Genomic DNA, 56,535 nt, shown 5'->3' with positions numbered 1-56,535 from the left:
TTTCCAGCCCGCTTGCAGAAAGCGTTGATCAAGCGGGAATGGCAGGTTGTTTTCACGCTGCTCGTGAGAAACGGGCGGCACGGAGGACATCAGATAGGCATAGAGCGCCGAGATGTCTTTGTCCGACATTTTGGTGAAATGGTCGAAGGGCAGGGCCGGGAAAAGATGCGCGCCGCTGCGGTCGATGCCGTCACGCATGGCGCGCTCAAAGGCCTCTTCCGACCACGTCCCGATACCGGAGTCCGGATCCGGGGTGATGTTGGTGGAATAGATTGTGCCGAAATCCGTTTTCATCGGATAGTTCCCGGCATACGGGGCACCATCTGCGGCTGTGTGGCAGGTTGAGCAATAGCCGGCAGCGGCCAAAATGCGTCCTTGTTCGATCTGAGCAGGTGCAAAGCTGTCTGCGGCGGGCGTCGCAATCGGTTTGATTGCGGGATGCCATGCGTAGATCGCGAAACCGGCAATGCCTAATGCCGCAAAGGCGACACCACCGGTGAGTATGCGTTTGATCATTGTTCTGAAGAACCTCTGGGGATCTGGAGTTTCGGGCCCTGATGATCGCAACGAGACGATCACAGTGACATGAGTGCAGTGGTTTAGGGGCTGCTAAAGTGCACAGTTTAGTTCGGATGATACAAAATGCCACAGCGCTGCGGTAAATCTGCGCTTGGCCTAAATGATGACCTGTCTCGGAACTGAGACAGATGTGTTCAATCAATCTCGGTGGAGCTTGGGGACTGGCTCTAGGCGCCTCCTTCGCAGTGACTGCGGAACCAGTGATGTGGCATTGGGGGGGAGGTAACGGCCATTTTAAAGCGTTTCTACTTAAACCTGAATCAGGGTTTGAGCAGAAACGCGGAGCAACGTCCAAGCGGAGCGGGCGTTTCGACTTTATGTGATAGATCAAGTTAAAGTCGAAACGCTTTAGTGTTGGTGGGAGAGAACAGAACGGTCATGCCTGCGACTACCTGATGTTTGTAAGGTTCCATTGGTTCCGAAGCTCATGAGATTTTGTAAAATCCGCTTGTCTCATTATGCCGCTCAAATTTCTCATGAAAACAAAGGACCTATAGTTTCTCATAGGTTGTTTGGCGGTCCAAATCTTGGATGATTTTTTCGGGTCTTGTGGGATCTGAGTAAAACGACGCGCAAAGATTTAGGAGAAATGTAATGCGGTTTTTTGCAATGGCGGCCTTGTCGGCGGCTTCTCTCTCTTTGGCGGCTTGCGGGGGCTCATCTGTCGATGGGGATATGTCCGAGGTCGACCTTCCTGAACAATATGACAGCCTTGAAGGCCTCGTCGCAGCAGCCGAAAATGGTGACCTTGATACAGCTTCTGAAAGCCTGATGGCCGGTACTGTGACGATGTCCGGGGCGCTGGCGATCAGCGATGTGGGGGAGGATGAGGATCTTGAAGCTATCGGCGACATGACGTTGACGGCAAACTTCACCACGAATTTGGTCTCGGGTTCGGCAACCAACTTTGGCCTCTACAACGAGGACACCCAGGTTCTCGAAGATGAGCTGTCGGGTTCGCTGACGATCGACGGCGGGGTCACAGGGACCACTCTGACCGCAGATGCGACCGGTACGCTCACCGATGATGAGGACCATTTGATCGACATGGACATGGATGGGACCTTCTATGACTACGAGGGCCAGCTGGCGCTCTATGGTGATCTGGAGGGTACGGTCAATGGTGCCTCCTATGAAGGTGGGTTTGCCGCGGTCGAGGACTGATGTTGTCGCACGCGTTTTCATGAGTGCAAGGTTAACAAGCATCGTGTCGCCGGCAACGGCGGCACGATCACCAAAGGTCAGCTGACATGAAACTTTCCGGCAAGCGGCAGATGGGTATGATGCAACGGGCGCTTTGGAGTGTCTTGCTGCTGATCTTGATGGCGTTTGCATGGCGCGCGGAAGCCGCGACAGAATTGAGTGTCCGTGAGGCGCACGCCGTCCTGATGCAAAAGGGACGTTCTGTCTTGAAGGATGGAGAGCCCGCGAAATCCATCGTCTATTTTTCCAAAGCCTGGCGTTTGGCTCCGACCGATCCAAGCGCACAGCTCGCGATGGCGGAGGCTTGGGCGCAAGCGGGGCAGGTGCGCCGGGCAGAGGCGTTTTTGCGCCACCTTTTGAGAGAGCCGAGCCAGCAGAAGAATGCCGATCTCTATCTGGCTGCTCTGGGTAAGCTGGCGCGGCGCTACCCGTTCCAGTTCTCAGCCTCTTTTGCGTTTCTCCCCAGTACGAATATCAAGAACACCTCTTCGGAGACGTATTTCGACACGCTTTGGGGGCGGTTTACGATTGATGATGGCGGAGCTGAGACCTCTGGCGTGGGCGTGGAGATGGGCGCGCAGCTTCTCTACCGTCGTCCGCTTGCGGAGGGGCTGACATTTGAACTCGGGACCACCCTGCGCCGTGTCTGGTACGAGGCGCCGGAGTTACGCTATTGGCGTGGACGGCTGTCGGCGGATCTGAAAGCCGAAACGCAGCAGAGTAGCCTGCGCGCCGGGGTGCACGTCGACCGGACATATTACAGCGAGGTCGAGGAGGACAGTTCTGATCGTATCGCGACAGGTCTGCACGGGGCTTGGTTTAAGCGCCTGTCAGATATTAAGACGTTGAGTGTCAGCGGTGTGTTCGAGTATCGGAACTATCTCGATAAGGGGACCCTCTCGGGCAACTATGCCTCTCTCGGCTTGGGCTGGAGCAAGCAAGTCACGCCTTCCGGCGTGGTGAGCTTGGGCGGCACTCTTGAACGTAGTACGCCCTCGCTTGAGTATCATCGCTATTGGGGGGCAGGCTTGAAAGCGGGGTATCTCTTCGATCTCTCTGAAACACTGCGCGCTGGTGTTGATGTCGGGGCAACGCTGCGCCTGTACGATACGGACTTCCCATCTGTCGAGTATGCCCGCCGAGATGAGATTTACCGCATCGGGCTCACGTTGTCGGACAGTCGGATCAAGATCATGGGTGGGACGCCGAAACTGTCTTGCGGCTACAAGATCCAGAACTCGAATGTTGCGCTCTATTCATCGGAAACGACCGATTGCCGGATTGGGTGGAGCTACAGTTTCTAAGCGTTAGAAGGCTGGGCTGGCCTTGCTCACAGAGGCTTCGATATGATCGCCAACAAGATGGGCCAGAACGCGATGCGCTGCTTGGCTAAATACGAGATGCCCTGCGCTTTCGATGGACACGAACTGTGATTCTGGGATTTCTTTTGCGATTTCCGCAGCATCTTCTATAGGGCTTATCGGGTCTTCGCGTCCATGGATCATCACCACAGGGCAGCGGGAGCTCAAAAGGTCGGAGCGCCAGTCGCGTTGCAAGCTGACCATCTCGTCGATTGAGGCCAAGGTCGCGTGATTGGCAATTAAGCGTAGCCAATCGGCCAGATGAGCGCCTGCGAACAATGCTCTGAGATGGGCGGTGTCAGACTCTGATTTTCGAAACAGATGAGCCAGCCCCTTTTGAGCAAAAGCGGGCACGCGGCTCAGGGCATTATAGACCTGAGTAAGCCCAACGAGGACCCGAGCATCCGAACGCAGACGATGTGACATTTCAACGAAAATGGTCGGCGCGACGCTGTCTTGTACGGCTGTGAAAAGCTGAGGCGTACTGCAGAGCACGAGTTTCGAAACGTGATCTGGATGATGGCGCGCGAAATGGGTGGCCCAAGGGACGCCAGCACTTTCGGCAAGACAAAGGATCGGCTCATCAGTGAGGTAGTCGACGGCCTCGGCGAGAGCGTTTGAAAAGCGGGTCATGCGAATCTGCGCCTCCGCCTGATGCGCGAAATTGAGAAAATGTCGCGGAACGAGCAACATACGCAGATTTTGGGCTTTGAGGGTTCGGACCAATTTGTCGTCGAAAAGCACAGGCGAGAGCATACTATGGAAATAGAGAACTGGCTGGCCGCGCCTGGCGCCGAATTCCCAGATCGGGATTTCGTCATTCTCGCCGATAGAGAGGTGGTTGACGACCACGTTGCGCCCGAACTGGCGTTTGATCTGAGCGCTTTCCGGGCGGCGATCCTGAATTGGCAAAATCTCGTCGAGCACGGCTGCGGTGATGTCGAGCGAAAGGGAGCGCAGCAGAGCGGTTTGGGTCTTGGCCCCGAATTTTTCGAGAACAGTCCGGACCTGTTTGCGTTTGGTGTCGTAGCTTGCCCCGACGGTCTCAGCTGCCTCCTGTAGGGTTTTCCCGCTCAGCAAATGCGCGAGAAGGACATATTCCGAGGGCGCGAGCGTCATGCCAAGCGCGGTGTCGGAGAGCGAGGCGAGATGGGTCGCGTCGAGGTGGATCGCGAAAAAGGCGATATGCGAAGGCGTATCAGGCCAGCGTTCGACGCGGTCGTAGAGGAAGTAGAGCTTGTTCTCGATGACCGTGAAGGCGCAGCCGCTCATAGATTGGTGTGGCATGCACTGTTGCGTAGGGAAGGCCACATCGGCATCGAGAGTAAATGCGTTGATCTGGCGGGTTCCCGTCGTGTCATAGAGATTGACCGGCAGGCGGCACTGCGAAAAATGCCGAAAGAAGAACCTCTCGCTGCGAGCTTCGTCCTCAGAACTCAGCAATATGGAGTCTTCAGAGGGCAGGGACACAGGCGCTTTCTTGAGCGCGGAGGAGAGCGTTTGAATGAATTGCGAGGGGCGTGCCATGGGCCTTAGCTATCATGCCTTGGTGGTGTTCATAGCGCATCAGTGTGGGGCGCGATCTCATACTCTTGCACTGAAAAACTTTCGCAGAACGCGTCTTGAAACAAGAAAAACCATAGCTTTGCAGCGAAAAAAAATGCGCCATGCCCCCCCACGAGGGGGCGAAGCTCAAGGAGTAGGCAGATTAGGGTCGGATCAATAGCTGACACTGTGTGTGTCGTTATGTGTTTCGGGGGTTTTTCGTATGACAGAGCGCGCGACCTTGCCTGCGATAGATACATCCGCTCTCTGTGCTGAGACGATCGCGGTGGCGTATCTTGATGTCGATCTCGAAGGTCGTATCTTGTCCTGTGATCCGATGGCGCAGCGGTTTTTGGATATTTACCCGCAGTATTGCCAAGAGGGCGAAGCTGATCGGTTTCATATCGATCCATCCACCGATTTCGACAAGGCTCTTTGGACGGCGAGTCGACAAGTGGCGCCCGCCTCTACGGTGTTGGTGCCCCCGAACCAAGCGTCCAATAGGCTTGTTCAAATCAACGTCCTACCGTTTCAGAGGCAACGTGTTCGGGTCGTGGTGTTTTGGGAAAACCCTGATTTTATGTCTGGGATAGAGCGCGTTCCTGCGCTTACCGCGCGCGAACGCGCTGTATTGAGGCTTGCTGCGGCTGGCCTGAGACGTGACCGCATTGGACATCAGCTTAATATCTCTTTGCCCACGGTCGATTTGCATTGCCGGAATTTGCGGCGCAAGCTTTCCGCGCTCACGATGTCGGAAGCAGTTGCTATCGCGGCAAAGTTTAATCTTTTGGGGCGCTGAGACTGATGAGGATGACCTTTTCTTATGCCGATCAAACTTTGTCTTTAAAGCGTTTTCGTTTCATCTGAAACCGATTGAGTGAAAAACGTCGCCGCACTCTATTGATCGTGCTGCGTGTCTCAAAAATGAGTGCCTCAATGTTTTGAGGCACGCTTTAGAGGGGGGGGGGGAACCGCGCATCACAATAAAAGTGGGTGGCACCATTTTGTATTTGGAGACGCGCGCCACTGTTTCTTTGAGCGGCTGATCTATGTTTGCATCATTGTCATCTTGGCGACGTGCATGAGTGCGGCTTGAGATTTATCGCTGTCAAACATGACTTTCGGACCAACAGGGAGGGCGCTCATACCCAGCCGTTCAAGCCATCTTTTGAAGACATAGGGGACGATGCCAATCACATGAGTCGCACCTTCCGCGACAGCAGTACGGGCCATTTCCTGCATCAGTTTGGTTTGAACTGTGAGGCGCCGGTTTGCTGGAACTTCAGGCACAACAAATAAACGCGTCGCTTCCCAAACCCAATCTGAAACGGGGGCCTTTTCATGCAAGATATAAGAGGGAATTGTATCAATAACGCCTTCCTGCGCATCCTTTAGCATATAGCTGTAGCATCCACATCTTGCAGTGGTTGGAAGGAGCCTGATGCCGGCAATGACCTGACCATATTCATGGAGAACAATACAGCGGCTTTGAGGTGTATCGTACTGGTCGAATTCCATCCCATCGGTCTCGGGAAGGTCCCAATGTTTCGTATCGATAAACACACGCTTTCGCGCTCTCAAAAAGTCGGCGTACAACTCCCCATAGAGATGGTTGTTTTGAACCGACAGGACTGTCGCTCTTATACGTCCCGTGGTTTCACGTTTGGCGGTTCTCTGGGGGGTATTCTTTCTACCAGAAGATGCTATTTGTGATATTTCGTCGTTAGAACATGGTACTAGATCAGGAAATGCATTGATGGACAGAAGTCCCTGCTCGGTGGGCGTGTGCAAAGCCATATTTTGCTGCCTAGGTCATTTTGTGAGTTTGTTGGTTTTAAGGCTATAATGAGGCAAGAACATATTTTTGCCACATTATAAGGTCGCGCTACTCGAAAAGCGCGAAATGTGTTGCTTTTGTGCAATTAAAGGTTGTGAAGTACTGAGGCGTTAAATCCGGGCGGGGGCAAAATGAAAAACGCACACACATTTCGAGAAAAATTTTTCGGGCGAGAAGCGAACTTCACGCCCAAAGAATTTGAACGAAGACTTTGTGATTATGCCGCAACAGGTCAGCAACTCTTTTTCCAACGGATCGTTATCTACGGTACGGCAATTTTGCTGTCGGGCGCGTATTACAGTTGGGCTATGGCCTCGGTGTTTCTCGCGTTGGTGAGCATTTGCGAGGTCTACGACTATCTCGTGTTCCGTAACATCTTGAAAAATAAGGTGTGGGAGCAGCGCGATATCCGTGGTGCAATGCGCGGCATTTATATCGGGACTTTGATCAGCGGAGCGACGATTGCGCTCTTCGCAATCTCGTTTTCGGGCGCTCAGTTGCCTGAGACTGGGCATTTCATGCCTATGTTCATGCTTATCTCGGCATCAATTTTTGCAATTATCAACAATCGCCAATTCCTATCCGTCTTGTTGGTGAGGTTGGCCCTTTATGTTTTCGCAATTATCTACATCCCGCTCTACGATATCGTGCAAACGTCTGCCCCCTTGAAATCAGACATATGGCTGAACCTGTTTACGGTTGTCTTCATTCTCGGATTTCTTGCGGATCTCGCACGGAACTTTGTGATTTCATATTCTGAATCGCTTAAAAATATCATGGAGCTAGAGGATCAGCATGAAGAGGTGAAGGCCGCTTACGCGGCTAAGACTGAATTCATCGGTACGGTCAGCCATGAATTGCGAACGCCGCTTACGTCCATCAAAGGTTCTCTGGATCTCGTCAGTTCAGGCGTTTTGGGCGATGTTCCCGACAAAATGCAAAAACCATTGAAAATTGCGCAGAGAAATTCCGCGAGATTGGCATTGCTTGTTGAGGACCTTCTTCTGTCGCAGCGGCTGGATGCGGGGAAACTAGATTTCACGTTCGAAACGATTGATGTCGCTGAACTGATTCTCGATACGATAGAAAGCTTTACACCCTTCGCACATGATAAAGGCGTCTCTCTTCGCCACAGCATTCCCAGAGAGGCGCTCACTGTCTTGGGGGACAGGACGCGTCTGGAGCAGGTCTTGAGCAATCTCTTGTCCAACGCGGCAAAGTTTTCTGATGAAGGCGGTGTCATCAATGTGCGGTTGGAACAGGTTATGGGAAGTGCTCGGATCTCGGTGTCTGATGATGGTGTCGGAATACCGAAAGAGACCGGTGCGAAAATATTCGAAGCATTCAGCCAGTTAGATACATCTGCAACTCGGAAATTCGAGGGGACAGGGCTGGGATTGTATATCTCCAACAAAATCGTAAACGCGCATGGCGGGCGTCTCAGTTATGAGAGCGAATTGGGGGAGGGGACGACTTTTTACGTGGATTTGGCAGTAGCACATTCGTGAGGTTCGAGTGCAACGGTCCACGGCGATGTGGTGGTGAATATATACGTGTTCAAGCGGTGCCCGAAGTTCTATTGCGGCGAGTGCTGACAAAGACGAAACCGTTGCCCACTGCCGGAGAGAGGTTAGGGTCGGGGTCTTATCTTCATGCTGAGTGGGGCGCGTGGCTCAGGCCATGCATGACCACCACACAGCATTAAATCTATTCAGATCTTGATGTGTGGTCACAGCGGTAGGATTAGCCGTAGCCTGCCCCGATTTGGCACACCGTGGGGCGAAGTTATTCAAAATGGCTCCGGACAGACGTGCTCCGGCATTTGGGAAATGCTTTTGAATGGCTTCACTCTCTCCCACAGGGGGCACATCAAAGAGAAATTTTGCGTCGAGGCTCTGAGCGAGGCCATTCACAAGTCTGGTCCGCCGGAGATCATGAATACTGATAGTCAGACGATTGATATCAGTTCTCGGATGGTTTGCCTCAAACTCTGATTGACCTGACACGGTCTTTCCCTGGACCTGCCGATCATCTGGGAACGCCTTGCGGCGAGCTTGTCTCAACGATGCTGCCGTGATCTTCGCGCGCTCCGGGCCGGATGCGGTTTATGGCGATCTCGACCATGTCTCTGCGAACGACACGAACAAGGTGATCCGCCATTGGGGGGCGGGCGCATAGGCCCCTGCAAAACTGCGGGGTGGCTGGATGCCGCCGTGCCCTTCGCTTTTTCTGAAAAATGATGTCATAAAATGTTGGGGTGGCTCAGACACAAGTCAGACACAAGTCAGACACAAGTTTGCGGATTGCGGCCGATTGCGACAGTATTCTGCGCTATTTTGGACGAGGCAACATCTCCGCTGCGTATTTGCCGGAGGTTCTGGTTAAGATGCGGGGTGGGGGCGAAAGCAATCGCGCGCTAGAATGTATTATACGCAAGAGCCGCAAGGAATACTGTGCGCTCTCATTTGGAAGAACCTGAACAAGCTTGGGCAATTTGTGAATAAAGGTTAGAAACAGACCATGACGAAACGTGGGCTCATCACCGGTGTCACCGGACAGGACGGCAGCTATCGGGCTGAGTTCCTGCTGGAGAAGGGCGACGAGGTTCATGGCATCAAACGGCGAGCCTCGCTGTTCATCCCCCAGCGGGTCGATCATATTTACGACGATGTGAGGCAGTGAGTATGGGATTGATTACACCCGTGATCTTGTGTGGCGGCTCTGGCACGCGCCTGTGGCCGCTGTCGCGGAAATCCTATCCGAAACAATTCGTGCCCTTGATGGGGCGCGAGACCTTGTTCCAAGCCTCCGCCAACCGTCTGCGTGGGGCTGAGTACGGACGCTCAGTCGTTCTGACAGGGTCGGATTTTCGCTTCATTGTCACCGAACAACTGATGGACATCGGGATTGATCCGGGGGCCATCCTGATCGAACCCGAAGGGCGCAACACGGCGCCTGCTGTTCTTGCTGCGGCGCTTCATATTGCCGCCAAAGACCCGGAGGCCGTGATGCTGGTCGCGCCCAGCGACCATGTCGTCCCGGATGCCGAAGCGTTTCGCGCGGCTGTTGCGCGTGGCATGCAGGCGGTGGAAGCTGGCAAGCTTGTCACCTTCGGCATTCAACCGACACATGCGCATACGGGCTATGGTTATCTCGAACTTGCGCAGAAGCCGGATGCCTCAATGGCTGCGGTCGATCTCAAGTCCTTTGTCGAAAAGCCCGATGCGGCGCGCGCTGAAATGCTGTTGAAAGCCGGGACGTTCATGTGGAACGCCGGGATTTTCCTGTTCAAAGCCAAAGACATCATCGCGGCCTTTAATGCACATGCGCCGTCGCTGGTCGCGCCCGTTTCCCGCTCGGTAGAAAGTGCCGAGGCGGATTTGGGTTTCCTGCGGCTTGATCCTGAGGCGTGGCAAGAGGTCGAGGATATTTCGATCGACTACGCGGTGATGGAACGCGCCGACAATCTGGCGGTCGTGCCCTTTGACGGCGGCTGGTCCGATCTCGGTGGCTGGGATGCTGTCTGGGAAGAAAGCCCCTCTGATGCAGACGGTGTGGTGCGCTCCGGGGAGGCGACATCAATCGATTGCACCAATTCGCTGCTGCGCTCTGACAGTGAGAACCTTGAGGTGGTCGGCATCGGTCTCGACAACATCATGGTCGTCGCGATGAATGACGCCGTGCTGGTCGCCGATAAATCGCGGGCGCAGGACGTGAAGCATGCCGTGAGCGCCCTCAAAGAGAAGGGCGCGCTTCAGGCGACGCATTTCCCAAAGGATCACCGCCCATGGGGTTGGTTTGAAAGCCTCGTCATCGGTGGCCGCTTTCAGGTCAAGCGCATCCATGTCCACCCTGGCGCGGCGCTCAGCCTTCAGAGCCATTTCCACCGCTCCGAACATTGGATCGTCGTCGAAGGCACTGCCGAGGTGACCGTTGATGATGAGGTGCGCTTGGTGAGCGAAAACCAGTCGGTCTACATCCCGCTGGGCGCTGTCCACCGGATGAAAAACCCCGGCAAAGTCCCGATGGTTCTGATCGAAGTTCAAACCGGTTCCTACGTGGGCGAAGATGACATTATTCGTTACGATGATGTCTATGCCCGCGGGCAGGGTGCCAAGGGCTAAGCCAGCAATCAAGGAACCGACGACATGCCCCCTTCTTTTGGCACCAGTGGTCTGCGCGGCCTCGTCACCGAGTTGACCGAACCGCTTGTCAGCGACTACACCCATGCGTTCCTCTCGACGCTGAGCTGTGATCGGATCTATGTCGGGCGTGATTTGCGTCCGTCCTCCCCAGAAATTGCGGCGGTCGTCTGCCGCGCAGCAATGGAGGCGGGCGTTGATGTGATCGACTGCGGTGCGCTTGGGACACCAGCGCTGGCTCTCTCGGCGATGAAGGCCGGTGCGGCGGCGATCATGGTCACAGGCAGCCATATCCCCGCGGATCGCAATGGGTTGAAATTCTACCTGCCGGATGGAGAGGTGTCGAAAGCCGATGAGGCGCGGATCACCGACGCCTATGCCGCCCGGGAGCGACGGTACGCGCTACGCACTGGCACGATTACTGCGGGCTCGGAAGCGGAACCCCATTATATCGACCGTTATGTCTGCGCGTTTGGGGCAGGGGCGCTGGCGGGGCTAAAGGTTGGCGTCTATCGCCATTCTTCCGTGGCCCGTGACACCATGGGGCATATCCTCAAAGCCCTTGGCGCTGAGGTGGCGGAACTCGGCAATTCAGATGTGTTCATCCCCGTCGATACCGAAGCGGTCGACGCTAAGACGCGAGATATGCTCCGCAACTGGTGCCAAAGCGGCGGGCTGGATGCGATTGTCTCCACAGATGGTGACGCAGACCGACCCATGCTCACAGACGCTTCGGGCAAAGTCATTCCGGGTGATATTCTGGGCGTCCTGACCGCGCGCTATGTCGGGGCGAAATCCGTGGTGACCCCGGTGTCGTCAAATGACATGGTCAGACGTCTGCCCGAGTTCGATGAGGTTCTCCTGACCCGGATCGGCTCCCCCTATGTGATCGCGGGCATGGCCGAGGCCAAACATGCTGAGGTTGCGGGGTTTGAGGCGAATGGCGGCTTCCTTTTGGGGTTCGGAGCCCAACTGAAAGAGCCGCTTGCCCCGTTGCCGACACGCGATTGCATGCTGCCGATCCTCGCGCCTTTGGCGGCGGCGAAGGTGGCAGGCGTGCCGCTGGCGGAACTGGTCGCGGCGCTGCCGCCGTGTTTCACGGCCGCTGACCGCTTGCAGGAGATCGACCGCGAACGGGCAGGGGTCTTTCTTGCGGACCTCGTTGAGAACGACGCGAACCGACGCGCGTTCTTCGCGCCCTTGGGCGAGATTGCTTCTGTCGATCTGACGGACGGATTGCGCGTCGATTTCGAGGGCGGCACTGTCGTTCACCTGCGCCCGTCGGGCAACGCGCCGGAGTTTCGCATTTACGCACAGGCGGGGTCAGAGGACGAGGCGTTGGAATTGGTGAGCTCGGCCAAAGGGTTGGTCGTCGATGCTTTGGGGATGTAATTTCGCACGCTCCTCATGGGGCGCGCGAGAAATTTTGCGATCTCCTTTGTTTGGTGACCGCAAAAGCAACCCGTCGAAACGCCCACTCCGCTTAGACGTTGTACTGCGTTTCTTCTAAAACCCGGTTTCAGGTTTAAGTAGAAACGCTTTAGCAGTCTCGCATCGCTGCCTCAGAAGGTCTATAGCTGACGCTGATTTGTGATGGGGCGAGGCCGGTTTTGCGGCGAAAGGCCGTTGCGAATGCGGTCGGAGAGGCATAGCCCGCGATATGGGCCGCCTGTGCGACGGAGGTGCCGAAGGCCAACTCTTCAGCGGCATGATCCAGCCGCAAATCCCGCAGCCTCTCATGCACCGTTTGCCCATATGTCGTATGAAACAGCCGCCTCAGGCTGGATACGGACATACCACCCATCGCGGCAATTTCGGAGAGGTGGGGCATCGGGCCGGGACGGCAGCCGAACTGTTCCATCCGTGCGAGTTGTTCGCGCTGTTTCGCATTGCGTGTGTGCGACAGGGTCATAAGGCCTTCGATGGCCTGCTCAATGAGGGAGAATCCAAGCGCTTCGGAGGCAACCTGAAGATCGGGCGCGGGATGGTCGTCCGTGAGGCCCGCTTTGAACAGGTGCTCGGCTCTCAACATATCCGTGGATCTGGCAGCCCAACTGGAGACCCGGTGGCGTTCTCCGCCCATCGCTGCGTCTTTTGAAACGCCACGCGTTTCGAGCCACCCCCATTCGATCACGACGCTGAGTTTGCGCAACGTCTGCCCTTTTCTGACCCGCCGTTGGAATGGGGCGGGCTCAGAGAGAGCGGACATCACAAGTTGGACAGGCTTGCCCGCCTCGCGTGAGATGTGAAGCGGGTCGCCTGCGATATTGGCGTCCACCTGACCGTCTAGAACGAGATGCAGCAACACATTAGCTGGTCGCAGCGCCCGCGTTTCGAAATCCGCTTCTGCACAGGCTTCCTGGAGGGTCAGGGTGAACCCAGAGGGAAGCCGCGTTCCGATCCGGGAGCCGGAGAGCACGATACGGTCGGCGGGCAGGGTCGCTCCAAACGTGTCTGAAGGTGCCTGCATACGGGCAGGCAGGTCGGCGATGCGGATTTGGGACATGGGACGCAATCTGTTTTTTGGCGTTTCTGCAAAGGTTTTTGGCGCTCCCGAAGAGGCTGGGTGGCTGGTGACGAACCTAGAGATTTATTATTGACAAAAAAAGTCGGAATTTTCGACCTGCATTAGAACTTTTGCCACATCCCCAAGACGCATCCAAGGATCATGACATGACCGCCACCACGCGCACCTCTCTTCGCCTGGCGCTTTTCGCCTCAACCGCTCTGGCGACGCCCGTACTCGCTCAGGACTATGTGCTTGAGGAAATCACCATCAACGGATCGAGCTATGAGACGGAAGCCTCTGACAGCTATACGACCGATCTTGTCTCCGTTGGGGAAAAGGCGACGATGAGCCCGCGCGAGGTGCCGCAATCGACCACGGTTGTCACCAATCAACAGATCGAAGATGGCGGCTATACGGCGCTTGAAGAGGCGCTTGCTGATACGCCGGGCATTATGATCCTCAACAACAACGTGGGCCGCTCGTCGATCTACTCGCGCGGCTATGAGTTCGACTATCTCTATTTTGACGGCCTTCCCGCGCCGGTCAGCTCGATCTACGGCACTCAGCCCGATCTCTCCATCGTCGATCACGTCGAAGTCCTCAAAGGCCCGGCGGGCCTGTTCATCGGCACTGGCGAGCCTGCTGGCTCGATCAACATGCGTCTGAAGCAGGCGACGGCGACAGAATTCGAGGGCAGCACAAGCGTCTCTGCTGACAGCAACGGTCAATACCGCGCAGAGCTTGATATGTCCGATGCCCTGAATGCGGACGGGACACTCCGCGGGCGTTTCGTGGCGGCCTATGGCGACGGCGACAGCTTTGTCGATGGCGTCGAAAACGGGGTGCAGTCCTATTACGGCACGCTGGCTTGGGATGTGACGGACAACACCGAGCTGACCTTCTCGCTGAGCCATATGGAACGCGACATCACGCCTTACAACGGCCTGCCGACCGATGCTGATGGCAATCTGCTCTGGCTCGACAGCGATGCGACAACGGTGCTCGATTGGAACAATTTCGAGAACGAAACCACGGACGCGGTCTTCGCGGCGCAGCATTTCTTTGACAATGGCGGCCGGGTGAAATTCTCCGCGCGCCATTCTGATCAGGACGCGAATTTCCTCTATGGTTACTCCGGCAGTGCCGCTGACGAGAACAACCAAATTTCGTCCATTCGCTGGCTCGCCCGTGATTTCGAACAAGAAAGCCTTGCGCTTGATCTGCACACGGAGCTTCCGTTCTATCTTGGCAATTGGGAAGGCAACGCGATTTTCGGGGCTGATTGGCAAAAGGTCGAAAGCACCATGTATCAGGCGTCCGGTTCAATCTCCGGGACATGGGATCTCGACGATTGGGATGGCTCGTCTGTGGACGCGCCCGATGTAAGCTATTCGCGGCGTCAGGATACTGAGACAACATCGCGCGGTATTTATACCCAAGTACGCCTGTCTCCGAGCGAAGCGCTGACCCTGATTGGGGGGGCGCGTCTGAGTTGGTATGAGGGCACAGTGACGACCACCACACTTTCGACCTCTGCAACCTCGACCGATGAATACGATGTCGATGCGCAGCTCACGCCCTTCGCCGGTGCGACTTATGACATCCTGCCGAGCGCCACGCTTTACGCGAGTTATTCGGAGATTTTCATTCCGCAATCCGAACTCGACGCCAATGGTGATTTGCTCGACCCAGTCGAAGGTCAGCAATATGAGATCGGGGTGAAAGGCGATCTGTGGCAAGGCCTTAATTTCTCCGCCGCGCTGTTTGACCTGACCGAGGTGAACCGTCCGGTCTCTGTGGATGACTACTATGTCGCCGAAGAGAAAGTGCGCTCCCGTGGACTTGAGCTCGAACTCTCTGGCGAGCCGACTGAGAACCTTCATCTGTCCGGTGGCTACACCTATACCGACACCGAATATCTGAACGGTGACAGCGATGGGGAAACCTTCTCGACCTACACGCCGGAACATATGCTCAAGCTTCAAGGCAGCTACGATTTCGTGGACGGAATGCTTGAAGGCTGGAGCTTTGGTGGACGCCTGACGACGATGTCCGGCTTCTCTTCGAAGGGCATCGAGGCGCCGGGCTATGGTGTGGTCGATCTGATGGTGAAGAAAGAACTGGCAAACGATGTGACGCTCCGCGTCGGTGTGGATAACGTCTTTGATCGCGCCTATTACACACGGGTTGGTTCGACGACGGTGTTCAACTTCGCCGGAGAACCGCGCACCTTCAATGTGGCTCTGAGCAAGTCCTTCTGATGCGCGCTCTGATCATGGCCGTTCTTGTCTCCTCTACTCTGTGTTGCGCCGCTGATGCGGGGCAGGGCGGAGAGAGAGACCTTTCGGGGGCGTTTGCCCCCGACACTGCTAGCGTCCCTTGGCATCCGTCAGGGACGTTTCAGTTCGATATGTCCGCAAATAACTGTGAAACAGAGGAGCTTGCCGAACTGAATGGCAAGAATTGCGACACTTTTCGCATCCTTGTTTCTGTGCCAAATCAAGCTCCGCCAGAAGAGGGGTACGGCATTATCTATGCCATTGATGCAGGCTGGACCTTTGGCACGCTGCGTGAAAGCGCGCTTTTGCAAGCAAGCCGCTTTGCCGAAAGCGGGGTTAAACCGACCATCATCGTCGGCATCGGCTGGCCGGATGACACCCTCATAGATATGGAACGCCGGGGGCCGGATTTGGTCGGGGACAACAGAGCGCAGACGCTTGATTTCCTGACGGGGCCGCTTCGAGATCGCGTTGAGGGCGATCTGCCGGTCGACCCTCGCCACCGGATGCTGCTGGGTCATAGTTTTGGCGGTGCTTTTGTGCTGCGCACAGCGCTGAGTGCGCCGGATGCATTCTCTTCATATGCGGCCGGAAGCCCGTCAATCTGGACAGATCCCGAGTGGTTCTTTGACCGCGAAACTGATCCCGCCAATTCCCTGCTTGTGACCATCGGCAGCCTGGAAGATCCCGATGCGGAAGGGGCCGCCGAGCAGCCCGCCGACCGCCTCGAACGCCTGCGCGCTCGCCGGATGTTTGGCAACGCTCAAGACTTCGCCAAGCAAAATGGCGGAGAGTTCACAGTGTTCGAGGGACTGTCTCACGGCGCTTCGGCCACACCTTTTCTTGCGCGTGCGGTCTCATTCCTTTGGACGGGGCCTCGGTGTCATGAAAACTGCCCCTGAAGGGGGGGGGCGATGAACTCTGACGGCAGGTGCAACGCGCGCGGTCAGGGGGCAGGCCGGTTTTCTGGCCTGCAAATCATATCGTCCGCAACTGTTTCATAGAGTTTGTGGCTCGATTAGAAAATGCGATCGCGCGCAATCCGTTGCGGACGAAATCAAAGACAATTTCACCGACGAGGCGCGCGGCGGCGGACACTGTCCGGGCGTCCGCTCATCATAAGCGTCGCGTCCTGACGCGGTGTGGTCGAGATCACCTTGCCTTTTGAGACCACCGCCAAACGAGCAGGGCGCAGACGGAGCGCATCGACGGGACCGTCGGCGTCCAGCACCACAAGCGAGGCGGTTGCCCCTTTGTAAAGCCCGTAGCCTTCAAGGCCGATGATCGACGCGTTGGTTTCCGTCACCATCGTGAAACAGCGGGCCATTTCATCCGGGTGCGTCATCTGCGCGACATGCATCCCCATGAAGGCGACGTCCAGCATGTCCGCCGTGCCAAGCGAATACCACGGGTCGAGCACGCAGTCCTGACCCCAGCCGACACGGATGCCTGTCGCTTGCATCTCGCGCACGCGCGTGAGGCCGCGGCGTTTCGGGAACGTGTCGTGGCGGCCTTGCAAAACGATGTTGATCAGCGGGTTCGGAATGGCCGAAATCTCGGCCTCCGCCATCAGCGGCAGGAGCTTTGAGACATAGTAATTGTCCATCGAATGCATCGAGGTCAGGTGCGAGCCGACCACGCGGCCCTGAAGGCCGAGGCGGGTGGTCTCGAAGGCCAATGTCTCGATGTGGCGGCTCATCGGATCGTCGGTCTCGTCGCAATGCAGATCGACGGGCAGGCCACGGTCTGCGGCAATCTCGCAGAGGTCACGGACGCTCTCGGCCCCGGCTTGCATGCTGCGCTCGAAATGTGGAATGCCGCCGACCACATCGACGCCCATGTCGAGCGCGCGGATCAGGTTCTCGCGCCCGTTCGGCGCGCGGTAGAGACCGTCTTGCGGGAAAGCAACGAGCTGTAGGTCTATGTAATCCTTGACCTTCTCCTTCACCTCCAACATCGCGGTGACGGTGTTGAGATGGTCGGGCGTCGTATCGACATGGCTGCGGATGGCCAGAAGGCCCATCGAGGCGGCCCAATCGCAATATTGCAGCGCGCGTTCGACCATTTCCTCGACCGTCGCGATGTCCCGCAACTCGCCCCAAAGCGAGATGCCTTCCAAAAGCGTGCCGGAGCGGTTGAGCCGGGGAAGGCCGTAAGACAGCGTCGCGTCCAAATGGAAATGCGGGTCCACGAACGGCGGGGCGATGAGATCGCCGCTGGCGTCAATGACTTCGCGCGCCTCACCCTCGATTGTGGGGGCGATCTCGGCGATCTTGCTGCCTGTGATGGCGATGTCGGCCACGGTTCCGTCCGGCAGGGTGCCGCCCTTCACGATCAGGTCGAACATCATCTTTCTCCTTTATTGAACGGCACCATCAGGGCGGCAGGCACCTCGGCCCGGCGCGACATCAGAACAAGCGCCAGAATGGACAGGGCATAGGGCATCATCAGGAACACCTGATACGGCACAACCGCGCCGACACCCGTCTGTTGCAAGCGGATTTGCAGCGCATCAAACGCGGCAAACAGGATCGCGCCCAGCATCGCCTTGCCCGGTTTCCACGCGCCGAACACGACGAGCGCGATACAGATCCAGCCACGCCCGCCAACCATTTCGAAGAAGAAACTGTCGAAGGCGGACATGGTGAGAAAGGCGCCGCCGACGGCCATGAACCCGCTGCCGACAATCACCGCGCCCATGCGGATCATTGTCACGGACAGCCCCTGTGCCGTCACCGCCGAGGGGCTTTCGCCCGCCGCGCGCACCGCAAGGCCGAGAGGTGTGCGGTAGAGGACAAAGGCTGTTAGGGCGACTGTGACAAAGGCCGCGTAGGTCAGGGGCGTCTGGTTGAACAGAGCCTGACCCAGAAGCGGGATGTCAGACAGGAGCGGAATTTCGACCGGCTGAAACGCGGTGATTTTCGGCGGCGACGAGACTTCCGGCAAAGCAACGCGGTAGGTGAAGAAGGTCGTCGAGGTGGCAAAAAGCGTTACCCCCACGCCGACGACGTGCTGCGAGAGGCCGAAGGGGACGGAGAGCACCGCGTGGAGAAAGCCAAAGGCCATCCCGACCAGAAGCGCCACGCCGACGCCCGCCCAGAGCGGCAGGCCGGAGAGCACCGCGAACCAACCCGCGAAAGCGCCCGCGACCATGATGCCTTCGATCCCGAGGTTCAAAACACCCGCCCGCTCGCAGATCAGTTCGCCCATCGTGGCGAAGATCAGCGGCGAGGCGATGCGGATCGCGGCGGCCCAGAAGGAGACCGACAGCAGGATATCGATGATGTCCATCAGTCCCTCCTGATCCGAAACTTGGTGAACAGGATCGCCAACACCATCATCAGAAGCGCCGAGGCCAGCATGATGTCCGCGAGATAGGTCGGCACGCCGATGGCGCGGCTCATACTGTCGGCTCCGACGAAAATTGTGGCGACAAACAGCGCGGCTGCGACAACGCCCAGAGGGTTGAGAAGCGCCAGCATCGCGACAACGATGCCGGTGTAACCAAAGCCGGGGCTGATATCGAGCGTCAGAGAGCCTTTGAGGCCCGCCACTTCGGAGAAGCCGCCAAGGGCCGCGAGACCGCCGGAAAGCAGTGCGGTTTTGAGGATCACCCGCGTGACGGGGATGCCCGCGAAACGCGCCGCTTCGACATTCTGCCCGACCGCCCGCATTTCAAAGCCCAGCGTGGTTTTGCGGTCGATCACATAGAGTGCCACCGCGCAGATCAGCGCCAGTGCAAAGCCCCAATGGAGCCGCAGCCCCTCGACGATTCGAGGAAGCCGCGCTTCGGGAATGAGGCGCGGAGATTTCGGCCAGCCCATGCCCATCGGATCTTTGAGCGGGCCTTCCAGAAGGTAGGAGACAAACAGCAGAAAGATGAAGTTGAACAACAGCGTCGTCACCACCTCATCGACTTTGAAACGGGTCTTGAGCAGGGCCGGGATGAGCAACACGAACGCCCCGGCCAGCGCCGAAGTGATCGCGAGCACGGGCAGGAGAAAGACCGAACTGAGCCCGATCACCCCGGTTCCGAGCGCCGCCGTGACGACCGCGCCCGCATAGAACTGCGCTTCCGCCCCGATGTTCCAGAGCTTTGCCCGGAAGGCGACGGCGACGGCCAGTCCTGTGAAGATCAGGGGCGTGGCGCGGTTGAGCGTCTCCAGTAGGGCGAATTTCGATCCCAGCGCGCCTTTGAAGATCAATCCGAAGACCGCGAGAGGGTCGCCCCCCGCGATCAGCGCCAAAAGTGCCGCGACCACGAAAGAGGTGAGGATCGCCAGAGCGGGCGGCAAGACTTTGCGCACCGGGCTGGCGTTGGTGACGGGTTCAAGCCGCATGACTGCCCTCCGTCTCTCCGTCGCCCGCCATCCATTTGCCCAATTCGGCAGGCGTCACACTGCCACGGGCAAAGGCCGGGCTGAGGCGGCCTTCAGAGATCACATGGATGCGGTCGGAGAGGGTCATGATCTCTTCGAGATCTTCGGAAATCAACAGGACGGCGGCCCCGGCTTCGCGCGCGGCGGCGAGGCGTCCGTGGACATAGTTCACCGCGCCAATATCAAGCCCGCGCACCGGCTGGTTCGCGAGGATGATCTTCGGCGCTTCTTCCAGAACCCGCCCGAGAATGAGTTTTTGCATATTGCCGCCAGACAAAAGGCGAATGCGCGTCGCGGGGCCGGGACAGCGCACGTCGTAGGTTTCGATCAGATGTTTCGTCGCCATGCGCGCCTTGCCCCAGCGCATCCAGCCCTTGCGGGAGAATTTCGTGGCATAGGTCTCAAGGATCGCGTTCTCCGTCAGGTCGAAATCCGCGATGGACCCGGTCGCGTGACGGTCCTCGGGAATGCGTCCAACCCCGGAGGCCAGCGCCGCGCGGGGAGACCAGTGTCGCGGCGTGTCGCCAAGAATGGTGAAGCTGCCCGATTGCACCGGGTTCAAACCGGAGATGAGATCGAACAGCGCGGATTGCCCGTTGCCGGAGACGCCCGCCAGCCCGGTGATCTGACCCGCCGGAAGATCAAGCGTGACGCCATCAAGCCCCTCGGCATGCACATCGCGCAGGGAGAGGAGGGCCGGGCCCGCAGGCATCGCGGGAATATCCGGCGCGTTGACCTCGCTGCCGACCATGAGCGCGGCAAGCTCTTCGCGGTTGGTCTCTTCGACAGAGCGCTCGGCCACAAGTTTGCCGTGGCGCAGCACTAGAATCCGGTGCGAGATCGCCATAACCTCGTGCAGCTTGTGAGAGATGAAAATGATCGACAGTCCCAGTGCCACAGCCTCGCGCAGGGTCGCGAAAAGATCGTCGGTCTCCTGAGGTGTCAGAACGGCGGTGGGCTCGTCGAGAATGAGAATGCGGGAATTGCGATAGAGCGCCTTGAGAATCTCGACCCGCTGGCGCTCGCCAACCGTGAGCCGCCCGACTTTGGCGTTCGGATCAACCTTAAGGTGGAACCTTTGCGCCAGCTCCGTGATCTTGGCGCGGACCGCCGCAGGCGACAGGCTCAGCTTGCCCAGAGGCTGCGTGCCAAGCGCGATATTTTCCCAGACGGTGAGGTTGTTCGCGAGGGTGAAATGCTGATGCACCATACCGACGCCCGCCGAAAGCGCGGCACGGGGATTGCCGCGGGGCAGGGTTTCGCCGAACACTTCGACGCTGCCGTGATCGGGCGCGTATTGCCCGAACAGGATGTTCATCAGCGTCGTCTTGCCCGCGCCGTTCTCGCCTAAAAGCGCAATGACTTCACCCTGATGCAGGGTAAAGCTCACGTCTTCATTGGCTGTCACCGCGCCAAAGCGCTTGGTGATGTCCGTCATCCGCAGGACAGGTTTTGCCTGTCCTGCGACTGTCTTTTCGTCCTGCATTTACGCGGACTTCGGCTCTTCGTCGTTGATCTCGACGGTGAAGGCACCGGATTTGATCTCCTCCATGCGCGTCGCCACGAGATCAAGCGCCTCTTGCGGGATTTTGCCCTCGAAGGTGCCATAGGGGGCAAGCGAGCAGCCGCCCTCTTTCATGAAGGAATAGAGACCGTAATCCTCGGCGGTGAAGCTGCCCGCTTTGACCTTGGCGATGGCGGCGTCGAGCGTCGGTTCGAAATGCCACAGTGCGGAGGCGACGACGGTCTCCGGGTAATCGCTCTGGGTGTCGATCACGTTGCCGATTGCCAGAACGCCCTTTTCCTTTGCCGCGTCCGAGACGCCAAAGCGTTCGGCGTAAAGCATGTCGGAGCCGTTATCGATCATTGCATATGCGGTTTCTTTCGCCTTGGGCGGATCGAACCAGCTGCCGATAAAGGAGACTTGGAATTTCATCTCCGGGTTCATTTCCTTGGCGCCCGCCATGAAGGCGTGCATCAGGCGGTTCACCTCGGGGATTGGGAAGCCGCCGACCATGCCGATATTGCCGGATTTGGACATCGCACCCGCGATGATGCCGGACAGGTAGGAAGCGTCTTGGATATAGTTGTCGAAGACTGAGAGGTTCGGGACAGAGGCGTCTTCCTTGAAGGACGAACCCATCAGGAAGGCAGTGTCCGGGTAGTCGGCGGCCACTTCGCGGGCTTCCTGTTCGACGCCGAAAATTTCGCCGACGATGAGGTCATAGCCCTGTTCGGCATATTCACGCATCACGCGCGGATAGTCGGTGTTGGCGGTGTTTTCCGAGTAGGTGTATTCGATATCGCCGCGTTCCTGCGCTGCGACGGCGGCGATATGGATACGGCTCACCCATTGCTGTTCCACGGGTACGGTGTAAATCCCCGCGACTTTCAGCGGGCCTTCCCCAGCGGCCAGTGCGGCTTTGGCGAAAGGCGCGGTCAGGAGCGCGCCTGCGGCGCTGGCTTTCAGAAAACTGCGCCGGGAGTGGGTAAGGCGCGTTGCGTGTTTGGTCATGTTTGATCCCCTCTTGGACGTTCGTCTGTCAGATGTTTCTTCGCGAACTTTGAACGAAACTTAGACCATTTGATTTAATTTTTTCCGCAAACTGTCAACGCTGGCTCGCTCCTGTGTGGTTGTGCCGCGTCTACTTCCTGACTTCCGCCCAAAAATGAGGCTAAGTCTTCGCATCCCACGCAAGAAAAACAACATTCTGTGCTTGGAATGTGTGCGTCCGCCGTCAGTGGTGGTCCCGCTTATTTCTGCATGCGTGCGAAACTCAGCGAGATATGGCCACGCCGCATATGTCCGACCGCGTCCAGGTCGCCAAGTTTCAGAGCGTCGAGGAGGTCGGTCACCTCCCGCGCGTAAATCTCGATCTCTTGCATCAGATCGATGCGCGAGGCGGTGACCTGTTGCAGCCAAATCCGCGCGGTGCGGAAATATAGCCGTTCCGACATCATGCGCAGTGGCTGGTTCTCGGTGAGTTCAAGAAGCGTCAGAAACATGTCCCGATCGAGCATCGAGAATTCCTTGGCCGAGGGAGATGTTTTGAGCGCCTCCGCCCGCGTCAGAAGCGCTTCGATCCGGGAAATCAGATCGGGGGAGGGCGTGCGGGCATCCAGCGAGGTCTGCAGGAGCACCAATTCCTTGCGCAACCGATAAACCTGCGCCAGTTCGGTCATATCCATGTCGGTGACCATCGTGCCGACGCCGTGCACAGAAGTCACCAGCCCCTCGTCCTCAAGCCGTGCCAACACGCGGCGGAGCGGCGTGCGCGAGACGCCGAATTCTGTCGCCAGCTCCGTCTCCGACAGTTTCATCCCTGGCAGATATTCTAACAGGCAAATCCGGCTGCGAATGGCGTCGTGAATTTTATCGAGCCTTTGTCGCGCGTTCAGCGGTTCTTCAGCTGTCAGGGGATCACGCAGCGCGTCGTCAACTGTATCATCCACCGTATATTTCTCCCAACCGATCCAGCATGGCCAAAGACTGCTTGAGCTGATCAAGCGCGATATATTCGTCTGGTTTGTGCGCCTGATCAATAGAGCCGGGGCCACAAATCACGGCCTGCATGCCGATTTGTTGGAACAGGCCCGCTTCGGTGCCGAAGGGCACCACGTCCGCCCGATTGGCCCCGGTCAACCTGAACAGCAGATCGCGCGCGGCGTTCTCATCCATCGGCGTAAGCCCCGCGACCTCGCCGATCACCGCGGTCGAAATCTCGGACTGCGCCGCGACCTTCTGCATGTCCGGCAAAAGCACATCGCCGACATAGGTGGCAACCTCACGTTTTACGAAATCCATGTCGTCCTGCACCACGGGCCGCATTTCCCATTCCAGCACCGCTTTGCCTGCAATCACATTATGCGCATGACCGCCTTTCAGCCCGCCGATGTTGATCGTCGTATAGGGTGGCTCAAAGCGCGAGCCTGCCGGCGTGCGCGCGATCAACGCCTGACGCAGTTCCAGCAACCGGTTGATGTAGCGCGCCGCATATTCTACCGCGTTCACGCCTTTCTCTGGGGCGGAGCTATGCCCCTCAGCGCCGGTAAAGCTTACGGTGTATTCGCAACAGCCCTTGTGCCCCTCGATCACCCGCATCTCGGTTGGCTCCCCGATCAGCGCCATGGCGGGGCGGATGTCCCGTGCCCGCAACACCTCCACAAGATCACGCGCGCCGAGGCAGCCGACTTCTTCGTCATGGGTAAAGGCGAAATGGATCGGGCGCTCTGTCGCGGCGGTTTTGAGCGTGTCCAGCTTGGCGAGGCAGGTGGCGATGAAGCCTTTCATGTCACAGGCGCCACGCCCGTAAAGTTTGCCGTCCCGCTCCACCATCTGAAACGGATCGCTGATCCAAGGCTGATCCGCGACCGGCACCACATCCGTATGCCCGGACAGGGCCAAGCCGCCCGCGCGTTCCGGCCCGAGCGTGGCGAAGAGGTTGGCTTTCTGGCCGCTCTCATCAGACAAGACTTCGACCCGCGCGCCTGCATCTTCCAACCTTTCCGCGATGTATGAGATCGCGGAAAGGTTGCTGTCGGACGAAATCGTCGGAAAAGCGATCAGATCGCCCAGAATATCGCGGCACCGTTCAAGGTCTGACATGATCAGTCCTTCACATAAAGCTTGCGCGGCACGTTGCAGAGCGTCTCTGCCGGGCCGTCTTCGCGGATCAGGATGGTCTCGGTCATTTCCATGCCCCAATCATCCATCCAAAGTCCCGGCATGAAGTGGAATGTCATGCCCGGCTGGAGCACGGTTTCATCGGAGGCGCGCAAGGACACGGTATGCTCGCCCCAATCCGGCGGGTAGGAGAGGCCGACGGCATAGCCGCACCGATCCGTCCGCTCGATCCCCACCTTGATGAGTTCGGCATCCAGCGCTCGGGCAATGTCTCCCGCGCGGTTGCCGGGGCGAGCCTCGTCAATCCCGGCGCTGAGCCCATCCGCCAAGGCCTCGGCGGCGTCGGTCATGAAGCTCGGCGGCTTGCCAAGGAAGAGCGTCCGGCACAGTGGCGCATGGTAGCGGCGGTAGCATCCCGATTGTTCGATGAACGTGGCCTCGCCCTTTTTCAATGCCTCTCCATTCCATGTCAGATGTGGGGCGGAGGCATCTTCGCCCGAGGGCAACATCGGCACGATGGCCGGATAGTCGCCCCAGCTGTCCTCTTCGCCCTGCACAGAGGTCTTGTACAACTCGCCCACCAGATCGTGCTTGCGCATGCCCGGTTCCGCCAGTTCCATCGCGCGGCCGATCACCAGTTCAGAAATCCGCGCTGCGCGGCGCATAAAGGCCAGCTCTTCGTTGGATTTGATCAACCTGTTCCAATTCACCAATGTCGTTGCGTCGACCAGCGTGGCGTTGGGCAGCTCCTTTTCCATCACGGCATAGGCGCGGGCGGTAAAGTAATAGGTCTCCATCTCGACGCCGATGCGCTTGCCGCCATATCCCATGTCCCGAAGGCGCGCGGCGAGGTCTTCCATCGGGTGGATGTCCGTCGCCTGAATATAGCTGTCCGAATAGGAGGTGATGTTCGCGTCTTCCATCCAGACCGTGCGCTTGGCGCCATTGCCATCCATCGCGCGGCCCCACCAGATCGGATCGCCTTCCATCGGAAGGATGACGCCTTGGTGGACGTAAAACGACCAGCCGTCATAGCCCGTGAGCCAGTACTGATTGGAAGGGTTCGTCACGAAGAGGACGTCAATCCCGGCCTCGGCCATGGATGTGCGGGTCAGGCAAATGCGGCGGTCATACTCGGCGCGGGAGAAAGGGGCGTTCTGGATGGGCATGTCGTCCTCTTGTCTTGTGCACAACATTTACGTCTGCGCGGAAGTCTTTTGCGATGACTCACGATAAAGAAGGGTAATGTTCGGGTCTTGGGCTTGACAATTCGCCAGTTTATTTCCTGTTGTATACATCATCTGGGCCAAGCCCATTTGCTGCGTCAATCAAAATCAGCGGGAGCTCCTTATGAAATTTGGCTTAGATCGGATTTTTGATGCGGCTTTGATCACATGCCGCAAAGACAGCGCGCTTTTGGCAATTCTCTCAGCGCGCGGGATGCAGGAATTCATGGACGTGAGAGGCGTCTGACGTGACAGGGCGAGGTGCCCGACAGAAGTCCGACGCAAGTCCGACACAATGCCGACAGAGGAAAACAGCTTATGTTGACGAATGATCAGCTCTCGAAATGGGATCGCGAAAACTTCTTTCACCCGTCCACACATCTGGCCCAACACGCCCGTGGTGAGACGCCGAGCCGGGTGATCAAAACCGCGCATGGGGTGCATATTGTGGACCGTGACGGCACGGAATTGCTCGATGCTTTTGCCGGGCTTTACTGTGTGAACGTGGGTTACGGGCGTCAGGAAATCGCTGAAGCCATCGCCGATCAGGCCCGCGAGCTGGCCTATTACCACGCCTATGTCGGCCACGGCACAGAGGCCTCGATTACGCTCGCGAAAATGGTGCTCGACCGCGCGCCGGATCATATGTCGAAGGTTTATTTCGGCATGTCCGGCTCTGACGCCAATGAAACCAACATCAAACTTATTTGGTATTATAACAATATCTTAGGTCGTTCCGAGAAGAAAAAGATCATCTCGCGCCATCGCGGCTATCACGGTTCCGGTCTGATGACCGGTTCGCTGACTGGGCTTGAGGCCTTCCAGAAGAAATTCGACCTGCCGCTGGACCGCGTGATCCACACAGAAGCGCCGTTCTATTTCCGCCGCGCTGATCTCGACATGTCGGAAGAGGCCTTTGTCGCTGATTGCGTTGCCAAACTCGAAGCGCTGATTGAGGCCGAAGGCGCAGACAGCATCGCGGCCTTTATCGGTGAGCCTGTTCTGGGGACGGGCGGCATCGTCCCGCCGCCTGCGGGCTATTGGGATGCGATCCAGAAGGTGTTGAACAAACACGATATTCTTCTGGTCGCGGACGAGGTCGTCACCGGCTTTGGCCGTCTCGGGACGATGTTTGGCTCCGAGCATTACGGCATGAAGCCTGACCTGATCACCATCGCCAAAGGCCTCACCTCGGCCTATGCGCCGCTCTCTGGGTCCATCGTGTCGGACAAGATGTGGAAGGTGCTGGAGCAGGGCACCGATGAGAACGGTCCCATCGGCCACGGTTGGACCTATTCCGCCCACCCGATCGGCGCGGCGGCGGGTGTTGCGAACCTGAAACTTCTCGATGAACTGGCTCTGATCCAGAACGCGGGCAGTGTCGGTAAATACTTCAACGACGCGATGAAAGATGCGTTGGGCGATCACCCGAATGTCGGCGACATCCGCGGCGAAGGTATGATGTGCGCGGTGGAATTCGTGAAAGACCGCGACAGCCGAACCTTCTTCGATCCGAATGACAAAATCGGCTATGCCTTGGCCGGCGCACTCCTGTGCAACGGCGTTATCGGACGCGCTATGCCGCAGGGCGATATCCTCGGCTTCGCGCCGCCTTTCTGCCTGTCGCAAGAGGATGCAGACAGGGTGGTCGATGCAACGGTGAAGGCCGTGACATCGGTTCTGGGCTGAGCAAAGTCAGTGCGAAAACAAAAGGGTGTGTCTCTGGTTTTAACTGGCGGCGCGCTCTTTTTGCATTCTGATGACCGCTCCAAAAGTGATCCGAAGTGCTGCGGCCCGCGTATCCACTCAGACTGCTGAGAGGAACAGGAGCTACAATCCGATGATGCAAACGGCGCTGCTTTATATCGTGACCACCGTGGTCTTTTTGGGCCTCGATGTCCTAGGCATCCGCTACTTGATCCGCCCGGTTTTCGAGCGCCACGTCGGGCATCTCTTGGCCGAGCCGCTGCGCCTCGGACCTGCCGCCCTGTTTTATCTCGCCTATGTGGCGGGGATTTTGTGGCTGGTCTCCCTCCCTGCTCTGAAATCCGGTGCGCCGATGCAGGCTTTGATTGGCGGGATGGTGCTGGGGCTGATGTGCTACGGTACTTATGAGATGACAAATTACGCCACCTTGGCGGCGTGGTCGTGGAAGCAAGTCATCATCGACAGCCTTTGGGGTACGGCGTTGACGGGCTTTGCTGCATGGGCCGGTGTTGCGGTGCTGAGCCGGTTCGGGTGAGGCCTCAGTCTCAGCCAATCCGCCGGGTGAGGCGGAGCGAGAGCGCATAAGGAAGCGCTCTCAACAGCTTGATGAACAACGTAAAACGGCGCGGGAAATGGATTTCAAACCCGCGCTTTTCCATGCCGTGAAGGACTGCATCTGCGGCCTCTTCGGGAGAGATCGCGGCGGGCATGTCGAAGTCGTTCTTTTCCGTTAGCCGGGTGCGGACAAAGCCCGGACAGACAAGGCGCACGCGCACACGCGGCGCAAGCTCCACCACAAGCGTCTCCGCCAGATTGTTGATCGCGGCCTTGGTCGCGGAATAAGGCTGTCCGCCGGGCAAGCCGAAATACCCTGCGACCGAGCCGAAGAGCACAAGTTGCCCACCGTCTTCAATCAGCGGCGGACAGAGGCGGGCTACATCGAGCATTCCGAGGAGATTGACACGCACCATCGCTTCGGTGCGCTCCGGGTCGAGATCGGCCACGCGGGCCGGATCGTAAAGTGCGGCTGTGCAGATCACGGCGTCAAACGGGCGTTCACTGGCAAGCTTGTCAGTGACGGACACAAGCGTGTCGCGCTCTGCCAGGTCAAGCGGCTCGATCTGCGCGCCGCCGATCTCCTCCGCCAAAGCCTCTAGCGGGGCTCGACTTCGCGCAGACAGCACAAGTTCCGCGCCTTGAGCGGCCAGAGCCCGTGCAAGGCACGCGCCAATCCCGGCGCTGGCGCCGATGATCCAAATGCGTTTTCCCGCGAAAGACATGGCTCAGATCCGGAAAATCGGCTGCAACAGACGCGGCACCATCGAACGGAAACGCAGAGGCGCGTCGGTCGCCGCAAGACAGATACAGGGCGCACCCGCACCCGCGATCGGTTGGTGGTCCAGATCGTCATAGGCGGTCTCAACATCGCCTCGGGCAAAGCTGCCCTCGCTGTCAGAGAAGCTGCCCTGCAACACAAGCGTCAGTTCCAGACCGCCGTGGCTGTGCTCGGGCACGGCTCTTCCGGGGGGGATGTAGAGAAGGCGCAGGGAGCCGGTTTTGTCAGCCGACAGGATTTGCTGCCGGATGCCGCCGCCGAGCATGCGCCAGCGGGGCGGTTGCCCGTCGAGTTCTTCCATCACGGGTGCCGGAAAGACGCCGGAGCCGCGTGTGGGCGCAGGCGGGGGTGGGGTGTCGAGCATGTCCATCAGCCGCGCGCGGGCCCCCGCGCTCATGTCGGATTGCGGCGCGTCTGCAAGCAAAGCGCCCCCGACCATGTTGCTGGCCTCAAGCTCGGCGCGGCATTCATCACAGATGGAGATATGCGCGGCAACGACCACGGCAAAAGCATGGGGCAGGGTTCCCGCACGGTAGGCGTCGAGAACATCATTGGAGATATGGTGTCGGATCTGTGTCATGGTGCGATATCCCTCAGTTCATGTCTGAGGCGTTCAAGCCCAAGCCGGATGCGCGATTTGATCGTGCCAAGCGGCAATCCTTTCAGCGCGCTGATCTGGCTCTGGGAAATGTCATCAAAGTAAGCCGCACGGAGCACGTCGGCTTGGTCGGGGGCGAGGCGATCGAGTGCCTCACTCAGGTGGCGGGATTCTTGTTGAAGCGCGATCACTTGTGTCTGGTCGGGCTCAAGGCTCTCGGGTTCAGGTAGCTCCTCGGGGAGCGACAAGGGCTTGCGTCGGGCGAGGTCGATACGGCGGTTTCGGGCTATGCCGTAAATCCAACCGGCGGCCTCAGCGCGATGCGGATCGAATTGCGCGGCCTTGTTCCAGACGGACAGCATCACGTCCTGAACCACGTCTTCGGCGCTGCCGTCGCGCAGCCCGCCTCGGATCATCATGCCTTTGAGGCGCGGCGCGAAATAGTCGTATAACCGTCCGAAGGCCTCGCGATCCCGGTTGTCCCGGACGGCGATCAGATCTGAGGTCAACTCGGACGGATCGTCCTTCGGTTTTTCCACGTGACCCACCTTTCGCTCGTTCACACGACAGTCTGACGCCGCTGGGCGCTGCGTCAAGAGCGTAGAGCTTTCGCCCTGAGCAGAATGTGTTTCTGTACCTGTCATGCGGAGAGATACGCGCAGCTACGCTCTTCGGATCACTCAAAATTATTTTTTCTCGCGATTGATCCGATTGGTCCTTCGTACCGTATCTCTTTGAAAGCTTAAGAGGAAAGACAATGCCCTTCGATGTTTCCAAAGGTGCGCCGCAGCGCATCGCAATTATTGGCGGCGGGATTTCCGGTCTGGCATCGGCCTGGCTCTTGGGGCGTGACCATCACGTGACGCTTTTTGAGGCGGAGCCACGTCTCGGCGGCCACGCGCGCACGATCACGGCGGGGCGCAACGGAAACCAGCCTGTTGATACAGGATTTATCGTCTTCAATCACGTCAACTACCCGCATCTGACGGGGATGTTTCGCGATCTCGACGTGCCGATCATGAAAAGCGACATGAGCTTTGGCGTCTCCCTGAACAATGGCCGGGTCGAATATGCGCTTCGCACGCTCGGCTCGCTGTTCGGTCAACGCCGAAACATCGTTGATCCGGGGTTCTATAACATGCTCCGTGATATTTTCCGTTTCAACGCGGAGGCCGAGGGGGCCCTTGCCTCTGCGCCGGAGGCAAGCATTGCCGAGTTGATCGCCTCGATGGGCCTCGGGCATCGCTTCCGTGATCACTACCTCTTCCCGTTTTGCGCCGCGATCTGGTCCACGCCGGAAAGCGATATCGGAACCTTCCCGGCCCGCGCTCTTATCCGCTTCATGCGCAATCACGGGTTGATGTCGCATAAGGGGCATTACCAATGGTGGACCGTTGAAGGCGGCTCGATCTCATATGTGACGCGCCTGACGGAAGCGATCAAAGCGCGCGGTGTCGATCTGCGCCCCGGCACGCCGGTGAAGGCCGTCTCCCGGCAAAACGGTGGCGTGTCTGTGCGCGCTTTCGGCGGGGAAGACGAGCTCTTCGATCATGTGATCTTCGCCAGCCATTCCGATCAGGCACTTTCGATGTTGAGCGACGCGGATGAAGAAGAACGCGCGAACCTGTCTGCGATCAAGTTCCAGCCGAACCGCGCCCTGCTTCATGCCGACACGCGCGTCATGCCCCGGCGGCGCAAGTGTTGGAGCTCTTGGGTCAGTCACAACCAGACGGGCAATTCTGTTGGTGTGACCTATTGGATGAACCGCCTGCAGAATATTCCCGAAGACGATCCGATGTTCGTCTCCCTGAACCCCGGTCAGGAGATCGATGAGCGTCTGATTTATGACGAGAAAGTCTTTGATCACCCGTTGTTTGACAGCGCTGCGATCAAGGCGCAGGAGCGGATCGCCGCTCGCCAAGGTCATCGCAACACGTGGTTCACAGGCGCATGGCTGCGCAACGGATTCCATGAGGATGGCTTTGCCTCGGCGCAGCGTGTGGCGCGGCAATTGCTGCCGGTTCAGGTGACGCTATGACCCTCTCGGAGCGCCTGCGTGCGGGGGAGGCGCTGACCATGCCCGCAGCTCTGACCCATGCGCGGCGCGACAGCCTTCGCTATGCCTTCCGCTCTCGTGCAGATTTTGTTCTGCTGTCGCCGGAATGGTGCCATTTGCCGCGTCTGATGGGACGGGGCAGGTTCAACCTGACCGCCTTTCACGATGCCGATCACGGTGGAGAGAGGGGCAAGGGCACGGGCAGCATTTGGGCGTGGCAGCAGCTTAAAAAGCTCGGGATCACGCCGCGCGAGGGGCTGACGCTGGCGCTTCTGACCCAGCCGCGGTTTCTTGGCTATTGGTTCAATCCGGTGAGCTTTTGGTTCATCCTCGAAGGCGACACGCTCCGCGCGGTGATTGCGGAGGTGAACAACACTTTTCGCCAACGTCACAGCTATCTTTTGTCACATCCCGATCTCGCGCCGATCACGGCCACCACGCCGCTCAAGGCGGAGAAAGTCTTTTACGTCTCGCCGTTTCAAGACATCGCGGGCGAGTATCGTTTCAACCTGTCGGTGCGCTCCGACAAAATCGCCATTCGGATCAGCCAAATTGACGGCGATGGCGGCATAGACACCGCCATGTCGGGGCCGCTCAAGCCCCTGACCAACCGAGAAATTCTCAAAAGCGCTCTGCGTCGCCCCGGCGGTGCGCTGAGCGTGGTTGTACAAATTTATTGGCACGCGTTGCGCCTCAAGCTCAAAGGCGCGGCCTACCGCAAACGCCCAACCCCACCCGATGCGGAGATTTCCTCATGACCCTCGCCACCCGTTCCATGAAAAGCCGTTTTCTGACTGCGCTGGAAGGCATCGATTATGGTCGCCTGACCCTGATCACGCCGGAAGGGGAGCAATATCGCTTTGGGTCCGATGGGCCTGAGGTCGATCTGCACATCCGCGATTGGAAGCTCTTGCCGCGTCTCGCGCTCCGAGGCGATGTCGGACTGGGCGAGGGCTGGATTGCCGGGGAATGGCAAAGCTCGCGGCTGGAAGATGTGCTGAAGCTTGCGTTGAAAAACCTCAGTCGTCTGTCGCATTGGGGGGAGCCGGGACGCATTCAGAGCGCGGGGATGCGGCTTGTGGACCGGATCGTGCGGCTCAACAGCTTGCGCGGCTCGGCCCGCAATATCCGAGCGCATTACGATGTCGGCAATGAGTTCTACCAGCTCTGGCTTGACCCCGGCATGACCTATTCCTCGGCGCTTTTTGCCGAAGGCGATGATCTCGAAACCGCACAGGCGCGCAAGAACGCCCGTATCCTGTCACGGCTTTCGCAAGGCGAGAGCCTGTTGGAGATCGGCTGCGGTTGGGGCGGGTTTGCAGAGGCAGCGTCTGATCGCGGCCATCGCGTGACGGGGATCACCCTGTCGCCCTCGCAAAAGGGCTATGCCGATGCCCGGCTCGACGGGCGGGCGGAGATCCGGCTTCAGGATTATCGCGAGGTCACCGGCCAGTTCGACAATATCGTTTCCATCGAAATGATCGAAGCCGTCGGAGAGCGCTACTGGCCCGCCTATTTCGAAACCCTCAAAGCGCGTCTTGCCCCCGGCGGTCGTGCGGTCATTCAGGCGATCACCGTGCCCGATGCGGAGTTCTCGATCTATCGCAACCGGTCCGATTTCATCCGTCAGCACGTCTTCCCCGGCGGTATGCTCCTGTGCAACGCCAGCATGGGCGCGGAGGCCCGCCGCGCTGGGCTTGAGGTCAAGGATAGCTTTGCGTTTGGCAAGGATTACGCTCGCACCTGTCGTATCTGGTCCGAACGGATGATGGCGGAAGAGAAACGCATTCGTCGTCTGGGCTACGATGAAAGCTTCCTGCGCTGTTGGCAGTTTTATCTCGATGGATGCGCGGCGGCGTTCGAGACGGGGCGTTGCGATGTGGTGCAGATCGAGCTTGGGCACCAAGCCGGGCGGGCATGAGGGGGATAGGGCAGGGCGCGTGAGTGCGTCGCCCTTTCATCTCTTTTCGCATGGCCCTCTGGGCTCTCAATTCAGAAGGGATGGAAGAAAGCCATGCAGTGTCACAATCGGATCATGCCGCAGTCCCCAAAGTAATGAACTGCAGAGCCAGAAGGTTTTCTCGCGTGCGGAAATCTGGTGAGAGATCGATAAATCCCCTCGCAGGGCAAGGCCGAGCATCATTGTGGCCGCCACTGTGATTTGGACGGAAAACCAGCGTCCCCAATCGAGGCCGACGGGGTAGAGCAACAGGATCGGTGTCACCGCAATCAGGATCAGGCCGCCAGTCCAAGGGTGCCGGGATATGCTTGTTTTCCAGATGCGCCAAAGTGGTGCGGCTGCGAGGCACCATGCGAGAGGCAGGATCCAAGCCGTCCAACTGCGGTGCAAGGCCTGCCAAACTTTCGCAGAGCCGTTGGTCGGATCAGACAGCCATTTGATTGCCCCGCTGCACAGCACAGGCCCGGATAGCCCCCTTTGCGTCAGGGCGTCGCATATCGGTGTGCTGTCCGCGAGGGAGGCATGTCGAAGCGCATAAATAGTCTCAGCAGAGGCGAGAGCGATTACAAGAATAACGACGGTTATGCCAAGCGGGCGACGCAGGGTTTGGGGCTGAAAAAGCCAAAGGAAGATGAGCCAAGCCGGGAGCAGTAAGATCATGATTTCATGCGCCAGGCCGCCGACGAGCATGATGGCGCCTGACAGGGCGAGACGGCCGGTGTTGCCCCCCGGAAGGGCAAGCCAGATCAGAACTGCAAGTCCAATCATTTCTTTGCGAAGGCTGGAAATTGGGTCGATTGTCCAGAGGATTGCAAAGATGCCGGGGGTGAACATCACGAGCATCATGGTGCTCTCGCTCTGTATATGCAAAAGCCTTGCAAAGCCGATGAAAATGGCAACGAGAAGCATGGCCTGTAGCACAACGACAAGCGAGAGCGGTGAAAGACCAAGCGTGTCCGACGTATGCAGAAGGATTTCTCCGAACCAGCCGCGCCGGATAGGGCCTGCGGCCAAGGAAATCAGCCAGTCCCCTTGCAACCAAGGGTGCCCATCGTTGCGCCAAGTGTTGAATAAAACGAACACTTGTTGTGTAAACCCGGCAGCTAACACCACATATGCGCTCACTTTCCAAACATCAGGGTGAGCTTTGGCGATAGGATTATACAATTTCACAATAGCCTTTAGGGGGATGTCGTCTCTTTGTGAGCCTATGACAGGGGCGATTTGAAGGCAATGTGAAGACGTGAGTGATACTCGAAGGACGCAATGGTTTTGCAATCGGGTTTGTTCCGTGGACGCAGGGTTGCCCAAGCCCGGTCCGGCTCGGCATGGTGTGTGAAAATTGGGAACGACCGCATGTATGGCGCTTTCGTTTCCAATGCAGATAGTCTCGAGGTGAGCCGAAGATGATCCCCATATTGAGCGATAAACCTTTCCGGTATTTTTTATTCGGTATTTTTGTATTCTGGTCTCTTCTGGCGATACTGTCTCCTGCGGTCGTATACACAATTGATGAAATGATCCTCTATGCGGGCCTTGTGGCCTTGGATCAGACCGGCGGGGTCATCATTCAAAACGGGTATGAAGAGTTCGGCAGCGACGCTCTGCGGAACTGGTTCTTCACGAATGGGCCGTCCGGTCTCGCTCAGCAATATCCGAGCGGTTATACTTATATCGCGTATCCCTTATGGAAGGTGGCTGGGATCAGGGGGCTGTTTTTTCTAAATGTTTTGGCCGCCACGGGCGTCGTCTATTTGACTTACGCTATGGCGCGTGTGTTTGCTGATCAAACCGTGGCGCGCTGGTCAGCTGGACTGCTCGCGCTCTCAAGCTTTCTCGTCGATTATGCTGTCGGTATCTGGCCGCATAGTGTTGCGATTTTTTTTGCTTTGCTCGCAATCTACGGTGCTGTGCGTGCCGAGGAAGAAGGTCGGGGGAGGAAATTCGATCTCTGGGCCTTGCTGGGCGGCATTGCGTTCGGGATCGCTTTGAATGTTCGTGTTGACGTTATTTTCATTTTACCAGCGCTTGCGGTTTGGGTCGTTTGGTATGCCGCGCGACCGTATCGGCTGATTGGGTTGGCGCTTTTGGGGATGTTTCCGGGGCTGCTCATAAGCTCGGTTCTGAATTTGATGAAGTTCGGCACGCTTTTGCCTCTTAGCTACGGGCGCGACGGGGGCGGTGGGGGAGACTCTGCAAGCACATATGGCGTGCTGGCCATAGGTCTTGTCCTCTTGTTCGTTCTTGTGGTTCTGCTCAAACACTGGAAATCAGCTCGGCGTCAGATTTTGGTGATTTCTGGTGCCTTGGTCGTTTTTTTGATCGTATTTTTTCCGCCTATGACACAGTTTGCATGGCATGTTCTGCGTGGCATCTATGTGCTTGGGTTTGACTTGCGTAAATATGCGCAGGTCGGAATTGAGCCAGGTATCGTGGATCATGGGCATGGAGTGGTGACCTTCTACGGGGGCTACAAAAAAGCTCTGGTTCAAAGCATGCCGTGGCTTTTCCTCATCTCCTTGGCGTTTGTCGGCAAGCGCGCCACGCACAAGGGGCTGATGCTTGCGGTTTCGATGTGCGTGCTATTCGCGCTGCCCTTCGCCATGCAAGAATGGCATGGCGGCAAATCAAACAGCCTGCGATATTTTCTTATTCTCGTTCCTTTCCTCGCGTTTTTGAGTGCCTGTGGGGCTGTGAGCATCGTCGAAAGAACCGGGAAGTCGATACAGGCATTCGCTATAATCGCGTTGTCTGCATTGCTGTGTTATCAAGCTTTTGCGTCTTTCTCTCCCTCGGTGGCGCAGGTTTTGTTTCAATATATCTTGCCTGATTGGCTTTTCATGATCGGGCTGTTGATGGCGTTCACGTTTATGGTGACGCAGAGGGATGTTTTACGTAGGACAATGCTTGCTCTGGGAGCGGTTTCGATGAGCCTGTCTCTCTATTTGGCCTACGTGACAGATATAGAGCAGAGCAAGAAGACACGGCTTTGGTTTCACGAATACACGAAGCTATATCGGGAGATTCCGCCGAAAACTGTACTCTATAGTTCGCACGCAGGTGGCGCTTTCGAGCTGTTTTCACGACCCGATGTTCTGGTTGCCCGGCCACGTCGGGATGGTTTCATTGACCCGGACCTCATAAAGCAAGCTTTGAAAGCGGGCTATTGGATCGCTGTTGATGATGAAACGATCCAGAAATACATCGTCGATACATATCCCGAAGTCGAGAATCGCGCCCTTACAGCGCCTGCTTCACATAAACGCGGAGAGTTGTTTCGGCTTCCATAGTGTCGTCGGTGCTCTCATCATCAGACATCTTGATTGGATGGGCCGAAGTTTGCTCTGCTTGAATATAATTAAGACTTTATAGAGTGTCGCTCGGCTTAACGTGTTCTTAGAAGTTTGCGCCGCAGGGTGAGCCCGAAGCGACGTAAAACGGCATCCTGCACGCCACCACCCCGCCATCCTATGGCCTGCCTACCTCGTGAAAGACACCTCGTGAGAGACTGGGAAACGGAGAGATGTCTTTGCTTCCGGAGGCGTGCTTCCTGTGCCTTAGAGCCGTCTATCGACAAGGAGTGAAACGGCAATGAATGAAGTGACGAAGCATTTTGTTTCGAACCTGCAGGCGGTCGATGAGACTGAGCGGTTGTTGAATATTCTCTTCCTCGATGATCAGGATGCAGATCGCGTGCGCCTCATCCGCATGTGTAAGAACGCCGGTTTGAAATTCCAGCCATTCGAAGCTTCGGATCTGACGCAGTTTTCTCACATGCTCAACGGGCAGAGCATGGATATAGTTTTTCTGGACTATTATCTCGATATGGACACGGGGCTAGATGCCCTGAAGCTCCTAGTCGCTCATGAAGAACAGACGCAGAGCATTCCGATCATGGTGACGAGTGTTGATCGGCATGACGTGGCGGTTGAGGCGATGCGAAATGGGTGTGCGGATTACATCACGAAAGAAGAACTGAGTGCTGAAGCGGTCCGGAAGGCGGTCAGCTCTGCGTTCGAGCGCCGTGTGCTGATCGCGGCGATTGGACAGTCGCTCACGTCCCGTGCTGCTATTCGCATGTCGATGGTGCGTGTGGCCAAAACTTGCAGTCCCGAAATGCGTTCCGCTTTGGCCGGAACCCTGCGCTACGTGCGCGGGCTGCGCAATGCGCCTGATCTGAGCGAGCATATCGCCAATAATCTCACAACTCTGGAGCAGTCCTTCTCTGATATCTACGGCTTTCTGGATGAAATCGACGCATTGCTAGAAAGTACCCCAAGAAGGCAGAGGTCGGATCAAAACGACTAGGGGATGCGCTTGATGAAATCTCTTGTGTCCGCGAACAGACGCTGCCCCTGGCTCACGCCGCGTGCCAAGCTGGTTTCCGTGGTTGTGCTCGTCACTTTGATCTCGGTTGTGACACTGTCCATGGTGCACTTTCTGTCAACGCGTGTGAGAGAGCAGCAGGTTGCGATCAACCACCTAGATATGGTGGCGCAACGATACTCCGAGAGCATTCAGGGAATATTTGGAGAAATGACGGAGGATGCCGCACTACTGGCTGAAATTCCACCGATTCAAGGCATTATCAGAGCGAGCGAAGAGAAGAGCGGACGTGATCTTGAAGACGGATCAAGTCTTGAGCAGTGGCGCAATCGGCTGGAAACGATTTTTACGAGCCTGCTCATCACGCGCCCACATTATTCGCAATTACGATTTATCGGTCGCGCCGATCATTGGCGCGAACTTGTGCGGGTAAACCAGACCGAGATGGGCCGTGAAAAAGTCGGCGTCAGGGATTTGCAGCAAAAAGGGGACGAACCTTATCTGCGCAGCCTTTCGACAAAGACCTCAATGACAACGCCTTATTTCTCAGAGGTGACCTTGAACCGTGAGCATAGAAAGGTTGAAGGCGCGGCAACCATTCGCATTGTCGTCCCGGTGCTTGATGAAGGCGGAGAGATCTTCGGCGCCATTGTCATCAATGCCGATTTCGCCTCTTTACTCCATCACGCGGCACCGAATGTCATTGACGGAATTCGCGCTACGGCGGTGACAAGCGCACTCGACTATATGACCTTTTCAGCGCAGTCGAAGGCCCCCGAACTTGTGTTCCATGCGGATGCAACTTGGGTGAACCGATCAAGTTTCGCCTTCCTATTTCAACAGGCGAAGCACAACCAGATTATCTTTGTCGAGGAGGAGGCTGAAACCAGAGCTGATGGGTATGGTGAAGAGTTGGCGATTTATATTCATGAAGTGGAGGCTGCCTCGGCGGATCATCCTTTTGCGCTGTATCTGATAACAGAAATGCATAAGTCGGATCTCTTCGCTGAGGTGAAAAAACGTCTTGAAAAAGACCTGTTTCTATCGGTTCTGCTGATCCTGCTGTCTTTTCTTCTCGCTTTGGGGGTTGGAAACCATCTGACCCGGCCTTTGAGCGAGTTGCATAAGTTTATCACGGCGCGCCATGAGGGAGCGGGGTTGAGTGCGCAGACGATAAGACCGTGTGACGAGGTCGGGGAGTTGGCGGCCGCGTTTAGCAACATGTCTGATGAGTTGATGCGTGAGACCCAGCGGGTGCATGCGATGTTTTCGGCTGTAGGCAATGCTGTGGTTGTTATCGATGAAAACGGTATCATCGAAGAGTTCAATCCCGCTGCTGAAGAGATTTTTGGCTATAGGCAAGACGAGGTCGTTGGGCAAAATGTCGGGCGCTTGATGCCAAAAGAGATCGCGAAAGCGCATCAGAGCTATATTGCGAATCTTGGCAAATCGAGCCGAAAGATGGGCGCGGATCGCGAAATCGTCGGTGTGCGCAAGGATGGTCGCCTTGTCCCGCTTGAAATTTCCGTCAGTGGCGTGAGCTATTCGGGCAGCCACCATATGATCGGTTTTGTTCGCGATATTACCGACAGAAAAGCTGCAGAAACACGCGTGCAGGATTTGATCGCAGCTCTGGAGCGCTCCAACGAAGAATTGGACCAATTCGCCTATGTCGCGTCTCACGATCTCAAAGCGCCCCTGCGCGTCATCGACAATGCGTCTCAATGGCTTGAAGAAGATTTGGAGGAATACCTGACGGAAGACACGCGCGAGAGCATGGCCTTGTTGCGTAGCCGTGTCGGGAGGATGGAGCGTTTGTTGGATGATTTGCTGGCGCATTCCCGGATCGGGCGCGTCCCGACGAAAACAGATGAGATCAGAGGGGATTGGCTGCTTGACGGCATCAAAGAGCTTTTGGACATGCCGGAGGGCTTTTCTCTCCACGTCTCGGAGGCATTTGCGAACATAGATGTTTTGCGTATGCCGCTTGAGCCCGTGTTGTTGAACCTGATCAGCAACGCCATCAAACATCATGACCGTGTACAGGGGCGTGTTGAGATTGATGTTGTCGAGACAGACACAGAATATGAGTTCGTAATCACAGATGATGGGCCGGGCATTCCGCCAAAGTACCATCAAAAAGTGTTTGAGCTGTTCCAAACGCTCAAACCAAGAGATCAGATTGAAGCAAGCGGAATGGGGCTCGCCATGGTTCGCAAATACGTTGATCTCGTGGGGGGGCGTATTCACATTTTATCCGGAGACGGGCGCGGAACCACGTTTCGGCTGTCTTGGCCAAAGGGACCTGCCGACGCACAAAATATGCGGAAACTCGCATCATGAAACAGGATGTGAAAAAACTCTTCGGCGGTCCGCCAAGTATTATCTTGGTTGAGGATGATGATGGCGATGCGAAGGCTCTCACGCGAGCCTTTGCCAAGGCTGGCGTCAAGAACCAGATCATACGTGTCTGGGATGGGGCTGAAGCCCTTGATTTTCTGCGAGGCGAAAACAGTACGCCGCCTGCGTGCTATGTCGTGCTGTTGGATATCAATATGCCGCGGATGAGCGGACATGAATTCATACGCGAACTTCGCAAGGATCCGCTTTTAAGGGCGTCGACGGTTTTTGTTATGTCCACGTCGAACGACAGACGCGACAAGATTGCCGCCTACCGAGGAAATGTTGCTGGATACATACTCAAGACCAAGACCAGCGACGATCTCATGAATGTGGTTGAGCTTTTGGAGCGTTATTTGCGTGTGGTCCAATTGCCAGATCTTTCCAGTGTAGAGTAGTCCAATGAAACATGTGCGGGTTTTGATCGTCGATGACGATGAAGGGGATCGAAAGCAACTTAAGCGTCTCCTGTCCAAGGTGGAATTCGATGTTTCCGTTCATGAAGCCTGTTGTGCGGAGGAGAGTTTCGCGCTTGATTTGCATGAGGTTGACGCCGTGTTTCTGGATTATCTATTTCCCGGAGACACGGGCCTAGGCCGTCTTGGGCATTATCGGGCCAGATGGCCGCGGGCTGCACTGTTTTTTATGACCGGCCAAGGGGATGAGGATCTGGCCAAAACCTCAATCAAGTTTGGAGCAACGGATTATATCGCCAAATGCGCCCTGACAGAGAAAGCCGTTCAGAGAATGATGGATACAGGCTTGGCACAAGCGGAGGCACAGTGGAGAATAGAGGAGCAACGTCTTGATTTGGCGACGTTTTCCGAGGTGTTGGTGCATGATTTCAAAGCGCCTATCCGGGCGGCTTCTTATTTGTCTGAGCAAATTGAGGAAGATTTAACCGGCGGGGATATCGACGCCGCCGTTGAGGGGTTGCGACTTCTAAGGGCCTCAGCGGAGCAAATGCAGGATATGATCCAGAGTCTTGCGGATCACGTCCGTCTGGATCGGGATGTCGAATGTTTGGACGTCACGGCAGAGGAACTTTGCCGTCGTGCGCTTCTTGCGTTGGATCGCGAAATCGTGGTGACGGGGGCCAAGGTTGCAATGAATGTGTCTGAAGCCGCATTGCCGTTTCTGTGTCGCCCGTTGCAACTTGTTCAAGTTTTGCAAAACCTTATTGCCAATGCCTTGAAATACAATGGGAATAGGCCGCCTGATATTCGGATTTCTGCACGGTTTGATGATGCGGGGAATGTGAGATTTGAAGTGAGGGATAAAGGCACGGGAGTGCCGAAGGATCAAATTGAACGCATTTTCGAACCATTCAAACGCGGCCCGGAGACGAGGCAACTCGCTGGTACGGGGCTAGGGCTTGCGACATGCCGCAAGATAATTGCTCGCCATAATGGAAAAATCTGGTGCAGTTCTGAGCCCGGCGAAGGGGCAACCTTTGGGTTTCTTATCCCTTCAGCGCAAAGACAATCTGATCGCGATATGTCTGTGACTTGTTTAGACACGTAATTCGGCGTGTTGTGTTGGGAAGGCTGGGTTTTCATGGTGCAGGACCCATTGGGTCTGCACCAAGAGAGGAAGACGTTTTGCCGTTTCCCGTTGCGAAGGTTTGCAGCACAGAGCTATCCATGTGCCGTGCTCTTATTGCCTTCTGCCATTCAGGTCAGGGGGCGTTGACGTTGCCATATAGATGCCCCTCAGGGCGATCTCATGAGGCAGGTCGGCTGCGCGAGCCCGTAAAGGGACACCCGTTCCTCTATTCCTTCTATGGGGCGGCGTGTGAGCTGCCGTGTCAGAGGCCTTCTTCTTCGACCACTTTGCGGGCGACGCGGAAGCATTCAACGGCTTGCGGCACGCCGCAGTAGATGCCGATCACATGGATGATCGCACGCAGCTCTTCCTTGGTGACGCCATTGTTGATCGCGCCGCGGCAGTGCAGCTCCCATTCATGCATTTTACCAAGCGCGCCGATCATCGACAGGTTCATCATGGAGCGTGTTTTAGCCGGGATGACCTCATCGCCCCAGCCAAAGCCCCAGCACCATGCGGTCATGGCCTCTTGGAACGGGCGGGTGAAGTCATCGGCGGCAGCCAGATTCTTGTCCACATATTCCGCCCCAAGCGTGCCTTTGCGTTGCGCAAGGCCTTTCAGGAACAGGTCTTCATCAAAAACGCTCATCTTGTCGTCCTTTCTCAGATGTCTTGTCTGGTCTCGTATCGGGCGCGTGTCTCAGGCGGACGCAACGCCATCGGTGATCATGATGTTGGCGAGGCAAGCGCCACTGCGTTTGGCGCGGGCCTGCCGGTATTCGTCGGAATGGTAACAGGCCAGAGCGGTGTCTCTGTCCTTGAACTCGATGACAACATTGCGCTCCCACGCTTCGCCTTCAAGCGTCACGGTCTCGCTGCCCTGCGCCAAAAAGCGCGCGCCGAATTTGGCGAAGGCAGCGGGGGCGAGGGATTGATAGCCCTTGTAGCGCGCCGCGTCGGTCACGGTCACATGGGCGATCCAATAGGCTTTGGGCGGGGTCAGCATGGTGAGGCTCCTGACTGGGCGAGCGATTCCGAGGCGGTTGTGCCAAACTGCCTGCGGGAGCGTCGAAGTTGGTGAAAATTTAATCTGATCTCTTGCCGTTCAGCGCGTTTCCCGTGTCTTCAGGCGGATCTCAGAGGAAATTTTCAGTTCGGTATTGACTGATGGTATTATGGTATACCAACGTGTAGGGCAAGAACTTTGCTATAAGGACAACGCAATGCCCGCACAGATACGCAAGACGCTGCTGCACGTCGAAGACACTTTGATTGAAGGTGGTAAGGTGGCCGAAAAGCCGCTCAAAATGATCGCGGCGATGGCCGTGATTCAGAATCCGTGGGCGGGGCAGGGCTTTGTCGAAGATCTGAAGCCGATGATTCATGATCAGGCACCGGGACTTGGTAAACTGCTGACCGACATGATCCTCGAAGCTGCCGGTGGTGGCGACAAGGTCGAAGGCTACGGTAAAGCGGCCATCGTTGGTCTGAATGGCGAAGTCGAACATGCCTCCGCTCTGATCCACACGCTGCGGTTCGGCAATCACTACCGCGAGGCGGTGGGCGCGAAGTCCTACCTGTCCTTCTGCAACACCCGTGGTCCGGCCAATGCGCCGCTTCTGATCCCGCTGATGGACAAGAACGACGGCGGCCGCCGGTCTCACTACCTGACGATCCAGACCTCCGTCTGTGACGCCCCTGCGCCGGATGAGATTCTTATCGCGCTCGGTGCTTCCATCGGCGGTCGTCCGCATCACCGCATCGGTGATCGTTATCAGGATTTGAAGGATCTCGGACATGACGTCGACAATCCAGCAGCCGTTTAAATCCGGCGCGCGGTTTGCCTATCGGGAAGCGGGACGGGGAGAACCTGTTCTGCTGATCCACGGCGTCGGTATGCAGTCCGAAGCCTGGATGCCACAGATCGAAGCGCTGTCGAAAACCCATCATGTGATCGCGGTCGATATGCCCGGCCACGGGCAAAGTGATCCGCTGCCGGTCGGCAGCATGCTCCAGGATTTCGTGGCTTGGCTCGACAAGGTCATCCGCACGCTTGGGCTTGAGAAGGTCAATCTCGCGGGCCATTCCATGGGCGCGTTGATCTCCGGCGGATATGCGGCGACGCATCCGAACCATGTGCTGCGCGTTGCGCTTTTGAATGGCGTCTATTGCCGAAGTCCAGAGGCGCGGGCCGCCGTTGAGGGGCGTGCGGATGAAATTCGTGCTGGCAAAATCGATCTCGAAACGCCGCTCACCCGTTGGTTTGCCGACACGGAGGCCGATAAAACCGCCCGCGCCCAAGCCGCGAAATGGCTCAGCGCGGTCGATATTTCGGGCTATGCGACCGCCTATACGGCATTTTCGCGCGGCGATCGCACCTATGCGGCCCTGTTCGACAACATCTCCTGTCCGTTTCTGGCGCTCACTGGCGATGGCGACCCGAATTCAACGCCGGATATGGCCCGTGCGATGGCCGCTGCGGCGCAGGACGGCGAGGCTGTGGTTCTCGAAGGTCAACGCCATATGGTCAATCTGACGGTCCCAGATGTGGTCAACCGCCAACTACAAGACTGGCTCAAACGTCCAGTGAAATCGAAGGAATTGCAATGAGCACTCTGGACCCCCGCGCCCTGCGCACCGCTTTCGGCGCTTTCATGACCGGTGTCACCGTCGTCACGGCCAAAGACGCGTCGGGGGCTCCGCTCGGCTTTACCGCCAATTCTTTTACCTCCGTCTCTCTCGACCCGCCGCTCGTGCTTGTCTGCTTGGCGAACAGCTCTGTGAACTACGATGCAATGGTCGGGGCGAAAGGGTTTGCGATCAACGTGCTCTCCGAAGGGCAAACGGAGATTTCCAACACCTTTGCGCGTCCGGTCGAGGATCGGTTTGCTGCGGTCAAATGGAAAGACGGCCCGCATGGCGCACCGGTGTTCGAAGGCGTCAGCGCGTGGTTTGACTGTTCGATGCACAAGACCGTCGAAGCGGGCGATCATGTCATTCTGATCGGTCAGGTTGAAGCCTTTGAAACCTCCGAACATGCTGGCCTCGGCTATGCGCGCGGCGCGTATTTCACGCCTGCGGCGGCGACAGAGGCCTTGGCGACGGGGCCCAATCTGGTGGTCTCAGCCCTGATTGAGCGTGACGGCGAATTGCTTTTGCTCGACGACGGGCGCGGCGGGGCGGCTTTGCCGGAAATCATGGTGCGCCCGGACGAGGGCACCTCCGGCGCGCTCAAGCGTCTGATCGAGACCACAGGACTGACCGCAGAGCCGGGTTTTGTCTATTCGGTCTTTGAGGATGTTGACCGCAAGCGTCAACATATCTCGGTTCTCTGCCATGCCGCCGAAGGCCAGCCCTCGCGCGGGACGTTTGTGCCAATCGGACCTGCTGCGCTCGATGATGTGGCCGATCCGTCGGTCCTGTCGATGCTCGAACGCTATGTGGTCGAAAGTCAGCTCGGAAACTACGGAATTTACTACGGAAACCAAAAAAGCGGCGCAGTGAAGCCGCTGCATTCAGGGAGTTAAGCCCATGCGATTTTCGCTCTTTGCGCATATGGAACGCGTGTCTGCTGAGCAGGATCAGAAGAAACTCTATGACGAGTTTGTGGAACTCGCCAAGATTGCGGATGCGGGCGGCATGCATTCGGTCTGGACGGGTGAGCACCACAGCATGGATTTCACCATTTCGCCGAACCCGATGCTCAACCTCATCGATCTTGCCAATAAGACGAAAAACGTGCGTCTCGGCACGGGCACGGTGATCGCGCCGTTCTGGCACCCGATCCGTCTCGCGGGCGAAGCTGCGATGACCGACATGATCACCGGCGGGCGTCTTGAACTCGGGATTGCACGCGGGGCTTATAGCTATGAATACGAACGCATGATGCCGGGGCTGGATGCTTGGGAAGCCGGTCAGCGCATGCGCGAGCTGGTGCCTGCGGTCAAAGAGCTTTGGAAGGGCGACTATGCGCAGGAAGGCCAATTCTTTTCCTTCCCCTCCACCACCTCTTCGCCGAAACCCGTTCAAAAGGACGGCCCGCCGATCTGGATTGCCGCGCGCGATCCGAACAGCCACGAATTCGCCGTTCAGAACGGGTGCCATGTTCAGGTGACGGCGCTCTGGAAGGGCGACGAAGAAATCACGCTTTTGATGAACAACTTCAAAGCGGCCTGCGAGAAATTCCCGGACGTGAAACGTCCCGATATTATGCTCCTCAACCACACCTACATCGCATCTGACGCGGAAGATGCGAAGCTGGCAGCAGAAGAGATCAACCGCTTCTATTGCTATTTCGGCGCTTGGTTCATGAATAAAACACCGGTCAAACAAGGCCTTATTCAGGCTCTGACCGAAGAAGATATCGCCAATCATCCGTTCTATACGCCTGAGGCGATGCTCCGCGATCTGGTGATTGCGACGCCCGAGGATGCGATCAAGCGGATCAAGACCTATGAGGCGATGGGCTACGATGAATACTCGTTCTGGATTGACAGCGGCATGAGCTTCGAGCGCAAAAAAGCCTCGCTGGAGCGCTTCATCGCCGACGTCATGCCGGCCTTTGCCTGAGGAGAGACTGATGCAGGAGTTCGAACAATATATCGGAGGGGCCTTTTCAAAAGGTTCCGCGCAATTCGAGAGTTTTGATCCGGCCACGGGCGAGGCTTGGGCGCTGATGCCCGAAGCGCGGCGCGCCGATGTGAACGCGGCGGTCGAGGCGGCGGATGCGGCATTCTTCTCGCCGGAATGGTCGGGTATGACCGCAACGGCGCGCGGCAAGTTGTTGATGAAGCTTGCAGATCTGATTGCGGAGAACGCGCAAAAGCTCGCTGAACTTGAAACCCGTGATACCGGTAAAATCATCCGCGAAACCTCGGCGCAGATTGCCTATGTCGCGGACTACTATCGCTATTACGCGGGGTTGGCGGACAAAATCGAAGGGACGCATCTGCCGATCGACAAGCCGGACATGGAAGTGTGGCTGCGCCGTGAGCCGATTGGTGTCGTCGCCGCTGTCGTGCCGTGGAACTCTCAGCTCTTCCTCTCCGCGGTCAAAATCGGTCCGGCGCTGGCGGCGGGCTGCACCGTGGTGCTGAAAGCCTCTGAGGCCGCGCCGTCACCGCTTTTGGAATTTGCCAAGATATTCGATCAGGCGGGTTTCCCGAAAGGCGTGTTGAACGTCGTCACCGGCTTCGGTCCGGAATGCGGGTCGGTGCTCACCAGTCACCCGAAAGTGGCCCATGTCGCCTTCACCGGTGGTCCGGAAACGGCGCGGCATATCGTGCGCAACTCTGCGGAAAACCTGGCCTCCACCTCGTTGGAACTGGGCGGCAAGTCCCCATTCATCGTGTTCGAGGATGCCGACATTGAGAGCGCCGTGAACGCGCAGGTCTCCGGCATTTTCGCGGCGACGGGCCAGAGCTGTGTCGCGGGCTCGCGCCTGTTGATCTCGAACGCAATCAAAGACGAATTCCTTGCCCGTCTCAAAGAGAAAGCCGAAGCCGTCGTGATCGGTTCCCCGCTCGATATGGCAACCGAGGTTGGTCCGCTCTGCACAGAGGCGCAGCGTCAGATCGCGGTGGATGTGGTCGGTCAGTCTGTGGCTGCGGGCGGGACGCTTGTGACCGGTGGCAAAGCGCTGGATCAGGACGGTATCTACTTCCCTCCAACCATCGTGGACTGCTCTGACGCGCCGGACGCCCCCTGTTTGACACAGGAGTTCTTCGGGCCGGTTCTCTCCGTGGTCGGGTTCGACACGGAAGAAGAGGCGCTCGCTCTCGCCAATGACACGGCCTACGGCCTTGCTTCCGGCGTTTTTACCAAAAGCCTGACGCGGGCACATCGGATGATCCGGGGCATTCGTGCGGGGATCGTCTGGGTCAACACCTATCGCGCCGTCAGCCCCATCGCGCCCTTCGGCGGGCACGGGCTTTCGGGTCATGGTCGCGAAGGCGGGCTTCAGGCTGCGCTGGATTACACTAAAACCAAAACCGTCTGGCTGCGCACCAGTGACGATCCGATCCCCGATCCCTTCGTTATGCGCTGACCCGATACCCAACCAAGAATCCGCCCGCTCAAACAGGGCGGGCCAACACCTCAACAGTGGAGTTCATAATGTACATCAAATCAGTGGTTGCAGCGCTTTGCGTTGCTGTCGCCTTTCCAGTGCTGGCCGAAGATATGGTCTTCACCAGCTGGGGCGGCACCACGCAGGACGCGCAGACCAAATTCTGGGCGGCGCCGTTCAGCGAAGAAACCGGCACCAAAGTCGTGCAGGATGGTCCGACCGATTACGGCAAGCTCAAAGCGATGGTCGAAAGCGGCGCGGTGAGCTGGGACGTGGTCGATGCGGAATTCGATTACGCGCTCCAAGCGGGCGAGCAGGGCCTTCTGGAGCCGCTCGATTTCACCGTGATCGACAAGGACGCGCTCGATCCGCGCTTCGTGTCTGACTATGCGGTTGGCTCGTTCTATTACTCCTTCGTTCTGGGCTATAACCCCGCGGCTTTCGGCAAAGACGCCCCGACGACGCTCGCCGATCTGTTCGATGCCGAGAAATTCCCCGGCAAACGCACCTTCTACAAATGGTCCGCCCCGGGCGTGATCGAAGCCGCGCTGATCGCCGATGGTGTTGCGCCGGAAGATCTCTACCCGCTCGATCTCGACCGCGCCTTCGCCAAGCTCGACACGATCAAATCCGATATCATCTGGTGGTCCGGTGGCGCCCAGTCGCAGCAACTTCTGGCCTCCGGCGAAGCCCCCATCGGCTTCTTCTGGAACGGTCGTCTGGCCGCCCTTGAGGCCGACGGCATGGAGGTTGGCATCAGCTGGGATCAGAACATCACCGCTGCCGACGCACTTGTCGTTCCGAAAGGCACCAAGAACAAGGAGGCCGCGATGAAGTTCATCGCCGAGGCGACCTCTGCCAAGGCGCAGGCCGAATTCGCTGCCGAGACCGGCTATGCGCCGATCAACCTTGGCTCCCCCGAGCTGATGGACGCGGATGTGCGCAAGACGCTGCCGGATGCCTATAGCGAAAACCAGATCAACGCGGACATGACCTACTGGGCCGAGCACCGCGATGAGATCGGCAACCGCTGGTACGCCTGGCAGGCCGAGTAATCCCGCCTGACACTTTCGCTGCGGGGGCCGTCCGTCCCCGCAGCCGCACTCTCTGGACACGCCAATGACCATAATTGACACGCACAAGCCGCACTGGTTGTCGCAAAAGACGCGCCAGATTGCAGGGCTGACGACACCGATCCTGGTGTTGCTTCTGGGCTTCTTCCTTGTTCCGGTGATCATGCTTCTGACCCGTTCGGTCACCGAGCCGGAACCGGGCCTGCAAAACTACGTCACGCTTTTCGGCACGCCGACCTATCTGCGCATCTTCTTCAACACGTTCCTCGTCTCGACATTGGTGACGGTGATCACGGTCGCGATTGCCTTTCCGCTGGCGTGGGGCCTGACTGTCTTTCCGAAAAAAGTCGCGGGCGTGATCTTTGCGCTGGTTCTGTTGTCGATGTGGACCAACCTTCTGGCGCGGACCTATGCGTGGATGGTGCTTCTGCAACGCACGGGGCTGATCAATCGGACGCTGATGGATCTCGGGATCATCAACGAGCCTTTGACGATGGTGAACAACCTCGTCGGTGTGACCATCGGGATGGTCTATATCATGCTGCCGTTCATGGTGATGCCGCTCTACGGCGTGTTGTCCAAAATTGACCCCGGCATTTTGCGTGCTGCCGCGCTCTGCGGAGCGAGCCGTATGCAGGCGTTGCGCATGGTATTCTGGCCGCTCGCACGGCCCGGTGTTGCCTCCGGCGCGCTGATGGTTTTCGTGATGTCGCTTGGCTATTTCGTGACCCCCGCACTGCTCGGCGGCACGTCCAACATGATGATCGCAGAACTGATTGCCCAACAGGTTCAGAGCCTCGTGAACTGGGGCATGGGGGGCGCGCTGGCCTTCGTCCTTCTGGTCATCACCCTTTTGCTTTACGCGCTGCAAATCCGGTTCAGCGCCCCGCAGGGAGGTCGCTGAGATGCTGCTTGATTATGAAAAACTCGGGCCTTGGAAGTGGATTTTGGGCGTCATCGCCGCGCTCACTTGCCTCTTCCTGCTGCTGCCCATCGTCTTCATCGTGGCGCTGTCCTTTGGCTCCTCGCGCTGGCTTCAATTCCCGCCGCCGGGTTGGACGCTCAAATGGTACGAAGAACTGTTTGCCGATCCCCGCTGGATCGAAGCAGCTTGGACGTCGGCCAAGATCGGCATTCTCGTGACCATCTTCTCCGTGGTGATCGGCGGGCTCGCGGCCCTCGCGCTCAACCGTCAGGATTTTCGCGGCAAAGAAATGATGCGCGGGTTCTTCCTGACGCCGATGGTTCTTCCTGTCGTGGTCTTCGCCGTCGCGATCTATGCGTTGTTTCTCAAGCTCGGTCTGGGCGGCACGCTCTTTGGCTTTGTCGTCGCCCACCTGATCCTTGCGCTGCCGTTCTCAGTGATTGCAATCACCGGCGCGCTGGAGACGTTCGACAAATCCATCGAAGACGCGGCCATCCTCTGTGGCGCAAGCCCATGGGAAGCGCGTTGGCGGGTCACCATTCCGGCGATCAAGCACGGGATTTTCTCCGCCGCCATCTTCTCCTTCCTCGTCAGCTGGGATGAGGTCGTCGTTGCGATCTTCATGGCCAGCCCGACGTTGCAAACCCTGCCGGTGCGCATCTGGTCGACCTTGAGGCAAGACCTTACGCCCGTGATCGCCGCCGCCTCCACACTTCTGCTGGGCCTGACGCTCATTCTGATGCTCTTGTCCGCCCTTTTGAAAAAAGGAAAATCCAAATGAGCGACTACCTGCACATCAACGGCATTCGCAAAGAATTCGGCGATGTCGTCGCAACGGAACATGTCGAGTTGAAAGTCGCGAAGGGCGAGTTCATGACCTTCCTCGGGCCGTCCGGCTCGGGCAAGTCGACGACGCTTTACATCCTCGCAGGCTTTCAAGAGCCGACTAAGGGCGACATTCTTTTGAACGGCAAGTCGATCCTCGGCATCCCGTCGAACAAGCGCAACATCGGTATGGTGTTTCAGCGCTATACCTTGTTCCCGCATATGAACGTGGCCGAAAACGTGGCCTTCCCGCTGACCGTGCGCAAACGGCCCAAGGCGGAGATTGCGGAACGTGTCGCCAAAGTGCTGAAACTTGTCCGTCTCGACGGGTTCGAGGATCGGATGCCGGCGCAAATGTCCGGTGGTCAGCAGCAGCGCGTCGCTCTGGCCCGCGCGCTGGTCTACGATCCGCCGGTCTTGTTGATGGACGAGCCGCTTTCCGCGCTCGACAAGAAACTGCGCGAAGAAATTCAATATGAAATCCGCCGAATTCACCAAGAAACCGGCGTGACCGTGCTCTATGTGACCCATGATCAGGAAGAGGCTCTGCGTTTGTCTGATCGGATCGCCATTTTCAACAAGGGCCGCATCGAACAAGTCGGCACCGGACCGGAGCTTTACGCCCAGCCTGCAACCCATTTCGTGGCGGACTTCATTGGCAACAACGCCTTCCTGTCCGGCTCACTCGTCGATCAGACCGGTGGCAAAGCCAAGTTCCGCTTTCCTGATGGCAGCGAATTGGGCGGCATCCCGCTGCATGGCGAAGGCGCTGCTGGCACCGCTGCTGAATTGATGCTGCGTCCGGAGCGTATCGACCTTTCCGCCAAGGCGGAAGCGAGCGGGGCCTCTCTTCCGGTGACGGTGAACGACATCACTTTCCTCGGGGACAATACCTCGGTTGAGGCCATGACGGGGTGGGGCGAGCCGCTCTATATTCGTTTGAATTTCGGACATCCGCTGATCCAGGGCATCACGCGCGGCGACAATTTGTTCGTCAACTGGAACTCCGACGATGCGCATGTTTTCGTCAAAGCCTGACGCAGCGACTCAGATCTTTTGACAGAGGCGGGGACATTGTCCCCGCCTTTTCTTTTGTGCGCGACTGTATGCGGTAAAAGACATGTTTTCTTAGGAAAATACGCATTTTTAGCCGCTCATGTTTCTTCTGTTTTTGAGGCTCTTTGACTGCTTCTTGGTCGCTTTTTTGCAGCTGTAAAGTTTTTTGCGAGTCTCAGGTTGGAACGCTTGACAGCACAGTATGTGATGGTCTCAGATTATGGTATGCCATAATACAAAGATACCCAGCAGGACTAGAAATGACGCACTCACCTCTCAAACTTTCCGTACTTCTCACTCTTGGTCTAACCACGGCTGCTGTCGCTCAAGACTGTACGCCGAAGATCGACGACGCGCTTTTGACCGAGCCGGGCAAGCTGACCATGGCGGTCAGCCCGACACTGCCGCCGATGGCCTTTGCTGAATCCGATGGCACGCTCAAAGGCCTGCGGATCGAACTTGGCGTTGAGGTTGCAAAGCGCCTTTGCCTTGAACCCGATTTCATCTCGACGGAATATGCGACGATGGTCCCCGGTCTGAAAGGCGGACGCTGGGACATGATCGACGCAGGGCTGTTCGTCACAGAAGAGCGGCTCAAAATTCTCTACATGATCCCTTATGAGAGCTTGGCAATCTCGATTTCGACCGGTGTGGGCGACAGCGAAATCACAAGCGTTGAAGACCTTTCCGGTCGTCGCATCAGCACCGATATCGGGGGCTATGCCGAGCGCAAAATGCGCGAGCTGAACACCGACTTCGAGGCAGAGGGTCTTGAGCCGATGGATATTGCGCTGTTCGACAACTACGCGACGGTTTATCAAGCGCTGCGCGCAGGGCAGGTGGAAGCCGCAGTCTCCATCGACCCGGTTGCGAAGCTCTATCAAGAAACGGGTGAATTCACCCACGCGCTCTCTGGCCTCTATGCCACCCCCGGGTCGCTGTCCTTTGACGATCTTGCGGTTGCTGAGGCCGTCACGGAAGTGATGCAGGAGATGAATGCAGATGGCTGGTTGCCGAACCTGATGTCTGAATATGGCGTCGGCCAAGCAGATGATGGCGAAATTCGCCTCAAAGGCCCGGACCTCTGATCCGATCTGACCTCTCATAGCCCGGTCGCTTCTTGTGGCCGGGCGCTCTCCTCTTGAAGACTATCGAAAAGGAACACTTCCGTGAAAGGTTGGAGCTGGGACGGATTCTTTGAATACCTGACCAATACATACATGCTCGAAGGCGCCATGGTGACGCTCGGGCTGACCATCGCCGCGATGGCCCTCGGGCTGGTCGTCGGTTTTTTCATCGCATTGATGCGCATGAGCCCTTACAAAATTCTGCGGACTGTCGCGTATTTCTACACTTGGGTGGTCCGTGGCACGCCTTTGCTTGTGCAGTTGATCATCATCTACACGGGTCTGCCGCAGATCGGGATTAAGTTCTCGGTGCTGGAATCCACCCTCATCGGGCTTGTGATCAATGAGGCTGCCTATCTCTCTGAGATCATCCGCTCCGGCATCAGCGCGGTGCCAAAAGGTCAAACCAACGCCGCCCTCGCGATTGGTATGACCAACGTGCAAAAGATGCGCTACATCATCGCGCCGCAAGCCGCGCGGATCATGATCCCGCCATTGGGGAACTCGGTGAACGGCTGTCTCAAGACCACCTCGATTGCGTCGGTGATCTCGATGGAAGAGCTTCTGCGCCGCACACAGGTGCTCATTCAGGAGAAGTTTCTCGTGCTCGAACTCTTCGTCGTCGCAGCCCTGTACTACCTCGTCATGACCACCGCATGGGATCTGATCCAACGCCGGATCGAACGCCATTTCGGCCGCGGATATGACATCAAAGCCGACACTGGCGCACAGAGATAAGGGGCAGGATGATGAAACCGATGATTGTCATGGAAAACGTCGACAAATGGTACGGCGAGAATTTTCAGGTTCTCAAAAACTGCTCGCTCAATGTGTCCCCCGGCGAAGTCGTGGTCGTTTGCGGACCTTCGGGCTCCGGCAAATCGACCCTGATCAAATGCGTGAATGCTTTGGAGCCTGTTCAGGGCGGTAAAATCACGATCAAGGACGTCGAAGTGACGAACCCGAAAACCAACATGCCGAAGCTTCGCGCGCATGTGGGCATGGTGTTCCAGCACTTCGATCTTTTCCCGCATATGAGCGTGCTCGATAATCTCTGCATCGGACAGGAAAAGGTACTCGGTCGGTCGCGGAAGGAAGCCGTCGAGAAAGCCGAGGCGCTTTTGGAGCGGGTCGGCATGTCGGCGCATTCGCATAAATACCCGATCCAGCTTTCGGGTGGCCAGCAACAACGGATCGCGATTGCCCGCGCTTTGGCGATGGACCCGATTGCGATGCTGTTCGATGAACCGACCTCCGCACTTGATCCGGAAATGATCAACGAGGTGCTCGACGTCATGGTGGGCCTTGCGAAAGAGGGGATGACCATGATCGTCGTGACCCATGAGATGGGGTTTGCCCGCAAAGTGGCGGACCGCGTTGTGTTCATGGACGGCGGCGAGGTGATCGAAGATGGCCCGACGGCCGACTTCTTTGCTGCGCCGAAAAGTCAGCGTGCTGTCGATTTCCTCTCGAAAATCCTGCAGCACTGATCATGCGTATCCTGATCCCAAGCGACATTCGCTCGCATCCCGGAGCCAGCGGCGAGATCGCCGCTGTGCTCACGGGGCTCGGCGGCACGAAGCCTCTGATCGTCGTGGACCCGGTCGTGTTCAAGCTGAACCTCTGTGCCGCTGCTCTGGAGGATTTGGAGGCCAAAGGGTTCGAACCGGTGATCTGCACCGACGTGTCTCCCGATCCCACAATCGACGAGGCGCTGGCCGCCGCAAACATGGCGCGTGAGGCGGAAGCTGACTGCGTCATCGGTATCGGTGGCGGTAGCGCGATGGATATTGCCAAGGTTGCGGCGCTTCTTGCAACGCATGACGGCGACATCCGCAGTTTTGCCGTGCCGCGTATCGTGGATGAGGTAGCGCTGCCGATTGTCTGTATCCCGACGACGGCGGGGACAGGCAGCGAGGTCACCCGTGCCGCTGTCATCACCGATGCGGTGACCCATGAAAAACTTTTGCTTCTGGGCAAGGCGCTTCTGCCGCAAGCTGCGATTTTGGACGTCGATTTGACCATGAGCTGCCCGTTCCGGGTGACCGTGGACAGCGGCCTTGATGCTCTGTCACATGCGCTGGAGTCTCTGGTGAACCGCCACGCAACCCCATTCTCCGACGGGATCGCTTTTGAAGCTTTGCGGCTTCTTGGCACCCATCTCGAAACGGCGGCATTCTCGCCAGACGATCGTACCGCGCGTCAGGGTATGCTGGACGGGGCGATGCTCGCGGGGATCGCCGTATCCCACACCTCGACGGCTCTGATCCATGGCATGAGCCGACCGATTGGCGCGGCGTTCCAGGTGCCGCACGGCATGTCCAATGCGATGCTGATGCCGTTGATCACCGAATGGTCGCTCACTGCGGCGCCCGAACGCTATGCCCGTGCGGCACAGGCGCTTGGGGCAGGGGAGGCCGGGCAGGATCTGGTTGAAAAACTGAAATCTTTGAATGCCAGCCTGCAAGTCCCGCGCCTGCGTGATCGCGGATTTGCGCAAGAGGCATTTCTTGCCGCGATCCCTGAGATGACCCGTCAGGCTTTGGCCTCGGGCACGCCGGACAACAATCCCCGGTTGGGATCGGCCGAAGACATTGCGGCGCTGTATCACGAGCTGTGGGACAAGGCCTGACCTGTCCAAAGGCTATGTCCCAGTATTGCGCGCTCCGATCCGGGGCGCGTTTTACGTTTCAGACGGGGTTTCGGAAAGCTGTTTGCGCGCGATCTCGGACGCGGTGTCGATATGCGCATGCACGGCCTCTTCGGCGGCGTCCGGATCGTTGGCCGCGATGGCATCATAAATCCGCGTCATCTGCGCAAAGCCCGCGCGGTGTCGGTCTATGGTCGAAAGCGTCATGCTGCGCAACCGGCTGATCCGCCCGTTGAGACGATTGACGACATCCCAGGAAATCTCATGCCCTGCGGCACTGAAGATCTTGTTGTAGAATGTGGCCGACGCAGAAAACAGAACCTGCGGAGAGCCACTTTCATAGGCCGCTCCGAGCGCATCCAGTGCCGTCTTCAAATCCGTCTTGATCGCCTCATCTGCGGCAAGGGCGCAATCGCGCGCCGCATCGGTTTCGAGCAGGCGGCGAATTGTGTAGATTTGCTTGGCTTGCGCCCAGTCAAGACGGGCGACGATCGGGCCGCGGTTCGGCAGAAACTCGACAAGCCCTTCGGCCTCCAGATACCGGATCGCCTCGCGCACCACCGTTCGGGAGACACCGAGCTGATCGCACAAGGATCGTTCGATGAGACGTTCCCCAGATTTGAAGAAACCGCTCAGAATAGCTTCGCGCATCTTGTCGGTGACAATGTTGCGAAGTGTTTGCGGCGGTTGTTCAATCTTGAGGCTGGTCAACGGTGTGTCTCTCATTTGTTAATCATACAGGTTTCAAATGGAAATACACTGCATTTGAGTACCTAAGCTTATAATATCATGCGATGAAGTTGCCAATATGGATGCGGGTCAGAAGGCGGAAAAGTCCTTTTCAGGTAAGCGCTGAGGCCAAACTGGGGAGGGCCTGAATGGAGCTAGAAACATGCACGTTAAACGGGATTATTTCGGAGGCATTCGGATTTTATATCCATGAGCTTTTCTCGTCATTCGTCTATGCGCCCGGATCATATGAGTTTGGTTTCGACCGCGCACGGCAAACCATAATGGCGGTAATTTGCTTGTCTTCAAAAATCGCGCACTGTACCGTTCCCGTATTTCGCCGATCTAAAGGTATATATCCTTTGTTGCTTTTTACGGCTTGAACTGTTCCCGGGGGCAATCCGAAGAAAGCATGCTATGATTATCCTCCCTAGCCCAGCACACACGTTAGGTAGATTATGACCTGTCTGC

Annotated in this window: 53 protein-coding genes and 1 pseudogene (2 of these 54 running past the window's edge); 35 read left to right on the top strand and 19 right to left on the bottom strand. The window is 57.5% G+C overall.

What is annotated here, in order from left to right:
- On the bottom strand, window positions 1-516 hold the 5' portion of the coding sequence (locus ACYBHZ_RS16425; RefSeq protein ID WP_460275375.1) for a c-type cytochrome. It extends 786 nt beyond the left edge of the window; 516 of the gene's 1,302 nt are visible here — the first part of the coding sequence; it begins with the start codon at window positions 514-516; its stop codon lies off the left edge, out of view.
- 657 nt (window positions 517-1,173) lie between these two features.
- On the opposite strand from ACYBHZ_RS16425, the gene ACYBHZ_RS16420 reads away from it, so the two are divergent.
- Together ACYBHZ_RS16420 and ACYBHZ_RS16415 are read left to right on the top strand one after the other, a co-directional pair.
- A complete protein-coding gene (locus tag ACYBHZ_RS16420) occupies window positions 1,174-1,743 on the top strand; it encodes a hypothetical protein (protein WP_460275374.1) in 570 nt (189 codons plus the stop codon).
- 86 nt (window positions 1,744-1,829) lie between these two features.
- Window positions 1,830-3,086, top strand: coding sequence for a surface lipoprotein assembly modifier (locus ACYBHZ_RS16415; RefSeq protein ID WP_460275373.1), 1,257 nt, complete (start codon window positions 1,830-1,832; stop codon window positions 3,084-3,086).
- A gap of 3 nt (window positions 3,087-3,089) precedes the next feature.
- On the opposite strand, the gene ACYBHZ_RS16410 is transcribed toward ACYBHZ_RS16415, so the two are convergent.
- Complete coding sequence (locus tag ACYBHZ_RS16410) at window positions 3,090-4,670, bottom strand: bifunctional helix-turn-helix transcriptional regulator/alpha/beta hydrolase (protein ID WP_460275372.1); 1,581 nt, start codon at window positions 4,668-4,670, stop codon at window positions 3,090-3,092.
- Window positions 4,671-4,911: 241 nt separating this feature from the next.
- On the opposite strand from ACYBHZ_RS16410, the gene ACYBHZ_RS16405 reads away from it, so the two are divergent.
- Window positions 4,912-5,487, top strand: a complete 576-nt coding sequence (locus tag ACYBHZ_RS16405; protein ID WP_460275371.1) for a helix-turn-helix transcriptional regulator — start codon at window positions 4,912-4,914, stop codon at window positions 5,485-5,487.
- 248 nt (window positions 5,488-5,735) lie between these two features.
- Here ACYBHZ_RS16405 and ACYBHZ_RS16400 read toward each other — a convergent pair whose 3' ends face one another.
- Entirely contained in the window at window positions 5,736-6,485 is a 750-nt protein-coding gene (locus ACYBHZ_RS16400) for an acyl-homoserine-lactone synthase (RefSeq protein ID WP_460275370.1), read from the bottom strand.
- Window positions 6,486-6,656: 171 nt separating this feature from the next.
- On the opposite strand from ACYBHZ_RS16400, the gene ACYBHZ_RS16395 reads away from it, so the two are divergent.
- From ACYBHZ_RS16395 to ACYBHZ_RS16375, 5 genes and pseudogenes are all read left to right on the top strand, one after another.
- Window positions 6,657-8,033: a sensor histidine kinase gene (locus ACYBHZ_RS16395; protein ID WP_460275369.1), complete on the top strand. Its 1,377-nt coding sequence runs from the start codon at window positions 6,657-6,659 to the stop codon at window positions 8,031-8,033.
- Window positions 8,034-8,568: 535 nt separating this feature from the next.
- The gene (locus tag ACYBHZ_RS16390; RefSeq protein WP_460275368.1) at window positions 8,569-8,703 is read left to right on the top strand and encodes a hypothetical protein; all 135 of its coding nucleotides are present in this window, start codon (window positions 8,569-8,571) and stop codon (window positions 8,701-8,703) included.
- A gap of 342 nt (window positions 8,704-9,045) precedes the next feature.
- Window positions 9,046-9,195: pseudogene (locus ACYBHZ_RS16385) on the top strand (GDP-mannose 4,6-dehydratase); the annotation flags it as partial.
- A gap of 14 nt (window positions 9,196-9,209) precedes the next feature.
- Window positions 9,210-10,649, top strand: coding sequence for a mannose-1-phosphate guanylyltransferase/mannose-6-phosphate isomerase (locus ACYBHZ_RS16380; RefSeq protein WP_460275367.1), 1,440 nt, complete (start codon window positions 9,210-9,212; stop codon window positions 10,647-10,649).
- A gap of 24 nt (window positions 10,650-10,673) precedes the next feature.
- Complete coding sequence (locus tag ACYBHZ_RS16375) at window positions 10,674-12,059, top strand: phosphomannomutase (protein WP_460275366.1); 1,386 nt, start codon at window positions 10,674-10,676, stop codon at window positions 12,057-12,059.
- Between the two features lie 148 nt (window positions 12,060-12,207).
- On the opposite strand, the gene ACYBHZ_RS16370 is transcribed toward ACYBHZ_RS16375, so the two are convergent.
- Window positions 12,208-13,173, bottom strand: a complete 966-nt coding sequence (locus tag ACYBHZ_RS16370; protein ID WP_460275365.1) for a helix-turn-helix transcriptional regulator — start codon at window positions 13,171-13,173, stop codon at window positions 12,208-12,210.
- Window positions 13,174-13,340: 167 nt separating this feature from the next.
- On the opposite strand from ACYBHZ_RS16370, the gene ACYBHZ_RS16365 reads away from it, so the two are divergent.
- Together ACYBHZ_RS16365 and ACYBHZ_RS16360 are read left to right on the top strand one after the other, a co-directional pair.
- Window positions 13,341-15,437 (top strand): TonB-dependent siderophore receptor, encoded by a 2,097-nt coding sequence (locus tag ACYBHZ_RS16365; protein ID WP_460275364.1) that lies wholly within the window; start codon window positions 13,341-13,343, stop codon window positions 15,435-15,437.
- Window positions 15,438-15,586: 149 nt separating this feature from the next.
- Window positions 15,587-16,357, top strand: a complete 771-nt coding sequence (locus ACYBHZ_RS16360) for an alpha/beta hydrolase (protein WP_460275363.1) — start codon at window positions 15,587-15,589, stop codon at window positions 16,355-16,357.
- Between the two features lie 167 nt (window positions 16,358-16,524).
- On the opposite strand, the gene ACYBHZ_RS16355 is transcribed toward ACYBHZ_RS16360, so the two are convergent.
- From ACYBHZ_RS16355 to ACYBHZ_RS16320, 8 genes are all read right to left on the bottom strand, one after another.
- Window positions 16,525-17,802, bottom strand: coding sequence for an amidohydrolase family protein (locus tag ACYBHZ_RS16355; RefSeq protein WP_460275362.1), 1,278 nt, complete (start codon window positions 17,800-17,802; stop codon window positions 16,525-16,527).
- Window positions 17,802-18,746, bottom strand: a complete 945-nt coding sequence (locus ACYBHZ_RS16350; protein ID WP_460275361.1) for an ABC transporter permease — start codon at window positions 18,744-18,746, stop codon at window positions 17,802-17,804. Before ACYBHZ_RS16350 ends, ACYBHZ_RS16355 begins: the two co-directional genes overlap by 1 nt.
- A complete protein-coding gene (locus ACYBHZ_RS16345) occupies window positions 18,746-19,795 on the bottom strand; it encodes an ABC transporter permease (protein ID WP_460275359.1) in 1,050 nt (349 codons plus the stop codon). Before ACYBHZ_RS16345 ends, ACYBHZ_RS16350 begins: the two co-directional genes overlap by 1 nt.
- Complete coding sequence (locus ACYBHZ_RS16340; protein WP_460275358.1) at window positions 19,785-21,320, bottom strand: ABC transporter ATP-binding protein; 1,536 nt, start codon at window positions 21,318-21,320, stop codon at window positions 19,785-19,787. Before ACYBHZ_RS16340 ends, ACYBHZ_RS16345 begins: the two co-directional genes overlap by 11 nt.
- Window positions 21,321-22,349 carry a BMP family protein gene (locus ACYBHZ_RS16335; protein ID WP_460275357.1) on the bottom strand — a complete coding sequence of 343 codons (1,029 nt, stop codon included), beginning with the start codon at window positions 22,347-22,349 and terminating at the stop codon, window positions 21,321-21,323.
- A 239-nt stretch (window positions 22,350-22,588) separates the two neighbouring features.
- Window positions 22,589-23,287: a GntR family transcriptional regulator gene (locus tag ACYBHZ_RS16330; RefSeq protein ID WP_460275356.1), complete on the bottom strand. Its 699-nt coding sequence runs from the start codon at window positions 23,285-23,287 to the stop codon at window positions 22,589-22,591.
- Window positions 23,280-24,440 (bottom strand): acetylornithine deacetylase, encoded by a 1,161-nt coding sequence (argE, locus tag ACYBHZ_RS16325; protein ID WP_460275355.1) that lies wholly within the window; start codon window positions 24,438-24,440, stop codon window positions 23,280-23,282. Before argE ends, ACYBHZ_RS16330 begins: the two co-directional genes overlap by 8 nt.
- A gap of 2 nt (window positions 24,441-24,442) precedes the next feature.
- Window positions 24,443-25,627, bottom strand: a complete 1,185-nt coding sequence (locus tag ACYBHZ_RS16320; RefSeq protein WP_460275354.1) for a M24 family metallopeptidase — start codon at window positions 25,625-25,627, stop codon at window positions 24,443-24,445.
- Window positions 25,628-25,808: 181 nt separating this feature from the next.
- Here ACYBHZ_RS16320 and ACYBHZ_RS16315 point away from each other — a divergent pair, with 181 nt between their 5' ends.
- From ACYBHZ_RS16315 to ACYBHZ_RS16305, 3 genes are all read left to right on the top strand, one after another.
- Entirely contained in the window at window positions 25,809-25,931 is a 123-nt protein-coding gene (locus tag ACYBHZ_RS16315) for a hypothetical protein (RefSeq protein ID WP_460275353.1), read from the top strand.
- Between the two features lie 71 nt (window positions 25,932-26,002).
- The gene (locus ACYBHZ_RS16310; protein ID WP_460275352.1) at window positions 26,003-27,373 is read left to right on the top strand and encodes an aminotransferase; all 1,371 of its coding nucleotides are present in this window, start codon (window positions 26,003-26,005) and stop codon (window positions 27,371-27,373) included.
- 154 nt (window positions 27,374-27,527) lie between these two features.
- Window positions 27,528-27,926 (top strand): DUF2177 family protein, encoded by a 399-nt coding sequence (locus tag ACYBHZ_RS16305; protein ID WP_460275409.1) that lies wholly within the window; start codon window positions 27,528-27,530, stop codon window positions 27,924-27,926.
- A gap of 10 nt (window positions 27,927-27,936) precedes the next feature.
- Here ACYBHZ_RS16305 and ACYBHZ_RS16300 read toward each other — a convergent pair whose 3' ends face one another.
- The 3 genes from ACYBHZ_RS16300 to ACYBHZ_RS16290 are packed head-to-tail and all read right to left on the bottom strand — an operon-like array spanning window position 27,937 to window position 29,864.
- Window positions 27,937-28,671: an SDR family NAD(P)-dependent oxidoreductase gene (locus ACYBHZ_RS16300; RefSeq protein WP_460275351.1), complete on the bottom strand. Its 735-nt coding sequence runs from the start codon at window positions 28,669-28,671 to the stop codon at window positions 27,937-27,939.
- 3 nt (window positions 28,672-28,674) lie between these two features.
- A complete protein-coding gene (locus tag ACYBHZ_RS16295) occupies window positions 28,675-29,307 on the bottom strand; it encodes a ChrR family anti-sigma-E factor (RefSeq protein ID WP_460275350.1) in 633 nt (210 codons plus the stop codon).
- Complete coding sequence (locus ACYBHZ_RS16290) at window positions 29,304-29,864, bottom strand: sigma-70 family RNA polymerase sigma factor (protein WP_460275349.1); 561 nt, start codon at window positions 29,862-29,864, stop codon at window positions 29,304-29,306. Before ACYBHZ_RS16290 ends, ACYBHZ_RS16295 begins: the two co-directional genes overlap by 4 nt.
- A 218-nt stretch (window positions 29,865-30,082) precedes the next feature.
- Here ACYBHZ_RS16290 and ACYBHZ_RS16285 point away from each other — a divergent pair, with 218 nt between their 5' ends.
- The 3 genes from ACYBHZ_RS16285 to ACYBHZ_RS16275 are packed head-to-tail and all read left to right on the top strand — an operon-like array spanning window position 30,083 to window position 33,302.
- Complete coding sequence (locus ACYBHZ_RS16285) at window positions 30,083-31,363, top strand: NAD(P)/FAD-dependent oxidoreductase (RefSeq protein WP_460275348.1); 1,281 nt, start codon at window positions 30,083-30,085, stop codon at window positions 31,361-31,363.
- Window positions 31,360-32,139 (top strand): DUF1365 domain-containing protein, encoded by a 780-nt coding sequence (locus tag ACYBHZ_RS16280; RefSeq protein ID WP_460275347.1) that lies wholly within the window; start codon window positions 31,360-31,362, stop codon window positions 32,137-32,139. Before ACYBHZ_RS16285 ends, ACYBHZ_RS16280 begins: the two co-directional genes overlap by 4 nt.
- Window positions 32,136-33,302, top strand: a complete 1,167-nt coding sequence (locus tag ACYBHZ_RS16275; protein WP_460275346.1) for a class I SAM-dependent methyltransferase — start codon at window positions 32,136-32,138, stop codon at window positions 33,300-33,302. The genes ACYBHZ_RS16280 and ACYBHZ_RS16275 overlap by 4 nt, the downstream gene beginning before the upstream one ends.
- Before the next feature lie 66 nt (window positions 33,303-33,368).
- Here the strand turns inward: ACYBHZ_RS16275 and ACYBHZ_RS16270 are convergent, their stop codons facing one another.
- A complete protein-coding gene (locus ACYBHZ_RS16270; protein ID WP_460275345.1) occupies window positions 33,369-34,652 on the bottom strand; it encodes a hypothetical protein in 1,284 nt (427 codons plus the stop codon).
- A 95-nt stretch (window positions 34,653-34,747) separates the two neighbouring features.
- Between ACYBHZ_RS16270 and ACYBHZ_RS16265 the strand changes: the two genes are divergently transcribed.
- The 5 genes from ACYBHZ_RS16265 to ACYBHZ_RS16245 all read left to right on the top strand — a co-directional run bounded on the left by ACYBHZ_RS16265 (window position 34,748) and on the right by ACYBHZ_RS16245 (window position 41,591).
- On the top strand, window positions 34,748-36,631 hold the full coding sequence (locus tag ACYBHZ_RS16265) for an ArnT family glycosyltransferase (RefSeq protein WP_460275344.1): 1,884 nt from the start codon (window positions 34,748-34,750) through the stop codon (window positions 36,629-36,631).
- A 301-nt stretch (window positions 36,632-36,932) separates the two neighbouring features.
- On the top strand, window positions 36,933-37,649 hold the full coding sequence (locus ACYBHZ_RS16260; RefSeq protein ID WP_460275343.1) for a response regulator: 717 nt from the start codon (window positions 36,933-36,935) through the stop codon (window positions 37,647-37,649).
- Window positions 37,650-37,661: 12 nt separating this feature from the next.
- Window positions 37,662-40,010, top strand: a complete 2,349-nt coding sequence (locus ACYBHZ_RS16255; RefSeq protein WP_460275342.1) for a sensor histidine kinase — start codon at window positions 37,662-37,664, stop codon at window positions 40,008-40,010.
- Window positions 40,007-40,465 carry a response regulator gene (locus ACYBHZ_RS16250; protein ID WP_460275341.1) on the top strand — a complete coding sequence of 153 codons (459 nt, stop codon included), beginning with the start codon at window positions 40,007-40,009 and terminating at the stop codon, window positions 40,463-40,465. The genes ACYBHZ_RS16255 and ACYBHZ_RS16250 overlap by 4 nt, the downstream gene beginning before the upstream one ends.
- Before the next feature lie 4 nt (window positions 40,466-40,469).
- A complete protein-coding gene (locus ACYBHZ_RS16245; RefSeq protein WP_460275340.1) occupies window positions 40,470-41,591 on the top strand; it encodes a sensor histidine kinase in 1,122 nt (373 codons plus the stop codon).
- Between the two features lie 283 nt (window positions 41,592-41,874).
- Here ACYBHZ_RS16245 and ACYBHZ_RS16240 read toward each other — a convergent pair whose 3' ends face one another.
- Together ACYBHZ_RS16240 and ACYBHZ_RS16235 are read right to left on the bottom strand one after the other, a co-directional pair.
- Window positions 41,875-42,261, bottom strand: a complete 387-nt coding sequence (locus ACYBHZ_RS16240; protein ID WP_460275339.1) for a carboxymuconolactone decarboxylase family protein — start codon at window positions 42,259-42,261, stop codon at window positions 41,875-41,877.
- Between the two features lie 51 nt (window positions 42,262-42,312).
- Window positions 42,313-42,618: a DUF1330 domain-containing protein gene (locus ACYBHZ_RS16235; protein ID WP_460275338.1), complete on the bottom strand. Its 306-nt coding sequence runs from the start codon at window positions 42,616-42,618 to the stop codon at window positions 42,313-42,315.
- A 217-nt stretch (window positions 42,619-42,835) separates the two neighbouring features.
- On the opposite strand from ACYBHZ_RS16235, the gene ACYBHZ_RS16230 reads away from it, so the two are divergent.
- From ACYBHZ_RS16230 to ACYBHZ_RS16170, 13 genes are all read left to right on the top strand, one after another.
- Entirely contained in the window at window positions 42,836-43,438 is a 603-nt protein-coding gene (locus ACYBHZ_RS16230) for an amino acid synthesis family protein (protein ID WP_460275337.1), read from the top strand.
- On the top strand, window positions 43,410-44,222 hold the full coding sequence (locus ACYBHZ_RS16225; protein ID WP_460275336.1) for an alpha/beta fold hydrolase: 813 nt from the start codon (window positions 43,410-43,412) through the stop codon (window positions 44,220-44,222). The genes ACYBHZ_RS16230 and ACYBHZ_RS16225 overlap by 29 nt, the downstream gene beginning before the upstream one ends.
- Window positions 44,219-45,139 carry a flavin reductase gene (locus ACYBHZ_RS16220; protein WP_460275335.1) on the top strand — a complete coding sequence of 307 codons (921 nt, stop codon included), beginning with the start codon at window positions 44,219-44,221 and terminating at the stop codon, window positions 45,137-45,139. The genes ACYBHZ_RS16225 and ACYBHZ_RS16220 overlap by 4 nt, the downstream gene beginning before the upstream one ends.
- Before the next feature lie 4 nt (window positions 45,140-45,143).
- Entirely contained in the window at window positions 45,144-46,181 is a 1,038-nt protein-coding gene (locus ACYBHZ_RS16215; protein ID WP_460275334.1) for an LLM class flavin-dependent oxidoreductase, read from the top strand.
- A gap of 10 nt (window positions 46,182-46,191) precedes the next feature.
- Window positions 46,192-47,658: an aldehyde dehydrogenase gene (locus tag ACYBHZ_RS16210; RefSeq protein ID WP_460275333.1), complete on the top strand. Its 1,467-nt coding sequence runs from the start codon at window positions 46,192-46,194 to the stop codon at window positions 47,656-47,658.
- A 68-nt stretch (window positions 47,659-47,726) separates the two neighbouring features.
- Window positions 47,727-48,734: an ABC transporter substrate-binding protein gene (locus tag ACYBHZ_RS16205; protein WP_460275332.1), complete on the top strand. Its 1,008-nt coding sequence runs from the start codon at window positions 47,727-47,729 to the stop codon at window positions 48,732-48,734.
- 64 nt (window positions 48,735-48,798) lie between these two features.
- Window positions 48,799-49,656: an ABC transporter permease gene (locus ACYBHZ_RS16200; RefSeq protein ID WP_460275331.1), complete on the top strand. Its 858-nt coding sequence runs from the start codon at window positions 48,799-48,801 to the stop codon at window positions 49,654-49,656.
- A 1-nt stretch (window position 49,657) separates the two neighbouring features.
- On the top strand, window positions 49,658-50,458 hold the full coding sequence (locus ACYBHZ_RS16195; RefSeq protein ID WP_460275330.1) for an ABC transporter permease: 801 nt from the start codon (window positions 49,658-49,660) through the stop codon (window positions 50,456-50,458).
- Complete coding sequence (locus ACYBHZ_RS16190) at window positions 50,455-51,540, top strand: ABC transporter ATP-binding protein (protein WP_460275329.1); 1,086 nt, start codon at window positions 50,455-50,457, stop codon at window positions 51,538-51,540. The genes ACYBHZ_RS16195 and ACYBHZ_RS16190 overlap by 4 nt, the downstream gene beginning before the upstream one ends.
- 278 nt (window positions 51,541-51,818) lie before the next feature.
- Window positions 51,819-52,646 carry a transporter substrate-binding domain-containing protein gene (locus tag ACYBHZ_RS16185; RefSeq protein ID WP_460275328.1) on the top strand — a complete coding sequence of 276 codons (828 nt, stop codon included), beginning with the start codon at window positions 51,819-51,821 and terminating at the stop codon, window positions 52,644-52,646.
- 81 nt (window positions 52,647-52,727) lie between these two features.
- Entirely contained in the window at window positions 52,728-53,423 is a 696-nt protein-coding gene (locus ACYBHZ_RS16180) for an amino acid ABC transporter permease (protein WP_460275327.1), read from the top strand.
- A gap of 20 nt (window positions 53,424-53,443) precedes the next feature.
- Window positions 53,444-54,175: an amino acid ABC transporter ATP-binding protein gene (locus tag ACYBHZ_RS16175; protein WP_460275408.1), complete on the top strand. Its 732-nt coding sequence runs from the start codon at window positions 53,444-53,446 to the stop codon at window positions 54,173-54,175.
- A 2-nt stretch (window positions 54,176-54,177) separates the two neighbouring features.
- Window positions 54,178-55,317 carry an iron-containing alcohol dehydrogenase gene (locus ACYBHZ_RS16170; RefSeq protein WP_460275326.1) on the top strand — a complete coding sequence of 380 codons (1,140 nt, stop codon included), beginning with the start codon at window positions 54,178-54,180 and terminating at the stop codon, window positions 55,315-55,317.
- Window positions 55,318-55,368: 51 nt separating this feature from the next.
- Here ACYBHZ_RS16170 and ACYBHZ_RS16165 read toward each other — a convergent pair whose 3' ends face one another.
- The gene (locus tag ACYBHZ_RS16165; protein WP_460275325.1) at window positions 55,369-56,061 is read right to left on the bottom strand and encodes a GntR family transcriptional regulator; all 693 of its coding nucleotides are present in this window, start codon (window positions 56,059-56,061) and stop codon (window positions 55,369-55,371) included.
- Window positions 56,062-56,522: 461 nt separating this feature from the next.
- Between ACYBHZ_RS16165 and ACYBHZ_RS16160 the strand changes: the two genes are divergently transcribed.
- Window positions 56,523-56,535, top strand: partial view of a histidine kinase N-terminal 7TM domain-containing protein gene (locus tag ACYBHZ_RS16160; RefSeq protein ID WP_460275324.1) — the start only. It continues 1,805 nt past the right edge of the window; the window shows 13 of its 1,818 coding nt (coding positions 1-13); it begins with the start codon at window positions 56,523-56,525; the stop codon falls past the right edge of the window.

It is taken from the genome of Celeribacter sp. ULVN23_4, from assembly GCF_054788345.1.
The sequence above is the reverse complement of the archived record's forward strand: the minus strand, read 5'-3'. Positions and strand labels throughout refer to the sequence as shown.

Bases quoted from the DNA above. Each gene is read 5' to 3' on its own strand.
- ACYBHZ_RS16420 (WP_460275374.1), top strand. From the start codon at position 1,174: ATGCGGTTTTTTGCAATGGCGGCCTTGTCGGCGGCTTCTCTCTCTTTG.
- ACYBHZ_RS16415 (WP_460275373.1), top strand. From the start codon at position 1,830: ATGAAACTTTCCGGCAAGCGGCAGATGGGTATGATGCAACGGGCGCTT.
- ACYBHZ_RS16410 (WP_460275372.1), bottom strand. From the start codon at position 4,670: ATGGCACGCCCCTCGCAATTCATTCAAACGCTCTCCTCCGCGCTCAAG.
- ACYBHZ_RS16405 (WP_460275371.1), top strand. From the start codon at position 4,912: ATGACAGAGCGCGCGACCTTGCCTGCGATAGATACATCCGCTCTCTGT.
- ACYBHZ_RS16400 (WP_460275370.1), bottom strand. From the start codon at position 6,485: ATGGCTTTGCACACGCCCACCGAGCAGGGACTTCTGTCCATCAATGCA.
- ACYBHZ_RS16395 (WP_460275369.1), top strand. From the start codon at position 6,657: ATGAAAAACGCACACACATTTCGAGAAAAATTTTTCGGGCGAGAAGCG.
- ACYBHZ_RS16380 (WP_460275367.1), top strand. From the start codon at position 9,210: ATGGGATTGATTACACCCGTGATCTTGTGTGGCGGCTCTGGCACGCGC.
- ACYBHZ_RS16375 (WP_460275366.1), top strand. From the start codon at position 10,674: ATGCCCCCTTCTTTTGGCACCAGTGGTCTGCGCGGCCTCGTCACCGAG.
- ACYBHZ_RS16370 (WP_460275365.1), bottom strand. From the start codon at position 13,173: ATGTCCCAAATCCGCATCGCCGACCTGCCTGCCCGTATGCAGGCACCT.
- ACYBHZ_RS16365 (WP_460275364.1), top strand. From the start codon at position 13,341: ATGACCGCCACCACGCGCACCTCTCTTCGCCTGGCGCTTTTCGCCTCA.
- ACYBHZ_RS16360 (WP_460275363.1), top strand. From the start codon at position 15,587: ATGTCCGCAAATAACTGTGAAACAGAGGAGCTTGCCGAACTGAATGGC.
- ACYBHZ_RS16355 (WP_460275362.1), bottom strand. From the start codon at position 17,802: ATGTTCGACCTGATCGTGAAGGGCGGCACCCTGCCGGACGGAACCGTG.
- ACYBHZ_RS16350 (WP_460275361.1), bottom strand. From the start codon at position 18,746: ATGGACATCATCGATATCCTGCTGTCGGTCTCCTTCTGGGCCGCCGCG.
- ACYBHZ_RS16345 (WP_460275359.1), bottom strand. From the start codon at position 19,795: ATGCGGCTTGAACCCGTCACCAACGCCAGCCCGGTGCGCAAAGTCTTG.
- ACYBHZ_RS16340 (WP_460275358.1), bottom strand. From the start codon at position 21,320: ATGCAGGACGAAAAGACAGTCGCAGGACAGGCAAAACCTGTCCTGCGG.
- ACYBHZ_RS16335 (WP_460275357.1), bottom strand. From the start codon at position 22,349: ATGACCAAACACGCAACGCGCCTTACCCACTCCCGGCGCAGTTTTCTG.
- argE (WP_460275355.1), bottom strand. From the start codon at position 24,440: ATGTCAGACCTTGAACGGTGCCGCGATATTCTGGGCGATCTGATCGCT.
- ACYBHZ_RS16320 (WP_460275354.1), bottom strand. From the start codon at position 25,627: ATGCCCATCCAGAACGCCCCTTTCTCCCGCGCCGAGTATGACCGCCGC.
- ACYBHZ_RS16315 (WP_460275353.1), top strand. From the start codon at position 25,809: ATGAAATTTGGCTTAGATCGGATTTTTGATGCGGCTTTGATCACATGC.
- ACYBHZ_RS16310 (WP_460275352.1), top strand. From the start codon at position 26,003: ATGTTGACGAATGATCAGCTCTCGAAATGGGATCGCGAAAACTTCTTT.
- ACYBHZ_RS16305 (WP_460275409.1), top strand. From the start codon at position 27,528: ATGCAAACGGCGCTGCTTTATATCGTGACCACCGTGGTCTTTTTGGGC.
- ACYBHZ_RS16300 (WP_460275351.1), bottom strand. From the start codon at position 28,671: ATGTCTTTCGCGGGAAAACGCATTTGGATCATCGGCGCCAGCGCCGGG.
- ACYBHZ_RS16295 (WP_460275350.1), bottom strand. From the start codon at position 29,307: ATGACACAGATCCGACACCATATCTCCAATGATGTTCTCGACGCCTAC.
- ACYBHZ_RS16285 (WP_460275348.1), top strand. From the start codon at position 30,083: ATGCCCTTCGATGTTTCCAAAGGTGCGCCGCAGCGCATCGCAATTATT.
- ACYBHZ_RS16280 (WP_460275347.1), top strand. From the start codon at position 31,360: ATGACCCTCTCGGAGCGCCTGCGTGCGGGGGAGGCGCTGACCATGCCC.
- ACYBHZ_RS16275 (WP_460275346.1), top strand. From the start codon at position 32,136: ATGACCCTCGCCACCCGTTCCATGAAAAGCCGTTTTCTGACTGCGCTG.
- ACYBHZ_RS16265 (WP_460275344.1), top strand. From the start codon at position 34,748: ATGATCCCCATATTGAGCGATAAACCTTTCCGGTATTTTTTATTCGGT.
- ACYBHZ_RS16260 (WP_460275343.1), top strand. From the start codon at position 36,933: ATGAATGAAGTGACGAAGCATTTTGTTTCGAACCTGCAGGCGGTCGAT.
- ACYBHZ_RS16255 (WP_460275342.1), top strand. From the start codon at position 37,662: ATGAAATCTCTTGTGTCCGCGAACAGACGCTGCCCCTGGCTCACGCCG.
- ACYBHZ_RS16250 (WP_460275341.1), top strand. From the start codon at position 40,007: ATGAAACAGGATGTGAAAAAACTCTTCGGCGGTCCGCCAAGTATTATC.
- ACYBHZ_RS16245 (WP_460275340.1), top strand. From the start codon at position 40,470: ATGAAACATGTGCGGGTTTTGATCGTCGATGACGATGAAGGGGATCGA.
- ACYBHZ_RS16240 (WP_460275339.1), bottom strand. From the start codon at position 42,261: ATGAGCGTTTTTGATGAAGACCTGTTCCTGAAAGGCCTTGCGCAACGC.
- ACYBHZ_RS16235 (WP_460275338.1), bottom strand. From the start codon at position 42,618: ATGCTGACCCCGCCCAAAGCCTATTGGATCGCCCATGTGACCGTGACC.
- ACYBHZ_RS16230 (WP_460275337.1), top strand. From the start codon at position 42,836: ATGCCCGCACAGATACGCAAGACGCTGCTGCACGTCGAAGACACTTTG.
- ACYBHZ_RS16225 (WP_460275336.1), top strand. From the start codon at position 43,410: ATGACGTCGACAATCCAGCAGCCGTTTAAATCCGGCGCGCGGTTTGCC.
- ACYBHZ_RS16220 (WP_460275335.1), top strand. From the start codon at position 44,219: ATGAGCACTCTGGACCCCCGCGCCCTGCGCACCGCTTTCGGCGCTTTC.
- ACYBHZ_RS16215 (WP_460275334.1), top strand. From the start codon at position 45,144: ATGCGATTTTCGCTCTTTGCGCATATGGAACGCGTGTCTGCTGAGCAG.
- ACYBHZ_RS16210 (WP_460275333.1), top strand. From the start codon at position 46,192: ATGCAGGAGTTCGAACAATATATCGGAGGGGCCTTTTCAAAAGGTTCC.
- ACYBHZ_RS16205 (WP_460275332.1), top strand. From the start codon at position 47,727: ATGTACATCAAATCAGTGGTTGCAGCGCTTTGCGTTGCTGTCGCCTTT.
- ACYBHZ_RS16200 (WP_460275331.1), top strand. From the start codon at position 48,799: ATGACCATAATTGACACGCACAAGCCGCACTGGTTGTCGCAAAAGACG.
- ACYBHZ_RS16195 (WP_460275330.1), top strand. From the start codon at position 49,658: ATGCTGCTTGATTATGAAAAACTCGGGCCTTGGAAGTGGATTTTGGGC.
- ACYBHZ_RS16190 (WP_460275329.1), top strand. From the start codon at position 50,455: ATGAGCGACTACCTGCACATCAACGGCATTCGCAAAGAATTCGGCGAT.
- ACYBHZ_RS16185 (WP_460275328.1), top strand. From the start codon at position 51,819: ATGACGCACTCACCTCTCAAACTTTCCGTACTTCTCACTCTTGGTCTA.
- ACYBHZ_RS16175 (WP_460275408.1), top strand. From the start codon at position 53,444: ATGATTGTCATGGAAAACGTCGACAAATGGTACGGCGAGAATTTTCAG.
- ACYBHZ_RS16170 (WP_460275326.1), top strand. From the start codon at position 54,178: ATGCGTATCCTGATCCCAAGCGACATTCGCTCGCATCCCGGAGCCAGC.
- ACYBHZ_RS16165 (WP_460275325.1), bottom strand. From the start codon at position 56,061: ATGAGAGACACACCGTTGACCAGCCTCAAGATTGAACAACCGCCGCAA.